Source organism: Phenylobacterium sp., from assembly GCF_046291545.1.
Lineage (GTDB): Bacteria > Pseudomonadota > Alphaproteobacteria > Caulobacterales > Caulobacteraceae > Phenylobacterium.
This window is the reverse complement of sequence record NZ_JBKBSM010000010.1, coordinates 1-54,733: the sequence shown is the minus strand read 5'-3', so window position 1 is coordinate 54,733 and position 54,733 is coordinate 1. Positions and strand designations below refer to the sequence as shown.

Here is a 54,733-nt window from a genome sequence, read left to right as displayed (position 1 = left end):
CAGACGGGCCAGCACGGCGTGCTCCTCCGCGGTGAGGTAAAGGTTGGCGATCGGCTCGCCCTCGCCGTCCGCCGGGCCGTACTTCTTGCAGAGCTTGAAGGTCCGCTCTCCGCTGGCCAGGTCCGTGACCGCCCGCAGCCGCAGCCGCCCGCCGTCGATGTAGAGGTCCTCGATCAGCCGCGCCGGCGCGCCCGCGAGGTCCGGCGCCTGGCTCACCAGGAAGCGGCGCTCGTGCTCCATCCGGGCGTACTTGGGAATCGCCATGGCGCGCCCTCGCCCGCCGTCGCCGCCTAGTAGGCGAAGGCCTCGAACACCGGGCTCACGTCCCCCTGCCAGGGGCCGTTGTAGAGCTCCAGCAGCCGCTCCGCCGGGGTGATCCCGCTGGCGGCGATCTCCTCCAGCTCGGCCAGGTAGCCGGACTCGTCGACCATCCCGCCGTTCAGGCGGTTGCGGTTCTTCAGTCCCTCACGGGCGATCGCCACCAGGTCCTTGGCCACGTCCTGGGCCGTGCGGCCGCCCACCTGCGCCTTCAGCCCCACCCGCGCCACGTCGACGCGCAGGACGTTGTGGTCCTCGACCGTCCAGTCCTTGCAGAGGTCCCAGGCGGCGGCCAAGGCGGCCGAATCGTAGAGCACCCCGGTCCACAGCGCCGGCAGGGCGCACAGTCGGCTCCAGGGCCCCGAATCGGCGCCGCGCATCTCCAGGTACTGCTTCAGCCGCACCTCGGGGAACAGGGTGGTGGTGTGGTCGGCCCAGTCCTTGATCGTCGGCCGCTCGCCCGGCAGGGCCGGCAGCTTGCCCTCCATGAAGGCGCGGAACGACTGGCCCGAGGCGTCGATGTAGCGGCCGTCGCGCTTGACGAAGTACATCGGCACGTCGAGCGCGTAGTTCACATAGGTCTCGTAGCCGAAGCCGTCCTGGAACACGAAGTCCAGCATGCCGGTGCGGTCGGCGTCGGTGTCGGTCCAGACGTTGGCCCGCGCCGAGAGGAACCCGTTGGGCTTTCCCTCCGTGAACGGCGAATTGGCGAACAGCGCCGTGGCGATCGGCTGCAGCGCCAGGCTCGTCCGGAACTTGGCGGCCATGTCGGCTTCCGAGCCGAAGTCCAGGTTCGCCTGCACCGTGCAGGTGCGGAACATCATGTCCAGCCCCAGGCCGCCCACCTTGGGCATGTAGGCCCGCATGATGCCGTAGCGCCCCTTGGGCATCACCGGCACGTCGGCGCGGCTCCAGTTGGGGGTGAAGCCCAGGCCCAGGAATCCCAGGCCCAGCTCGTCGGCCACGACCTTGACCTCCTGCAGGTGGCCGCCGGTCTCGGCGCAGATGTCGTGCATCGTCTCCAGCGGCGCGCCGGACAGCTCGAACTGGCCGCCGGGCTCCAGGCTCACATTGGCCTTGCCCCGCTCCAGGCCGATCAGCACCTCGCCCTTGTCGGAAGGCTCGTAGACGCCGCTCCAGCCGAAGCGCATCAGCCCTTCCAGCAGCGCCTTGATCCCGGCCTCGCCCTCGTACGGCACGGCCGCATGCGTGCCCAGGCGGAAGACGAACTTCTCATGCTCGGCGCCCACGCGCCATTCGCTGGCCGGCTTCTCGCCCTTGGCCAGCCATTCCACGAGGTCTTCGAGCACGAGCGGGCGCTCCGCGCAGACGACGTCGGCCATGACACACTCCCCAGTCTGCCCGAGGACCGCTCCGGTCCAGAGGCGAAGCCGCCCAATGGCGCGCGCCCGCGACGGCCTGATGACGGCCCACGGCGTGCGGATGCGATCTTTACGCCGTCAGCACAGGTGGGAGCAATCTGCCGCAAGCTCAAGGGTGCGGCCCCGCCCCGCGGCAGGGTCAGCCGCGCCAGTCGCCCAGGGCCGCCTGCCACAGGGTCAGGGCGCTGATGGCGGCGGTGTCGGCGCGCAGGATCCGCGGGCCGAGCGCGGCGGGGACGGCGTAGTCCAGGGCCCGCAGCCGCGCCCGCTCGGCCGGCGAAAAGCCGCCCTCCGGGCCGATCAGGATCGCCCAGGGTCCGGGCGCCTGTCCGGCCAGCGCCGTCAGCAGCGGCGCGGCGTCCCCCGCCTCGTCGCAGAAGACCAGCCGGCGGCCCGGCTCCCAGCCCGCGACCAGCCGCTCCAGCTTCACCGGCTCCAGGATCTCCGGCACGTCGAGGCGGCCGGTCTGCTCGGCCGCCTCGGTGGCGATCGCCTGCAGCCGCGCGACCTTGGTGTGGTCGGCGTTGGTCCGCTCGGTGATCACCGGGCGCACCCGCCGCGCGCCGAGCTCGGCGGCCTTCTCGACGATGGTCTCCAGCCGCGCCCGCTTGACCAGCGCCACCACCAGCTCGAGGTCGGGGCCGATCGCCTGCGTCCGCTCGATCGCCTCGATCCGCAGGCGCGCGCCGCGCTTGCCCGCTTCGGTCAGGGTCGCGCGCCATTCGCCGTCGCGGCCGTTGAACACCAGGATCTGGTCGCCGACGGCGCGGCGCATCACCGCCGCCAGATAGCGGCTCTGGTCGGCGTTTAGGAGAAGCTCGGTCCCGGCGGAAAGGTCGTGGGCGACGTGAAGGCGGATCATGCTGACACCTTCTAGCCGCCCGCATCGCTATGCGGCTAGGCTCGCGCCATGAGCAAACACGACGACGAAGACGCCCTCGAGGCCGCCCAGCTCGGCCTGGTCCGCTGGCAGCAGCACTGCATGAAGTCCGGCCAGAAGGTGCTGGTCATCTTCGAGGGGCGCGACGCCGCCGGCAAGGACGGCACGATCAAGCGGGTCACCGAGCACATGAGCGTGCGCAACACCCGCGTCGTCGCCCTGCCCAAGCCCTCCGACCGCGACCGCAGCCAGTGGTACTTCCAGCGCTACGTCGGCCACCTGCCGGCCGGCGGCGAGACCGTGATCTTCAACCGCTCCTGGTACAACCGGGCCGGCGTCGAGCGGGTGATGGGCTTTTCCACCCCCGAGGAGCAGGAGCACTTCCTGCGCGAGGTGCCCAACGTCGAGGCCATGCTGGTCTCCTCGGGCCTCACCCTGGTCAAGCTCTGGCTCGACGTCTCCAAGGCCGAGCAGGCCAGGCGCCTGGCCGAGCGGCGGACCGATCCGCTCAAGGTGCTGAAGTCCAGTCCCCTGGACGCCGCCGCCCAGGAACGCTGGGACGCCTACACCGAGGCCCGGGACGAGATGCTCCGGCGCACCGACACGGCCTCGGCCCCCTGGGTCTGCGTCCGTTCCGACGACAAGCGCGCCGCCCGCCTGGCGGTGGTGCGCCACCTCGTCCATGTCCTGGCCCCGGAGGACGTCGCCGCCGACGTCGACAGGCCCGACCCCAAGGTGCTGTTCCCCTTCGACATCGGCGCCCTGGCCGACGGACGGCTGGAGCGCTGACGGCTTGAGCCCGGCGCCGGACACCCTTTCGGCCCGCGAGGCGCGGCGTATCGCGCTCGCCGCCCAGGGCTTCGCCGCCGCGCGCCCGTCGGGCGAGGTCGGCCGCCGCCAGCTCATGAAGGGGATCGAACGGCTCGCCGTCGTGCAGATCGATTCGGTGAACGTCGTCTCGCGCACCCATTACCTGCCGCTGTTCTCGCGGCTGGGCGCCTATCCGCGCGAGCTCCTGGAGGAGCTCGCCTGGGGCCGCCGGCCGGGCCTCTTCGAATACTGGATGCACGAGGCGTCCCTCGCGCCCTTCGACGCCCAGCCCCTGATGCGCTGGCGCATGGCCGACGCCGCCGAGGGCGTCGGCGTCTGGAAGGGGGTGGCCCGGTTCCTGCGCGAGCATCGCCCGTTCATCGACCGGGCCCTGGCCGAGATCGACCGCCGCGGTCCCCTGTCCGCCTCCGAGCTGGAGCTGGGCGCCAAGGGCCGGGGCGGCTGGTGGGGCTGGAGCGAGGCCAAGCGCGCCCTGGAATGCCTGTTCTGGTGCGGCGAGCTGACCACCGCCACCCGCCGCGGAACCTTCGAGCGGGTCTACGGCCGGCCCGAGCACGTCCTGCCCCGCGCGGTCTGGTCCGCGCCGACGCCGAGCCGCGAGGACGCCCAGCGCGAGCTGGTCCGCCGGGCCGCCCGCGCCCAGGGGATCGCCACCGAACGCGACCTGCGCGACTATTTCCGCATGGCCCCGGCCGAGACCCGCGCCCGCATCGCCGAGCTGGTCGAGGCCGGCGAGCTGCAGCCCGTCACGGTCCAGGGCTGGGGCCAGGGCGCCTGGCTCGATCCCGCAGCCCGGCGGCCCCGCAAGGTCCGGGCTGCGGCCCTGCTCTCGCCCTTCGACAACCTGATCTGGTTCCGCGAACGCACCGAGCGGCTGTTCGGGGTCCGGGTGCGGCTGGAGATCTACACCCCGGCCCACAAGCGCACCCACGGCTACTACGTCCTGCCCTTCCTCGAGGGCGAGACCATCACCGCCCGGGTCGACCTCAAGGCCGAGCGCAAGGCCGGCGTCCTCGCCGTCCAGGCCGCCCACGCCGAGCCGGACACCGGCCCGGACACGGCCGAACGCCTCGCCGCCGAGCTCCGCCTGATGGCCGGCTGGCTCGGCCTGTCGGACGTGCGCGTCCTGCCCCGCGGCGACCTCGCCCCCGCCCTGGCCGACGCCCTGGCGCGCTGAACGGCGCACCGGATCGCGCCGGATTTCCTCGCCCTCGGCGCGGCCTGAGAATAACCTCCGGGCGAGGTTCGCTAGGAGATCTCCCCATGCGTGCAGATCGCAAGGCCTGGTTCGGCCCCAAGGCCTACGGATACGGCTTCACGCCCACCACCTGGGAAGGCTGGCTCCTCACCGCCGCGCTCCTGGCCGCCGTCGCCGCCGCGGTGGGGATCGTCGGCCCCCTGTTCGGTCCCCTCGCCTTGGCCGGCGCCGTCACGCTTTGCCTCGGGCTCTACATCTGGATCGCCTCGCGCCGGACGGCGGGGGACATGGCCTGGCGCTGGGGCGACCGCGACCGCCGCTGACCGCGGCGGCCGCCTCGGGCGCGGCCGTCAGGCCGCGCCCTCCGCCACGGCGTGCAGCCGCGCATAGACCCCGCCCCGGGAGACCAGCTCCTGGTGGCGGCCTTCCTCGACCACGCGCCCGCCCTCGAACACCAGGATCCGGTCGGCGCCGCGGATGGTCGACAGGCGGTGGGCGATGACGATCGTCGTGCGGCCGACCATCAGCTCCTCGATCGCCGCCTGCACCTGGCGCTCGGTCTCCACGTCCAGTGAGGAGGTGGCCTCGTCCAGCACCAGGATCGGCGCGTCCGCCAGGAACGCCCGGGCGATGGCCACCCGCTGGCGCTCGCCCCCCGACAGCTTCACGCCGCGCTCGCCGACCAGGGTGTCGTAGCCCTTGGGCAGGCGCGAGATGAAGTCGTGGGCCCGCGCCCGGCGGGCGGCGAGCGCGATCTCCTCGCGGGTGGCGCCGGGCCGGCCATAAGCGATGTTCTCGGCGATGGTCCGGTGGAACAGCGCCGGGTCCTGCGGCACCACCGCGATGGCGCTGCGCAGGCTCTGCTGGCTGACCTGGGCGATGTCCTGGCCGTCGATCAGGATGCGCCCGCCCTGCACGTCGTAGAGCCGCTGGACCAGCTTCACGAAGGTGGTCTTGCCCGCGCCCGTCGGGCCGACCAGGGCCACCCGCTCGCCCGGCGCGATCACCAGGGTGAAGCCGTCGTAGAGCGGCCGCTCCGCCGACTTGTAGCGGAACGTCACCCGGTCGAAGGCGATCTCGCCCAGGTCGCCGCGGAACGGGCCCGCGGCCGGCGCATCGGCCACCTGCGGGGCCATGGTCGCAAAGCGCGCAACGTCCTCCACGTCGTCCAGGCCCTTCTGCATCATGCGGATGTTCTCGCCGATATTGCGCAGGTAGCCGCTCATCAGCATGAACGAGGTCACGCCGAAGGCGACGTCCCCGGCGCTCGCCCGGCCCCGGCTCCACAGCCAGACCAAAAGGCCCGACAGCCCCGCCTGCAGCACCACCAGGATCATGTTCTGGATCAGCCACACGTCCAGGAAGCGGTTCCAGGTGACGACGATCGCCCGGCGCCAGGCCTCCGTCACGCCGGCGATCCGGTCCGCCTCCCGGCTTTCCGCGCCGAACGCCTTGACCGTGGCGTTGGAGCCGATGGAGTCGGCCAGCGCCCCGCCGATGCGCGAGTCCAGCCCCACCGAACGCAGGTTCGAGGGCCGCACGTAGTGCGCCGACAGGAACAGGTTGGAGGCGATGTAGAACACCACCACCGCCAGGGAGAAGAACCCCACCACCGGCCAGCGGAAGATCATCGAGACCGACAGCCCGACCAGCACCAGGATCGCCGGGCCGAGCCACAGGACCACGGCGTCGGAGATGGCGTCATAGCCCCACATCGCCCGAGACAGCCGGCGCACCGTCGCCCCCGCGAAGGTGTCGGCGTGCCAGTCGGCCGAGAACGACTGGACCCGCTGGAAGCCCTCGTCGGTCATCTCCTTCATGTTGGACGCCGCCAGCGGGTTCCAGAAGCGGAAGGCCGCGTTGCGGATCAGCGAATAGCCCAGGTAGACGCCGACGAAGATCGCCCAGGCGCGCCAGGCCCGGTCGCTGTCGCCCGGTCCGGCGACCACCGCGTCGACCAGGTAGCCCGACGCCCAGGGCATCGCCAGGTCGAAGCAGATGGCCACCAGGATCAGGCCGATGGCGGTGAAGAACAGCGGCTTCTTGCGCATCCAGTAGCCGGCCACGAAGCCCAGCACCTGGCGGTTGGAGAGCGTTCGTTGCCGGACGTCGTCTTCGTCCTCGTAGTGTTCGGTCATGGCGGCCTCGCGGGGCGGATGGGGGACTGCGCCCGGAGGGCGCGCATGGGGTGAGAGGGGCGCGGCGGCCTGCTGCGCCGCGCCGGGGGGCGCTGGCTCAGTCATTGGCCGCCCCCAGGGTGCGCGGGTTGAACGCCCGCCGGCCCGCCGGCCGCCGCGACAGCGACAGGACGAGCTGGGCCGGGACGCGCCGGACCCGCTCCCGCCGCCAGGGCGGGCGCAGGCCCAGGAGCTTCTCGGCCAGGAGCAGCCCCAGCATCGCCGCGGCATGGTTGGGGTCGCCCGCGCCGGCGCGGCAGAAGGCCTGCATTCGGTCGGCGTCGTCGCGCACGCGGCGGGCGTCGTCGATGGGATGGAACATCGGAAGCGTCCGATCTGGGCCGGACCGAAAACGCCCCGCGGGAGGGGGGACTTCGGGCTGGCCTTGGGTCCGCTCGAAAGCGGCGGGGGGTGGGAAGTCGCGCTCCGGGCGGAGCGTCGGCGGGGCCGCTAGGGCCGGATCCTCTGGGAGAGGATCAGCTCAGCTGGTGTGCGGGAGAAGCCGCTTATGGCGGCCGTCTGCGAACCACATTCCGGCATTGGCGGCGTAGCGGCGGGCGTACGAAGCGATGGCAGTCATCTGGTCGCGCCCTCCTGTTGCTGGTCGCCGTAGGGTTGTGACGCTTAGGGGGCTCTCCCGCCCCCGTCAACCGAGCCGGATCACTTCGTTACTCGAAATTTTCGACTGCGGCGCCAATGCCACGATCTGCTAAACGCCGGCCATGACCGCGCCCCTGCCCGACGCCGCTCCCGCCAACTGGGTCGACCGCCACGCGCCGGCCCCGCTGCGCCCCTGGCTGAAGCTCGGCCGCTTCGACCGGCCGGTCGGCGTCTGGCTGCTGATGCTCCCCGGCTGGCAGGGGATCGCCCTGGCCTGCGCCATGCAGGGCCGCCTGCCCGACCCCGCCCTGATGGCCGCCTTCTTCGTCGGCGCGGCCCTGATGCGGGCGGCGGGCTGCGCCTACAACGACATCGTCGACCGGGACATCGACGCCAAGGTCGCCCGCACCGCCGGCCGGCCGATCCCGGCGGGCCAGATCAGCGTGCGCCAGGCTTGGGCCTTCGTCGGCCTGTGCTGCCTCGCCTCCCTGGGCGTCCTGCTCGCCCTGCCGCCCCTGGCGATCGCCCTGGGGGTCGGCTCCCTGGCGCTGGTGGCGGCCTATCCGTTCATGAAGCGAATCACCTGGTGGCCCCAGGCCTGGCTCGGCCTCACCTTCAACTGGGGCGCCCTCCTGGGCTTCGCCGCGGCCTCCGGCGGCCTTCAGGCGCCGGCCCTGATCCTCTACGCCTCCGGCATATTCTGGACCCTGGGCTACGACACCATCTACGCCGTCCAGGACCTGGAGGACGACGCCCTGGCCGGGGTCAAGTCCTCCGCCCGCCGCCTGGGCGAGGCCGCGCCCAAGGGCGTCTTCGGCTTCTACGTCCTGAGCTTCGTGCTGGCGCTCGCCGTCGCCTGGTTCGCCGGCCTGGGGCCGCTGTTCTGGCCGCCGGCGGCCCTCTTCGGCCTGCACCTGTCGCGCCAGGCCCAGCGGCTGGACGTGCGCGACGGTCCCGCCGCCCTGGCGCTGTTCAAGTCCAACGCCCTTGCGGGCCTGTTGCTGTTCGCCGCCCTGGCCGCCGGCGCCTGGCGGCCGGCGCTCGGCTTCGCCGCGGGCGGGTGAGGGCGCGCCCGCGCCACCATGACGCGACGTCATCCTGTCGTCCGGGCGGGTTCCGTGAGATAATGCGCCTATGTCCGCAGCCGCCCGCGTCGATCCCAAGAGCTACTTCACCCCCGAGGAATGGACGCCCCTGACCGTCCGCTCGTCGTGGAAGGGGCTGGCCCTGGTCGCCCACGCCTGGGCGGTCATCTTCGCCGCCGCCGCGGTCGGCGTGGTCTGGCCGCTCACCATCCCCTTGATGGTGATGATCATCGGCGCGCGCCAGCTCGGCCTGGCGATCCTGATGCATGACGCGGCCCACGGCGCCCTGCACCCGAACATGAAGGTCAACGACTGGGTGGGCGAGCACCTCACCGGCGGCGGCCTCGTGCGCTACCGCAACTACCACCTGCAGCATCACAAGTTCGCCCAGCAGGCCGAGGACCCGGACCTGGTGCTTTCCGCGCCCTTCCCGATCACGGCCCTGTCCCTGCGCCGCAAGATCGCCCGCGACCTGACCGGCCGCACCTGGTTCAAGCTGCGCTTCGGCGACTTCATGGCCCGCCTGCGCGCCCGCAAGCCGGGCCAGCCGCTGCTGCCCATCATCGGCGAGGAGATCCGCCGCAAGCGCCGCATGCTCGCCTGGGCGGCGGCGACCATCGCCCTCACCGCCCCCTTCGGCCTGTGGTGGGCCTGGTTCGTCTTCTGGCTGCTGCCCCAGGCCACCTGGTTCCAGATGGTCACGCGCCTGCGCAACATCGCCGAGCACGCCTGCGTCGCCCGCGACGAGCCCGACCCCCTGCGCCACGCCCGCACCACCTACGCCGGCCTGCTGGAGCGGGCGTTCATCGCGCCCTACTACGTGAACTACCACTGCGAACATCACATGTTCATGCACCTGCCCTGCTACAGCCTGCCGCGCGCCAACCGCCTCCTGCGGGCCAAGGGCGTGACCGAGCGGATGCTCACCGCGCCGGGCTATCTGCAGGTGCTCAAGATGGCCGCCTCCAGGCCCGCCGCGCCCCGCCCGGCCGCCCCGCGCCCGGCCGCCTAGAGCCAGACCGCCTGACGCCCGCGCCCCGCCCGCTCCCGTGATCGACCCCACCTTCGAGGGCCGCTGCGCCTTCATCCGCGGCCACACCCGCCTCCAGCGCCCGCCGCACACCCCCGAGCTCGTCCTGCACCTGGCCGACGAGGTCACGCCGATCTGGCGCATGACCGAGGAAGCCCTCGAGGAGATCGGCGTGCCGCCGCCGTTCTGGGCCTTCGCCTGGGCCGGCGGCCAGGCCCTGGCCCGCTACGTCCTGGACCACCCCGCCGAGGTCGCCGGCAAGCGGGTGGTCGACTTCGCCTCCGGCTCCGGCATCGTCGCCATCGCCGCCCTCAAGGCCGGGGCGGCCCACGTGCTGGCCGCCGACATCGATCCCTTCTGCGCCGCGGCCATGGCCCTGAACGGCGAGGCCAACGGCGTCGTCGCCGACTTCACCGACCAGGACCTCCTGGACGCCCCGCCGCCGGACGCCGACGTCTTCCTGGCCGGCGACATCTGCTACGAAAAGCCCCTCGCCGAGCGGGTCATGGCCTGGCTCGCGGCCGCCAGGGACCGCGGCGCCCGGGTGCTGATCGGCGATCCGGGCCGCAGCTACTTCCCCCGCGAGGGCCTCACGCGCCTGGCCGAATACCAGGTCCCCACCACCCGCGAGCTAGAGGACATGGAGGTCAAGAAGACCGCCGTCTGGACTCTATGAGGGCCCTTTGCTATAAGAACAAACAACGAACACAACGGAGGCCCGCCATGCGCGAGGACGGCAAGATCGACTATGTGGAGTTCCCGGCGGCCGACCTGCCGGCGGTGAAGGACTTCTATTCCGCCGCCTTCGGCTGGCGCTTCGTCGACTACGGCCCCGGCTACGCCGCCTTCGAGGAGGCCGCCGTGGACGGCGGCTTCAACGGCGAGCCGGAAGAGCCCAGGCCGCTCGTCATCCTCTACGCCCACGACCTGGAGGCGATGGAGGCCAGGGTGAAGGCCGCCGGCGGCGTCGTGGTCCGCGAGATCCAGGCCTTCCCGGGCGGGCGCCGCTTCCACTTCCGCGACCCCGCCGGCAACGTCCTGGGCGTGTGGAGCGAGACCTGAGCGACGCGCTCGACTTCCTGGCGGTGAAGCCGCAATCCTAGGGCGGGCGCGAAGACGCGCCGCCGGCCCAGGATGTCCGTCATGCGCAGTTTCAGCCTCGCGGTTGTCGCCGCCGTCGCGATCGCCACGCCCGCCGCCGCCCAGATGATCGACTGCACCACCGACCGGATCGGCGTGACCACCTGCCTGGACGGCGCCGGGGCGGCCTATCGCGGCAAGGCCGATCCCAAGGGGCGCCTGGTCTGGCGCGACGGGCGCGGGAACATCGTCACCGGCTACACAAATCCCGATGGCGTCACCGTGCTGCTGGGCCCCGACGGCGCCAGGGTGGCGGGCTACGAGGACGCGCAGGGAAACTCCGCCTGGCGCACGCCGAACGGCCGCACGATCTACGGCCATTCCGATCCCACGAACGGCAATTCGGTCTACCGCGACAACGCCGGCCGCGTCCTGCGCTGCCACGACGACGGCAAGGGCCACAAGGTCTGCATCTCCGGCCGTGAGGACCGCTGAGGCCATGACACGCGAGGAGATGCGCGTCATCGTCCTGTCCTTCCCCGGCGCCGAGGAGGGGACCTCCTACGGCCGCCCCTCGTTCAAGGTGAACGGCAAGTTCTTCACCCGCCTGCGGGCCGAGGACGACAGCCTTGTGCTGATGGAGGTGGGCTTCGACGAGCGCGAGATGCTGATGGAGGCCGATCCGGGGACCTTCCACTTCACCGCCCACTACAAGGACTATCCCTGCGTGCTCGCGCGGCTCGACAGCCTGCATCCCGGCTCCCTCGAAGCCTTCCTCGACCGCCGCTGGCGCAAGATCGTCCCCAGGGCGGCCGTGAAGGCCAGGGACGCGGCCAAGGGCGGCTGACCGCCGCTTCGTCATCCGGAACCCGGCCCGCCCGGTCGAAAACCCTTGACTTTCGACTTGCCTGATGTTCTTGTTTTGTTCATGTCTGGCTTCCCCGACGACATGGCTGAGCGGCATGGCCGCATGCTCAAGAGGCTCGGGGAGATGGCCATGGCCTTGGCCGAGGAGACCTATGAGGCGGCGATGTCCGCCGAGGATCCCCAGGAGCGCGAGCGACTGAAGGCCTGCTTCCATCGCCTGTCCCGCTCGGTCCGCCAGACCGTGGCCCTGGAGGCCCGGCTGGAGCGCATGCGTCACCGCCAGGTCCTCGAGACCGAGCGGCGCCTGGACGAGGTGCGCCAGGCCCGCGTCAAGCGACGCCGCGCCCAGGTGGACGCCTCGCTCACCCGTCTCATCTGGACCGAGGCCGAACGCTGCGACTACGGCGACCTCGTCGTCGAGCTCACCAAGATCCTCAACGAGGAAGCCCTCTCGGAAGACTTCCTCGACGGCCCCGTCGAAGACCTCGTCGCGCGCATCAAGGCCGACCTCGGCTTCGTGGATGACGACGAGTCTCCTTCTCCTCCCCCGCCGGGGGAGGGAGCCTGCGAAACGGCGGAGGGGCCTCTCGTTCCCGCACGACGAAGCAGCGGCTGAACGTCAAAGATTCTCTCCCTCCGGGAGCTGTCGCAAGGCGACTGAGGCGGGCTGAAACAATCGACGACAGGGCGAGTCAAAGCCCCCTCCGGCCCCGCGGGCCGCCTCCCCCAATCGGGGAGGAGAGCGCGCCTGCGCCGCCTGTCATCCCGGACGGCGCAGCCTCAGAAGTCGTCTTCCATCATGGCGCGGAAGTGCTCCATCACCTCGCCCATGCGCTCCGGATCGTCGGGAGTCTCGGCGTCGGGTCCGGCCGCGGGCGGCGCGGCGGCGCCGGTCAGCCGGCCCTCGACCATGCCGTCGCGCACCAGGAGCAGCTCCTCGCCGTCTTCCAGGCTGGTCAGCAGTTGCGCGAGCTTGGGCGGCAGGTCGTCGAGGTCGATGCGCTTCATGCGGCGAATCTAGCCGCCCGGCCCGCGCCTGCAAGGCGTGACAGGACCTGCCGCGCCCACTAGCTTCCGCGCCGTCGCGCGCACCCCCGGAGACCCCATGGCCTATCGCTCGCTACGAGACTTCATCGCCCGGCTCGAGGCCGCCGGCGAACTGGTGCGGGTGAGCGAGCCCGTCTCCTCGGTGCTCGAGATGACCGAGATCCAGCGCCGGCTCCTGGCGACCGGCGGCCCGGCGGTGCTGTTCGAGAACGTCGTCCGCGCCGACGGCCAGCCCTCGTCCATGCCTTGCCTGGTCAACCTGTTCGGCACGGTGAAGCGGGTCGCCATGGGCGTCACCCTGGAGGGGCGCGAGCGCGAAACCGCCGCAGACCTGCGCGAGGTCGGCGAACTCCTGGCGTTCCTGCGGGCCCCCGAGCCCCCGCGCGGCCTCAAGGACGCCTGGGACATGCTGCCCCTGGCGAAAACCGTCATGTCCATGCGTCCGGCCACGGTGAAGAAGGCGCCGGTTCAGGAAGTGGTGCTCACGGGCGATCAGATCGACCTGTCCAGACTGCCGATCCAGACCTGCTGGCCCGGCGAGCCGGCGCCCCTGATCACCTGGCCGCTGGTGGTCACCCGGGGCCCCTCCGCCGACCGCGAGGACGACTACAACCTCGGCATCTACCGCATGCAGGTGCTGGGCCGCGACCGCACCATCATGCGCTGGCTGGCCCACCGCGGCGGCGCCCAGCACCACCGGCGCTGGAAGGCCTCCGGCAAGCCCGAGCCCCTGCCCGCCTGCGCGGTGATCGGCGCCGACCCGGGCACCATCCTGGCCGCCGTCACCCCGGTGCCCGACACCCTGTCCGAGTACCAGTTCGCCGGCCTGATGCGCGGCGCCAAGGTCGAGCTGGTCCAGGCCAAGACCGTGCCGCTGCTGGTGCCGGCCGAGGCCGAGATCGTCATCGAGGGCCACGTGCTGCTCGACGACTACGCCGACGAGGGCCCCTACGGCGATCACACCGGCTACTACAATTCCGTCGAGAAGTTCCCGGTCTTCCAGGTGAGCGCGATCACCATGCGCAAGAACCCGATCTACCTGACCACCTTCACCGGCCGCCCGCCGGACGAGCCCAGCGTCCTCGGCGAAGCCCTGAACGAGGTGTTCATCCCCCTCATCCGCCAGCAGTTCCCGGAGATCGTCGACTTCTGGCTGCCGCCCGAGGGCTGCAGCTACCGCATCGCCGTGGTGTCGATGAAGAAGGCCTACCCCGGCCACGCCAAGCGCGTGATGATGGGGGTGTGGAGCTATCTGCGCCAGTTCATGTACACCAAGTGGGTGATCGTCGTGGACGACGACGTGGACGCTCGGGACTGGAAGGACGTGATGTGGGCGATCTCCACCCGCATGGACCCGGCCAGGGACGTAACCCTGATCGAGAACACGCCCATAGATTACCTCGACTTCGCCTCGCCGGAGTCCGGACTGGGCTCGAAGATCGGGCTCGACGCGACCAACAAGTGGCCGCCGGAGACGAAGCGCGAATGGGGCGAGAAGCTCGGCATGGACCCGGCCGTGGTCGCCGCGGTCAGCGAGAAGTGGGCCAGGCTCGGCCTGCCCGGCGCCGGCGAGCCGGTAGATTGAGCCGCCGGCCGCCTCGCCCCTCGGGCGCGCGCCCTTGCCCTGTCGGGCGAAGCGCGCGCAACTGTCCAGCTTCAACGGGCTTGATGGGGGCTGAGAGCCGATGGAAGTGAACGCATCCGCGCATGCTGCGGCGCTGTGGGTCGGACTGAACCTGTTCGTCCTTCTGGTGCTGTCCCTGCTGGTGGTCCGCCAGCGCCAGAAGCACAAGGTGGTTCTGGGCGACGGCGGCGTGCCCGAGCTGATCCAGGCGATCCGCGCCTTCGGCAACGCCACCGAATACGTGCCCGCGGGCATGGCCGCCCTCACCATGCTGGCCGTGGTCGGCGCGCCGGGCCTGGCCATCCACATCACCGGCTTTCTGGTGTTCGTCGGCCGGGTCCTGCACGGCTACGGCCTGTCGACCAGCGGCGGGGCTTCCCTGCCGCGCACCCTCGGCGTGATCCTGACCTGGGTGTCCTACGTCTTCGCCGGCGCGGCCCTGCTCTTCTACTCGATCGCCTGATCTTCTCAGGCGCCTGATCTTCTCGGGCGCCTGATCTTCTCGTAGTCTGAGGCCTGGCCGAAGCGTCGCAGGCGCTTGCCCGCGGGACCGGGGGCGGCCATATGGGCGGCATGGATGAAAACCTGTTGTCCGACCTCGTCGCCGCCGCGCTGAAGGCCGGCGCCGATGCGGCCGAAGCCGCCGGGGCCGAGCGGCGCGCCCTGTCCATCTCCGTGCGCCTGGGCGAGCTGGAAGAGGTGGAGCGCGAGGAATCGCGCGACATCGGCCTGCGCGTCTTCGTCGGCCGCCGCCAGGCCACCGTCTCCGGCTCGGACGTGTCCGCCGAGGCCCGGGCCAAGCTCGTCGAGCGCGCGGTCGCCATGGCCCGCCTGGCGCCGGAAGACCCCTACGCCGGCCTCGCCGATCCCGGGCGCCTCGCCCGCGGCCCGCACCCCGACCTCGACCTCTACGACCCGTCCGAGCCGACGCCGCAGGAGCTGGAGGCCCGCGCCCGCACCGCCGAGGCGGCCGCCCGCGCGATCGACGGCGTCACCAACTCCGACGGCGCCTCGGCCTCCTGGTCTGCCGGGGTCTGGCGCCTTGTCACCAGCGGCGGCTTCGTCGGCGACCACCGCGCCTCCGGCTTCTCGATCGGCGCCTCGGCCATCGCCGCCGACGCGGCCGGCATGGAGAACGGCCACGACTGGCGCTCGGTCCGCTGGCAGTCCGACCTGCCCGCGCCGGACGCGATCGGCGCCGAAGCCGGCCGCCGGGCGGTCGGGCGCCTGGGCGCACGCAAGATCGCCTCGACCACCGCCCCGGTGATCTTCGAGAACCGCCTGGCCGCCTCGCTCATCAGCCCGCTGATCGGCGCGATCTCCGGCCCGGCGATCGCGCGCGGCGTCTCCTTCCTGAAGGACCGCCTGGGCCAGCAGGTCTTCGCCAGGGGCGTGACCCTGACCGACGACCCGCACCGCCGCCGCGGCCTCGGCTCCAGCCCCTTCGACGACGAGGGCGTGGCCAACGAAAGGCGCAACCTGATCGACGACGGGGTGCTGACCACCTGGCTCTTGAACTCCAGCGCCGCTCGCCAGCTCGGCCTGCAGTCCACCGGCCACGCCTCCCGCGGGCTCGCCGGACCGCCCGGGGTCGCGCCCACGAACCTGACCCTGCAGCCGGGCGAGACGGACCGCGCCGGCCTGATGAAGGACGCCGGCCGCGGCCTGCTCATCACCTCGATGTTCGGTCCCTCGCTCAACAGCAACACCGGCGACTGGTCGGTGGGCTGCTCGGGCTTCTGGTTCGAGGACGGCGAGATCGCCTATCCGGTCAGCGAGATCACCGTCGCCGGCAACCTCATCGACATCTACGGGCGGCTGGTTCCCGGCTCCGACCTGGAGATCCGCGGAGCGTCCAACGCGCCCTCGATCCTGGTCGACGCCCTCGCCATCGCAGGACGATGACCACGGACGCGGCGGCCGACCTCGCCCTGATCCTGGACGCGGCCCGTGAGGCGGGCGAACTGGCCCTGCGCCTGCGCGCCGAGGGCCTGCAGGTCGACTACAAGGCCGGGAACTCGCCGGTCACCAACGCTGACCTCGCCGCCGACGCGCACCTGAAGCGGAGGCTGGCCGCCGCCCGCCCCGACTACGGCTGGCTTTCCGAGGAGACCGCGGACAACAGGGATCGCCTGGAACGGCCGCGCCTCTTCGTCGTCGATCCCATCGACGGCACCCGCGCCTTCCTCAAGGGGCGGCCGTGGTGGGCGGTCTCCATCGCCGTGATCGATGGCGCCCGGCCGATCGCCGGCGCCGTCTTCGCCCCGCAGCTCGACCAGACCTTCGCCGCGCTCGAGGGCGGCGGGGCGACCTTGAACGGCGCGCCCATCAGCCCCAGCGACACCGGCTCGCTCGAGGACTGCGCCATGGTCGGCGACGCGCGGATGTTCACCCATCCGTCCTGGCCCACGCCCTGGCCGCAGATGCGGGTGGAGGCGCGCAACTCCACCGCCTACCGCATGTGCCTGGTCGCCTCCGGCGACTTCGACGCCGCCCTGGCGCTGGTCGCCAAGGCCGACTGGGACTTGGCCGCCGCCGACCTCATCGCCCGCGAGGCGGGCGCCTTCGTCGGCGACCATCGCGGCGAGCCGTTCGCCTACAATCGCGAGATTCCCGCCCAGCGCAGCCTCGTCTGCGCCACGCCGGCCCTCGCCCCGTTGATCCTGGACCGCGTCCGGCATATCGCCATCGGAAACTGACTCTTTCCGAGGCCCTCATGCCCGATCGGCAACTCCTTCACCTCGTCATCGGCGGCGAGCTCCAGGATCTGGAGCACAACACCTTCCGCGACCTGTCTCAGGTCGACTTCGTCGGCGCCTTCCCCAGCTACGAGGCGGCCCTCGCCGCCTGGCGCGCCAGGGCGCAGGCCACCGTCGACAACGCCCTGATGCGCTACTTCATCATCCACGCGCACAAGCTGCTCGATCCGGCCGCCGATCCGGACCATCACTAGGCGCAGCGGCGCCTACTCCCGGCGCAGCATCCGCTCGGTCAGCATCGTGCCCCACCACTGGGCGCGGAAGTCGGCCTTGATGCCCGCCGGATCGTAGGCGGCGCTCATCACCCACTCCAGGAAGGCCATGCCGGCCGGCTCGCCTTCCTGGAGATAGCGCTCGAAGGTGTAATCGAGCACCCCGGTCTTTCCGGCCCGCATGTGCAGGTAGCGCAGGTGAAGCTGGTCCAGCGCCTCGCGGATCGTGCGACCCTGGCGGAAGTGCATGTAGAACACGCTCATGATGCCGGCCCGGTCCGCCCCGGACTTGCAGTGCATCAGCGCCGGATACTCCACCGTCTCGAACAGGCGCTTGGCGCCCAGCACCCGCTCGCGGCTCGGCACCTCCCGCGAGGTGATGGTGAAGTCCACCATCCTGAGCCCCAGGCGCTCGCAGGCGTCCTTCTCCAGCACGTGGAAGCTCGCCTCGAAGCCGCCGCGCAGGTTGATGACCGTGCGGATCCCGTGCCGCTTCCAGTGTGCGAGCTGGTGCGGCCAGGGCTGGTTGGTGCGCACCAGCTCCTCGCTGATCCAGTGGGCGTTCTGGAAGCCCAGCCGCAGATAGGCGTGGTCGTTCCAGAGGTAGTCCAGATAGGTCCGGAAACGCCCGCCGGGGGTGGAAAGGTCGAATTCGGCCAAGGAGGGCTCCCGCTGTGCGGTCCCCTACCTAGGCGCTCGCGGCGTTCGACGGAAGCGGGGCGATGTCACAGCCTGGCGCGCTCGCCCGTCCTGCGACAGGGCTGTGGCGCAGGGCGCGCCCGTCTCCTACCTTGGCCGCAAGGGAGCGCGCGCATGGACCTTCAGGCCTATCTCGACCGTATCGGCTTCGCCGGCCAGCCGCGGCCAGACCTTGCGACCCTGCGCGCCGTGCACCGCGCGCACCTGATGGCCATCCCTTACGAAAACCTCGACGTCCAGTTCGGGCGGCCGCTGACCACCGATCCGGCCGAGGCCTTCGACAAGCTGGTGACCCGCCGCCGCGGCGGATGGTGCTACGAGATGAACGGGGTGCTCGGCTGGGCTCTCGAGGCGATCGGCTTCGACGTCACCCGTCTCGCCGGCGGCGTCATGCGCGTGGTCCGCGGCGACGAGATCGTCGGCAACCACCTGGTCCTGCGCGTGGACCTAGACGCGCCGTGGATCGCCGACGTGGGCTTCGGCGACGGCGGCCGCGATCCCTTCCCCCTGGTCGAGGCGGCCTTCGCCTCCGACGGGTTCCCGCTGCGGCTCGAACGGCTGGACGAGGCCTGGTGGCGCTTCCACAACCACGAGCACGGCGGCGCGCCCTCGTTCGACTTCACGGCCGAGCCGGCCGACCCCGCCCTCCTGGCCGACCGTTGCCGCTGGCTGCAGACCTCGCCAGAGTCGATGTTCGTGCAGAACGCGGTGGTCCAGCGCCACACCCCCGACGCCATCCTGCAACTGCGCGGGCGTGTGCTGCGCCGGGCCCGGCCCGAGGGGGTGGAAAGCCGCCTGATCGAATCGGCGGAGGCCTATGTGCAGGTGCTCGCGCGCGAGTTCGACCTGGACCTGCCGGAGGCGGCGGACCTGTGGCCGCGGATCTGCGCCCGACACGCCGAACTGTTCGGCGAGCCGGCGGCGCCCTGAACGCGCAGCCCGCTTGCGGCGCTTGACTTGGCGCGCGCAAGGGACGACCCCAAGGCCGATGAGCCTGAGCCCCAAGCCCGCCGCCGACCTCGGCGTCCGCGCCCTGATCGGCCGAATCGCCAGGGTCTACCTGGCGCCGCGCTGGCCCGGCCTGGCCGTCGCCCTGATCGCCGCGATCGCTGTGGCGGTGCTGAGCGCCAAGCTGATCCAGATCCTGGAGCCGGCGATCAACGACCTCCTGGTCAACCACAAGCCCGGGGCGCTGCTGGCCATTCCCCTGACCATCGCCGCCTACGCCATCGGCCGCGGAGTGGCCCAGGTGGTCCAGGCTTCCCTGGTCAACCGCGTCGGCAACGCCGTGGTCGGCGACGTCCAGGTGCAGCTCTTCGCCAAGCTGGTCCGCGCCGACCTCGCCCACCTGCGGGCCCAGCACTCCGGCGCCTTCGTCTCCTCGGTGCTCTATGACGCGGGCCTGATCCGCGAGGCGGCGACCAGCGGCGTCATCAACTACACCCAGCACTTCCTGACGGTGCTCGGCGCCATCACCGTGATGATCTCCAACGACTGGGTCCTGTCCCTGGCGATCATCGCGATCGCCCCCCTGACCACCGGGGTGATGCGCCGGTTCTCCAAGCGCGGCGCCAAGGCGGCCAAGGGCGCCATGGCCGAAACCTCCGCGCTCTCCACGGCGATCATGGAGAGCCTGGACGGCGTTCGCGTGGTCAAGATGGAGAACCGCGAGGCCTATGAAGAGGCCCGCGTCGCCGAGGTCGTCCGCCGCCGCCAGCGCCACCTGGTGAAGGGCGCGAACGCCCGGGCCACCGCAGCCCCCGCGACCGAGACCCTGATGACCCTGGTGACCGCCGCCATCCTGGCCTACGCCGGCTGGCGCTCCACCACCGGGGCGATGAACGTGGGCGCCTTCGTCGCCTTCCTCGGCGCCCTTGGCCTGGCCTCGCAGTCCCTGCGCCAGCTCGCCAACCTGCAGACCGTCATGGCCGAGGGCCTGTCGGCGGCCCGGCGGCTGTTCGCCGCCCTCGACGTCGAGCCGGAGGTGCGCGAGCGGCCCGGCGCCCAGCCCCTGCCGCCCGGCGACAGCGCCATCGTCTTCGAGCAGGTGAGCTTCGCCTACGACGACGGCCAGCCCACCCTGAACGAGGTGAGCCTCGAGGTGCGCCGCGGGGAGACAGTGGCGCTGGTCGGCCCCTCTGGCGGCGGCAAGAGCACGATCCTGAACCTGATCCCGCGCTTCTACGACGCCACCGGCGGGCGCGTGCTGATCGACGGCCACGACGTCCGCGACGTAACCCTGGCGTCCCTGCGCGAGCGCATCGCCCTGGTGACCCAGGAGCCGTTCCTGTTCGACGACACCATTCGGGCCAACATCGCCTACGCCCGGCCGACCGCGAGCGAGGCCGAGATCGAGGCCGCCGCCCGCGCGGCCGCCGCGCACGAGTTCATCATGGCCTTGCCGGACGGCTACGCCACCGAAGTGGGCGAGGCCGGCGCGCGCCTGTCGGGCGGACAGCGCCAGCGCATCGCCATCGCCCGCGCCTTCCTCAAGGACGCGCCGATCCTGCTGCTGGACGAGGCCACCAGCGCGCTCGACACCGACAGCGAGGCCCAGGTGCAGGACGCCCTGACCCGGCTGATGGCCGGGCGGGCCACCATCCTGATCGCCCACAGGCTGTCCACGGTGCGCGGCGCCGACCGCATCTATGTGATCGACAAGGGCCGCGTGGTGGAGATCGGCGACCACGCCGCCCTGGTGCGGCAGAAGGGCCTCTATGCGCGGCTGGCCGGCAGCCAGAACCTCGACACGGAGACCGCCGCGTGAAGCGACTGATGCGCCGGCCGTGGGTCCAGGCCCTGCTCGGCTGGCTCCTCTGGGTGGTCCTGGTCATCACCCGGCGAAGCGTGCGCTGGCGTCACGACAACGTCGCCTGCGCCGCCGAGGCCCTGAAGGACGACGCCCCCTGCATCGTGCTCTTCTGGCACGGCCGCATTCCCCTGGCCCTGGGGATCGCCCAGGTCTGGTGGGTCCGCAACAAGCTGCGCTGCATGATCTCGCCCTCGAGCGACGGCGAGTTCATCGCCCAGGCCCTGTCCCGCGCGCGCTTTCCCGCCATCCGCATGTCCTCGGCCAAGGCGGGCGACAAGGAGAAGATGCGGGCGGCCGTGGCCGGCATGCGCGAAGCCATCGGCTGGGTGAAGGGCGGCGGCCTCCTGGCGATCACCCCGGACGGCCCGCGGGGCCCCAACGAGGTAATCGCGCCCGGCGCCCTGCAGATCGCCCGGAGGGCCGGGGCGCCCATCTATCTGATCGGCGTGGCGGCCGATCCGGCCTGGCGGCTCGACACCTGGGACAAGGTGATGTTCGCCCGTCCCTTCGGCCGCGGCGCCACCGCCTGGGACGGCCCCTTCCACGTTCCGGACGACCTGGACGAGGCCTCCGCCCAGCGGCTGATCGCCGAACTGTCATCCCGCCTTTCGGCCCTCACGCGACGGGCCGAGGACTTGGCCTGCCGCCCGTCCGGTGAGACATAGGGCCATGGCTCACGACCACGCCCATCCTCACGATGACGGCCCGGATCACGCCCATGATCACGGTCACGGACATGCGCACGGACACGGTCATGCGCATGGCCACGGCCATCACCATGCCCCCGCCGACTTCGGTCGCGCCTTCGCCATCGGCGTCACGCTGAACCTGGCCTTCGTGCTGGCCGAGGCGGGCGCCGGCCTGTGGGCCGGGTCCCTCGCCCTCCTGGCCGACGCCGGCCACAATCTCTCGGACGTCCTCAGCCTCCTGCTGGCCTGGGGCGCGGCGGTCCTGGCCAAGCGCCAGCCGACGGAGCGGCGCACCTACGGCCTGCGCAAGGCCACGATCCTGGCTTCCCTCGCCAACGCGGTGCTGCTGCTGGTCGCCATCGGCGCCATCGGCTCCGAGGCCGTGCGCCGGTTCGCCGAGCCGAACGCCGTGGCGCCCCTGCCGGTGATCATCACCGCCTCGATCGGCGTGGTGATCAACACCGCCACCGCGCTCCTCTTCATGCGCGGCGGCAAGCACGACCTGAACATCCGCGGCGCCTTCCTGCACATGGCGGGGGACGCGGCCGTCTCGCTGGCGGTGGTCGTCGGGGCGGTCCTCATGATCCTGACCGGGCTCCTGTGGCTCGATCCCGCCCTCAGCCTGCTGATCGTGGCCGTGATCGCCCTCAGCACCTGGGGCCTACTGCGCGACTCGTTCAACCTGGCGCTGGACGCGGTGCCCCGCGGCGTCGACCCGGCCGCCGTGCGGGCGTGGCTCTGCGCCCTGCCGGGCGTCACCGAGGTGCACGACCTGCACATCTGGGCGATGAGCACCACCGAAACCGCGCTCACCGTCCACGTGACCCGTCCGACGAACGCCGAGCCCGACGCGTTCCTGCACGACGCCTGCGAGGGCCTGTCGCGCCGCTTCGGCATCGCCCACGCCACCTTGCAGGTCGAATGCGGCTCGGCGGCCCATTGCCGCCTGTCCCCCATCGAAGTGGTGTGACGCGGCGCCCGCTCACGGTCCGGCTCTATGCCAGCGCCACGGCTTTCCTGGAGCCGCTGGCGGGCGCGCTGCTGCGCGGGCGCGCAGCGCGCGGCAAGGAGGATCCGGCCCGGCTGGACGAGCGCCTGGGCCGGGCCAGCCGGGCCCGGCCGCCAGGCCCGCTCGTCTGGCTTCACGCCGTCAGCGTCGGCGAGGGCATGTCCCTGCTGCCGCTGGTCCAGGCCCTGCGCGCGCGGCGCCCGGACCTCGCCCTCCTCGTCACCTCCGGCACCCGCACCTCGGCCGAACTGCTGGCGCGCCGCCTGCCGCCGGGGGTGATCCACCAGTACGCGCCGATCGACGCCCCCGGCGCGGTGACACGGTTCCTGGACCACTGGCGGCCGCAGGCGGGACTGCTGGTGGAAAGCGAGCTCTGGCCCAACCTGATCCTGGCCGCCCGCCGCCGGGGCGTGCGCCTGGCGCTGCTGTCCGCCCGGATGACCGACGCCAGCGCCAAGGGCTGGGCCCGCGCCCCGGCCGCGGCCCGCTGCATCCTGTCGTCCTTCGACCTCGTGCTGGCCCAGGAGGCGGCGACCGAAGCCCGCCTGCGCGAACTGGGCGCCACGGTCGGCCCGCGCCTGAATCTGAAGCTGGTGGGCGATCCCCTGCCCGCCGACGAAGCCGAACTGGCGCGGATGCGCGCCGCCATCGGCTCGCGGAAGGTGGTGCTGGCGGCCAGCACCCACGCCGGCGAGGAGCCGCTGGTCGCCCGCGCCTTCGAGTGGGCCGACCTCGGCGAGGCCCTGCTGATCGTCGTTCCGCGCCACCCCGAGCGCGGCGAGTCGGTGGCCAAGCTGCTGGAGGGCGAAGGGCTGTCGGTGGCCCTGCGCAGCCGCGGCGAGCGGCCCTCGGCCGCCACCCAGGCCTATGTCGCCGACACCCTGGGCGAGCTCGGGCTCTTCTTCCGGCTGGCCGACGTGGTGGTGATGGGCGGCGCCTTCGAACTCGACATCGGCGGCCACAATCCGCTTGAGCCGGCCCGCCTGGGGGCGGCCATCATCACCGGGCCGCACATGTTCAACGCCCAGGAGGTCTACGCCGAGATGTGCGCCGAGGCGGCGGCCATCGAGGCGGTGGACGGCGAGCATCTGGCCCGCCACCTGCGCGGACTTCTGGAGAACCCCGCCATCGCCCGCCGTTTCGGCGAGGCGGCCCTGGCCTACGCCGAGCGCCAGGGGCGGGCGCTGGACGAGGCGCTCCTGCGGCTCGAGCCGCTGCTGCCGCCGGCGCCATGAAGCTCGCCACCCCCCGCTGGTGGTACGTGCGCACGGGCGCGCCCTCGCCGGTGACCCGCGCCCTGCTCACGCCGCTGTCCTGGATTTGGGCCGCGGCCAGCGCCCGGCGGATCGCCCGCACGAGCCCGGCCGACCCCGGCGCGCCGGTGATCTGCGTCGGCAACCTGACCATGGGCGGGGCGGGCAAGACGCCGGTGGCGCGCGAGATCCTGCGCCGTCTCGCCCTGCGCGGCGTCGAGGCCCACGCCCTGTCCCGCGGCTACGGCGGGACGCTGGCCGGCCCCGTGCGCGTGGACCCGCAGGCGCATTCGGCCGCCGAGGTCGGTGACGAGCCGCTGATGATGGCCCGCGAGGCGCCGGTCTGGGTCGCCCGCGACCGGCTCGCCGGCGCGCGGGCCGCGGCGGCGGCAGGGGCGCAGGCGATCGTCATGGACGACGGCCACCAGAACCCCGCCCTGGCGAAGGCCCTGTCCCTGGTGGTGGTGGACGCCGAGACCCGGGGCGGCGAGTGGCCCTTCGGCGACGGGGCGGTGTTCCCCGCCGGGCCGATGCGCGAACCGCTGCGGGCGGGCCTGGCCCGCGCCGACGCCGTGGTGCTGCTGGGGCCCGCCGACCTGGAGGCGCCCGATCCCGAACTCGTCGCCCTGTTCGGAGAGACGCCGGTGCTGACCGCGCGCCTGGAGCCGGCCGAGCCGCCGCCGGCCGGGCCGCAGGTGGGCTTCGCCGGCGTCGGCAAGCCCTGGAAGGTGGAGCGTGCGCTGAAGGCGGCCGGCTGCGAGCTCGCCGACTTCGCGCCCTTTCCGGACCACTTCGCCTATGGCGAGCGCGAACTGGGCCTGCTGGCCGACCGGGCCCGGCAGTTCGACGCCGGCCTCGTCACCACGGAGAAGGACTGGGTGCGCCTGCCGCCCGCCTGGCGCGAGCGCGTCGCCGCCTGGCCGGTGCGGGCCCGCTTCGAGGACGAGGCGGCGCTCGAGGCTCTCCTCGCCCGCGTCACGGACGCCTGAACCCCGGCGGCGGCGGCGTCCTAGGCGCCGGCCTTCTGGGCGAAGGCCCAGCCGGCCTTGGCCAGCAACGGCACTCGGTCGGCGTTGGCCAGGGCCTGCGGGCTGTTGGCCGTGCCGTCGCGCACCCGCCCGACGATCCCCTGCAGGATGCCGGCCAGGCGGAAGCTGTTGTAGGCGAAGAACCAGTTCAGTTCCGGCAGGCCCGGCCGCCCGGTCAGGCGGCAGTACTCGGCCACGTACTCCTCGATGGTGGGAATGCCATGGGCCTTCAGGTCCGGGATCTGCGAGATGCCGCCGTTGACCCAGTTCATCAGGAGGTAGGTGAAGTCGGCGAGGGGATCGCCCAGGGTCGACAGCTCCCAGTCCAGCACCGCGATCACCCGCGGCTCGGTGGGGTGCAGCACCATGTTGTCCAGGCGATAGTCGCCATGCACGATCGAGGTGCGGTCCTGGTTCGGAAGGCTCTGCGGCAGCCATTCGATCAGCCGCTCCATCTCCTCGATGCGGATGGTCTCGGAGGCGCGGTACTGCTTGGTCCAGCGGTCGACCTGGCGGCCCATGTAGTTGCCGGGCTTGCCGAAGTCGGCCAGGCCGACGGCCTGGTGGTCGGTGTTGTGCAGGTCGGCCAGGGTCTTCAGCTTGGCCATGAAGATCGCCCGCCGCTCGGCCGGCTCGTACTGCGGCAGCGACTGGTCCCAGAGGATGCGGCCCTCGACCATATCCATCACGTAGAACATGGTGCCGATCACGTCTTCGTCGGTGCAAAGGCCGTAGGGCCGCGCGACCGGAAAGCCCGTGGGATAGAGGGCCGAGATCACCTTGAACTCGCGGTCCACGGCGTGCGCCGAGGGCAGGAGCTTGCCCGGCGGCTTGCGCCGCATCACGTACTTCCTGGCCGGGGTGACGAGCTGGTAGGTCGGGTTGGACTGGCCGCCCTTGAACTGGCGCACCTCCAGGGGGCCGGCGTAGCCCTCGACATTGGCCTGCATCCAGCGGTCCAGCGCCGCCTCGTCGAAGCGATGGCTCTCGGCGACCGGCTTGGTTCCGGTGTTGAGCGCTTCGCGCTGCTGTTCCGCCGTGTCGACCATGACGTTCCCCTTCGTACGCTTGTTTGACTGCACTTTACCGAGCCGGACGCCACGGGAGCAAGGCGATCCGTGGCCGGGGCGAGCGAGGGGGGCGCCCGTTAGCGGGCCAGGGCGCGCCAGCCGATGTCGCGGCGATAGAACCCGCCCGGCCAGTCGATCCGCCCGATGGCGCCGTAGGCCCGGTCCAGCGCCTCCTGCAAGGTGGCGCCCACGGCGCAGACGTTGAGCACGCGGCCCCCCGCGGCGCGCAGCACCCCATCGGCGTCCCGGCTGGTGCCCGCGTGGAAGACCTGAACGTCGGGCCCGAAGTCCTGTTCGGCGCCGCGGATGATCGAACCGGCGACCGGCGCCTCGGGATAGCCGTCGGCGGCCATCACCACGCACACCGCGCTCTCCTCGCGCCACGCCGGCGCGGGCAGCTCGGCCAGGCGACCGGTGGCGCAGGCCAGCAGGTAGGGCACGAGGTCGCTCTTCAGGCGCAGCATCAGCACCTGGCACTCCGGGTCGCCGAAGCGGACGTTGAACTCCACGAGCTTCGGCCCCTCGGCCGTGGCCATCAGCTCGACGAACAGCGCCCCACGGTAGGGCGAGCCCTCGGCGGCGACGCCGGCGAAGGTCGGCTCGGCCAACTGCGTGCGCACCGCCTCCAGGAGCGCTTTGGTGAACACCGGGGCCGGCGAATAGGCGCCCATGCCGCCAGTGTTGGGGCCGATCTCGCCGTCGAAGGCCCGCTTGTGGTCCTGGGCCTCGCCGAACAGGATCGAGGTGGACCCGTCGCACAGGGCGAAGCAGGAGCCGATCTCGCCGACCAGGAACTCCTCGAGCACCACCCGCGAGCCGGCCGAGCCGAAGCGCCCGCCGAGGGCGTCCTCGACCGCCGCCAGCGCCTCGGCGCGGGTCTCGGCGATGACCACGCCCTTGCCGGCCGCCAGGCCGTCGGCCTTGACCACATAGGGCGGCTGGAAGGCGTCCAGCGCCGCGCGCGCGGTCTCGACGTCCTCGCACACCCGGTAGGCGGAGGTGGGCAGGCCGTGGCGGTCGGCGAAGGCCTTGGTGAAGGCCTTGGAGGACTCCAGCCGGCCGGCGGCGGCAGTCGGGCCAAAGCAGGGGATCTTCGCCTCCGCCAGGGCGTCGGCCAGGCCCGCCTCGACCGCCGATTCGGGGCCGATCACCACCAGGTCCGCGGCGACCTCGCGGGCCAGGGCCACCAGGCCGGGCACGTCGGTCGCCTTCACGGGCCGCACTTCGCCGAGCTTCGCCATGCCGGGATTGCCGGGGGCCATCACCAGCCGCCGCGTCAGGGGCGAGGCGGCGATCTTCCAGGCCAGGGCGTGTTCGCGGCCGCCGGAGCCGACCACGAGGATGGTGAGGGGCGAGATGTCCATAGCCGCCTTTGACCCGCCCCGCCCCGCCCGGTCAAGCCGCCCGCGCGCTCAGCCGAGCCGGGCCAGCACGGCCGCGACCGCCGCCGGGTCCTCCATGCGCCGAGGGGCCGCTGCGGGCCAGGTCAGCTCGATCACCACCCCGTCCGGATCGGAGAAATAGAGCGAGCGGCGCTCGCCGTGGCGTTCCTCCCACAGCGCCACCCCGGCCGCCTCCAGGCGTTCGCGCCAGGCGTCGAGCTCGACCTCGGCCCCCACCGACAGGGCGTAGTGGCGAACGTCCGGGGGCAGGCGGCCGTAGTCCGCCGCCGGCGCGCCCTCCAGGGCCACCAGCACCAGCTCGTGCTGGGCGCTGAGGCCGAAGATCATCATCAGCCAGGGATAGCCGCCCCAATCCTCGCCCGCATGGGTCTCGACCAGCGGCAGTCCCAGCACGCCACGATAGAAGCCCAGGCTCGCCGCAGCGTCGCGAACCGGGAAGACCACGTGGTCCAGCTTGAGCATCGGGCCTCCTTGGCCAGCGCCCCTCCGCCGCGGAGTGTGCGCCAGCCCTGCGGCCTTGGCAAAGCGTGGCCCTAGAGCTCCACCATCTCGCGCGCGTCGGCGCGGCGGCGGCGGGGGCCGCGGTAGTTCAGATCGGCCCGGCGCCGACGATCGGGGCCGAAGTAGCCGGGGGCGTCGATGAAGTCCCGCGGATGGTAGATCACCGCGTTCAGGCGCAACAGGATGTTGCGGGCGGTCACCGGCTTGGCCAAGAACTCGTTGACCCCGCGGTCGCGGGCGGCGTTCAGGCGCGGCAGGTCCGAGTGGCCGGTCAGCATGATCACCGGGGTGTACCGCTTGTCCCCGGGCAGGCGGCGGGCGGCCGACAGGAAGTCCAGGCCGTTCATGCCCGGCATCTCATAGTCGACGTAGACGACGTCGATCGGCAGGCCGGCCAGTTGCTCGAGGCCCTGCCGGCCCGTGGCTGCATAGTGCAGGTCGCGCACGCCAGCGGCGGACAACGCCGTGCCGATGATCGTACGCATCTGCGCATTGTCGTCGATGATCAGAATGCGCAGCGCGCCCAGGCCGCTCAATGTCTCCCCACCTCCCACACGCTCGCGCGAAAGGCGAGGTCTAGGACGATCGAGCGCGCGCGCAAACCGGCGATGCGCCCGCACTACCCATTCCGGGGAACAGAAGCGCGGGCGGCCCCCTCGTCAGGCCTCGATGTCCAGGGAGTAGCCGGCCGAGCGCACGGTGCGGATCGGATCGGCGCCGGCCTCGCCGTTCAGCGCCTTGCGCAGGCGGCCGATGTGGACGTCGACGGTGCGGGCTTCCACATAGACGTCCGAGCCCCAGACCGCGTCCAGGAGCTGCTCGCGCGAGAACACGCGGCCCGGATGCTGCATCAGGTAGTCGAGCAGGCGGAACTCGGTCGGACCCAGGTGGATCTCCTTGCCGCCGCGCTTCACGCGGTGGGCGACCCGGTCGATGACGATATCGCCGATCCGCACGCGGTCTTCGGCGAGGCCCGGCCGCAGGCGGCGCAGCACGGCGCGCATCCGGGCCGAGAGCTCGGACATGGAGAACGGCTTGACCACATAGTCGTCCGCCCCCGTGTCCAGGCCGCGGATCCGGTCGGTCTCCTCGCCGCGGGCCGTCAGCATGATGATCGGCACGTTGCGGGTCTCGGTGCGGGCGCGCAGGCGGCGGCACACCTCGATGCCCGAGACCTTGGGCAGCATCCAGTCCAGGACGATGAGGTCGGGCAGCTTTTCGCTGACCAGGGTCAGGGCTTCCTCGCCGTCGCCGGCGGCGGTCACCTCGTACCCCTCCTTCTCGAGATTGTAGTGCAGGAGGGTGGCGAGGGAGTCCTCGTCCTCCACGACCAGGATGTGCGGCGTCACGGCGGGCTCCTAGCGGCGCGTCAGGGTTGCAGGGCGTCGGTCTTGGGCCGGTCGGAGACCATCTCCTCACCGGTGATCTCGTAGTGGACGATCTCGGCGATGTTGGTCGCGTGATCGCCGATCCGTTCCAGGTTCTTGGCCACGAACAGCAGGTGGGCGCAGGCGGTGATCGTGCGCGGATCGCCCATCATGTAAGTCAGGAGTTCGCGGAAGAGGCTGTTGTAGTGCTCGTCGACCTCGTCGTCGCGCGACCACACCGCCACGGCGCGCTCCACGTCGCTGGAGGTGTAGGCGTCCAGCACGTCCTTGAGGCGGCCGGACACCAGCCGGCCCATCCGCTCGATGGAGCGGGTCAAGGGAGTCATCGGCTCGGTCTCGATCAGCACCAGGCCGCGCTTGGCGATGTTCTTGGCCAGGTCGCCGACGCGCTCGAGGTTGTTGGCGATCTTCATGGCCGCCACCGTGCGGCGCAGGTCGTTGGCCATCGGCTGGCGCAGGGCGATCAGGCGGATCGCCTTGCGCTCGATGTCGGCTTCCAGCCCGTCCAGACGCTCGTCGCGGGAGACCACGACGCCGGCCAGTTGCTGGTCGCGCTTGACCACCGCCTCCAGGCCGTCGGCCACCTGGGCTTCGGTGAGCCCGCCCATCCGCGCGCATTCGGCGGTCAGGGCGTTCAGCTCGTCCTCGTAGGACTTGACGATGTGTTCGTTCATCTGGCCATGCGCCTCGTCAGCCGAACCGGCCGGTGATGTAGTCCTGGGTGCGCGTGTCCCGAGGATTGGTGAAGATCTCGTCCGTCGGGCCCGCCTCGACCAGCTTGCCCATGTGGAAGAAGCCGGTCTTCTGCGACACCCGGGCCGCCTGGGCCATGGAGTGGGTGACGATGACGATGCAGTACTGGGTCCGCAGCTCGTCGATCAGCTCCTCGATCCGGGCGGTCGCGATGGGATCGAGGGCCGAGCAGGGCTCGTCCATCAGGATCACTTCGGGACTGACGGCGATCGCGCGGGCGATCACCAGGCGCTGCTGCTGGCCGCCGGACAGGCCGGTGCCCGGCTGGTGCAAGCGGTCGGCGACTTCGTCCCACAGGCCCGCCCGCCGCAGGGAGGATTCCACAAGGCCCTCCAGTTCGCTCTTGGAGGAGACGATCCCGTGGATGCGCGGTCCGTAGGCCACGTTCTCGAAGATGGTCTTGGGGAACGGGTTCGGCTTCTGGAACACCATGCCCACCCGGGCGCGAAGCAGCACCGGATCGACGTCGCGGTCGTTCACGTCCGCCCCGTCCAGCACGATCTCGCCCTCGACCCGGCATCCAGGGATGGTGTCGTTCATCCGGTTGATGCAGCGAAGGAAGGTGGACTTTCCGCACCCGGACGGTCCGATCAGGGCGGTGACCGCCTTGTCCGGAATGTCGAGCGACACGTCGAACAGGGCTTGCTTTTCGCCATAGAAGACCCGCACGCCGCGCGCCTTCACCTTGGCCGCAGCGGCCGTGTCACTCATACGGTCGATCTCTCCCACAGCCGGGCTCTCGTCACGCTGACGCGCCGCGGCGGCCTTCGGCGCTCTCGCGCTGCTGAAATCCATGGCGGTCACCACCGACGCTCGAAGCGGCGACGCACGAGGATCGCCGCCAGGTTCATAACGATCATAAAGACGAGAAGGACCAGGATCGCGGCCGCCGTCCGTTCATGGAACGCACGCTCCGAGGCGTTTTCCCAGATGAAGATCTGGACCGGCAGCACGGTCGCCGCGCTGGTGAAGCCCTCCGGCACGCCGGGCACGAAGGAGACCATGCCGATCATCAGCAGAGGCGCGGTCTCGCCCAGGGCGTGGGCCAAGGACAGGATCGCCCCGGTCATCACCCCGGGCATCGCCAGCGGCAGCACGTGGTGGAACACCGTCTGGGTGCGCGAGGCGCCGACGCCCAGGGCCGCCTCGCGGATGGAGGGCGGGACCGCCTTCAGGGCCGAGCGGGTGGCGATGATCACGGTGGGCAGGGCCATCAGCGCCAGCACCAGCCCGCCCACGAGAGGCGAGGAGCGCGGCACCGCCAGCCAGTTGATGAACAGGGCCAGGCCCAGGAGGCCGTAGACGATCGAGGGCACGGCCGCGAGGTTGTTGATGTTCACCTCGATGAGGTCGGTCCAGCGGTTCTTGGGCGCGAATTCCTCGAGGTAGGTCGCCGCTAGGACGCCGATCGGCACGGCCAGGAAGGCGGTGACGACCAGCATCATGGCCGAGCCGATCACAGCGCCGAGCACCCCGGCCTGCTCGGGCTGGGTGGAGTCGGAGCGCAACAGGAAACCGGAGTTGAAGCCGGACTTGACCGCCCCCGCCGCCTTCAGCCTGTCCAGCCAGTCGAGCTGGAGGTCGCTGAGACGGCGCATTTCGGCCGGGGTGGAGCGCTTCAGCTCGCCCTTGTAGTAGAGCGCCGCGTCGGCCCGCATCGGGCCTTCCACCGTCACCCGCTGGCCGATCAGGTCCGGATTGTCGCGCACCTTGTCCAGCAGCTGGAAGCCCAGGTCGTTGGAGATCAGCTGGGTCACGGCCCGCGAGGCCTCGCCCTCGGCGTCGTCGGCGACGCCGAGCCTGGCCAACATCGCCTCGGCCACCAGCTGGTCGAAGTTCGTGCCGGCGGGATAGGACCGGTCGATCCGCGCCGGGTCCAGATAGACCGGCACGGCGATGCGGTAGTCGACGAAGGTGGTGTAGCCCTGGCTGACGATGCGGCCGATCAGCACCACCAGGAAGGAGAGCGCCGCGATGATGGCGATCTGCCCGTAGAGCTTGAAGCGGCGCTCCTGGGCGTAGCGCTTCTTCAGCCGAGCCTGAACGGCGTCGACTCGGCCCTTGGCGGCGGGGCCGCCGGGCCTCTGGATGGCCGCCTCAGTCATACTGTTCCCGATACTTCTGGACGATCCGCAGGGCGACGATGTTGAGGAGCAGGGTGACGACGAACAGCGTCAGGCCCAGTCCGAACGCGGACAGCGTCTTGGGACTGTCGAACTCCTGGTCCCCCGTCAGCAGGGTGACGATCTGGACGGTCACCGTGGTGACGGTGTCGAGCGGATTGAGGGTGGTCTTCGCCTGCAGGCCCGCAGCCATGGTCACGATCATGGTCTCGCCGACCGCGCGGGAGACGGCCAGCAGCATGGCGCCGGCGATGCCCGGCAGGGCGGCCGGCAGGATCACCCGCTTGACCGTCTCCGAGCGGGTGGCGCCCATCGCCAGGCTGCCGTCGCGCAGCGACTGCGGCACCGCGTTGATGATGTCGTCGGAAAGCGAGGAGACGAAGGGGATCAGCATGATGCCCATCACCGCCCCCGCCACCAGCGCCATCTGGTTCTGCACCTGGGACAGGTATTGGCCGAAGCCGTCCAGGGGACCGCCGATCAGCAGGCCGCCGATGGAATTGAAGAAGCTGCGGAACAGCGGCCCCACCGTGAGGGCCGCGAAGAAGCCGTAGACCACCGTCGGCACGCCGGCCAGCACCTCCAGCAGCGGCTTGACCACCGAGCGCGTGAGGGAGGAGGCGTACTCCGACAGGTAGATGGCCGAGAACAGGCCGACCGGCGCGGCCACCAGCATGGCGATGAACATCACCAGGAAGGTGCCGACGAACAGGGGCACCGCGCCGAACGCGCCCTTGGCGCCCACCTGGTCGGCGCGGATCGCGATCTGCGGATCCCAGTCCAGGCCGAACAGGAACTGCAGCGGCGGCACCGACTGGAAGAAGCGCCAGCTTTCCCAGACCAGCGAGGCGACGATCCCGGCCGTCGTCAGCACCGCCACCACCGAGCAGGTGAGGAAGACGCCGTCGATCCAGCCCTCCACCCGGTTGCGCGCGCGGAACCGCGGCGCCAGCCGCCGGTAGGCCAGGGCGAACCCGGAGAACGCAAGCACGGCGCACAGGGCGATCACGCCGACGCGCAGGCCGCTGTGCACGCGGCTCGCCTTGGCCGCCGTGGCGTCCAGCGCGGCCTTCAGATCGCCGTCATAGATGGTGTCGCTGGGGCGCGCGCCGAGCGAGACGGCGCGGGCGTCGTTGAAGAACACCGTCTGCTGCTGCGGATCCAGCGCCTGGACCGCCGCGGGCGGCTCGGCGCGAACGATCGCGGCCTCCAGCCGTCCGCCGAACAGCGCCGCCAGCAGCACCAGCAGGGCCGCCGGCGCTCCCGCCCACAGGGCGGCGTAGGCGCCGTAGTAGCCGGGCAGGGAGTGCAGCGGAGCGTCCACGGCCATCGCCGCGGCCTTGCGGCGGCCGGCGAGGTAGGTGGCGCCTGAGAAGAGGATGAGCGCCGCGAGGGCGACCCATGTAAGCATCTGACTGTGGCCGTCGATCGGGATGGGCGGGCCGGCGGAGCCGGGCCGCCGGAAAGTGCCTACGGAATGCAGTCTGTGTGCAACAGTTCTAAGACACTTTCATTACAACGTCCGGCGAGCCGCCCTGATCGCCCGTCGAAGGGGAGCCTTCGGCCCCGCTGTTCGCCGGCCGCGGGAAGTAGGCGGTGAAGGTCGTGCCCTCCCCCTCCACGCTTTCCACCGCAAGGCCGCCGCGGTGGCGGTTGACGATGTGCTTGACGATGGCGAGGCCGAGGCCGGTGCCCATCCGCTCGCCGCTCTTCTGCCCCTCGACGCGATAGAACCGCTCGGTCAGGCGCGGCAGGTGCTCGCGGGCGATCCCCACGCCCGAGTCGGTGACCCGCAGCACCGCATAGCGGCCCTGGGCGTGGTCCGGCGTCAACAGCGACAGCCGCGCCGAACTGGACCGGCGCGGCGCGGTGGCCGCATCGACCGTCTGGTCCAGTTCGACCGCCACGACGACGGCGCCCTCGTCCGGCGAGTACTTCAGGGCGTTATCCACCAGGTTCTGCACGACCTGGAGGATCTGGTCGCGGTCGCCGACCACCACCGCCTCCCCCCGCGGGGGCAGGTGCATGTCGATCGCCACGCCGCGGCGGCGGGCCATGGGCCCCACCGCATCGACCACGTCCATCACCGCCCCGGTCAGGTCGACGGCGCCGGCGGGCGCCACGTGCTCGTTAAGCTCGATCCGGCTCAGCGACATCAGGTCGTCGATGAGCTGCGCCATGCGTTCTGCCTGGACCTGCATGATCCCGAGGAACCGGTCGCGGGCGCCGACGTCCTCGCGGGCGTGGCCGCGCAGGGTCTCGATGAACCCGGCGAGGGAGGCGAGCGGCGTGCGCAGCTCGTGGCTGGCGTTGGCCAGGAAGTCGGCGCGGGTGCGCTCCACGCGGCGCGTCTCGGTCTCGTCGCGGAACACCAGCATAGCCAGCCGCGCGCCGTCCGCCGCCGGTCCCAGGGGCCGGGCCAGGGCGCGGAACACCCGGTCCTGCGTGCCGCCGGTCTCATAGGCGGTCTCGCCGATCATTCCGCCGAACAGCGCCTCGTCGACCACCTCGAGCACGTCGGGATCGCGGACGACTGTGACAAGAAGTCCCACGTCTTTCTGGATCTTGAGCAGATCCCGGGCCGCAGAGTTAACAAAGACGAAGCGGCGCCCGATCAAATCATCGGGCTCATGAGCCGATATCACCAGCACCGGGTCGGGCAGGGCTTCGATCATGGCCGCGAACGGCAGGGCAGCTTCGGCCGGCGTGTCCTGCGGGACGGCCCGCGCGGCCGGCGCCTGTGCGGCGCGGATCCGCTCGGTGCGCAGGGCCTGCAGCAGGGTCACGCCGAAGGTGATGGCGGCGGCCAGCACGGCCGCCTCGAGCTCCGCCCGCCCGGTCACCCCGAGCGCGAGCAGGGCCGTCGCGCCCGTGCCGCCAGCCAGCAGCACCGCCCATGGCGGCGCATGGCGGCGGAGGGGCGGCGTCGCGGGCGACGGCTCTGGGCTCAAGGCGATTCTCCAACAACGCCCGCCACATCCAAAGCCGAGCCGTGTGTCACTGCGATGACAGCCGGGGCTTTCGGAGGGCGGGCGCTTTGAGCTGTATACGGATGTTTTCAACCATTTCCGACTACCACGACGACAACAAGCGACCGCCGCGCGCGAGCGGCGGCGTGAACTGAGGGGAAGCCGAACCATGGCGCAGATTCGAACACTTCCGGCGGCGATGACCCTCGCCGCCCTCGCCTGGCCAGGCCTCGCCGCCGCCCAGGACGACACCGCCGCCCGCATCCAGGCCCTGGAAGCCCAGGTGCAGGCGCTGTCGCAGCAGCTCTCGGAACTGAAGGCCGCCGCCCAGGCCGAAGCCGCCGCCCGCGCCGAGGCCCAGGCGAGCGCGCCGGCCGCCCCGCCGCTGGCGGTGGCCCAGTCCGCCAAGCCCGCCGCCCCGGCGACCCAGGTGTCGATCAAGAACGGCCGGCCCACCTTCGCCAGCGCCGACGGCCGCTTCTCCGCCAGCCTGCGCGGGGTGATGCAGCTCGACACGGCGATGTACTTCCAGGACGACGACCTGCCGCCGAGCGTGACCGCCCGCGACCTGAACGGCGGCGCGAACTTTCGGCGCGCGCGCATCGGCGTCGACGGCAAGCTCTTCGGCGACTTCGACTACCGCATCCTGATGGACTTCGGCGGCGCCGGCTCCGAGGACGCCGGCCGCGTGCAGGAACTGTGGCTGCAGTATTCCAACCTCGGCCCGTTCGCCGCGCGGGTCGGCGCCTTCGCGCCCTCGCTGGGGCTGGCGGACGCCGCCTCGACCAACGGCGCGATGTTCCCTGAGCGGGCGGCCGTCGCCGACATCGCCCGGGGCCTGGCCGGCGGCGACAAGCGCATCGGCGCGGGCCTGATCGGCTCGGGGGAGCGCTGGCATGCCTCGGCCGTGGTGACGGGCGCCACCGCGTCCGGCGTCAACTCCGCGGCCGCGGACTTCAACGATCCGACCTATGACGAGCAGCAGGGCTTCGCCGTGCGCCTGGCCGGCACGCCCGTGCGCGGCGAGGGCTGGCTCGTTCACGCCGGGGCCAACGCCAGCGTCATCACCCAGCCCGACGACGACGGCGCGGCGAGCACGCCCCGCTATTCGGTGCGCCTGACCGAACGGCCCGAGCTGCGGGTCGACGGCGCCCGGCTCGTCGACACCGGCTCCATCGAGGCCTACGGCGCCCACGCCTACGGCTTCGAACTGGCCTTCCAGCGCAAGAACCTGCTGTTCCAGGGCGAGTACTTCGACCTGGGCGTGGACCGCCGCAATCCGGCGGCCGGCGTCAGCGATCCCGAGTTCTCCGGCTGGTACATCGAGGGCGGCTGGGTGCTGACGGGCGAAGCGCGCAAGTACAGCACCGACAGCGCCGCCTTCGACGCCCCCTCGGTGGCCCGCCCGTTCGATCCGGCCGCCGGCGCCTGGGGCGCCTGGGAGCTGGCCGCCCGCTATTCGGTGGTGGATCTCAATTCCAACGCCGACTCGGCGATCGTGGCCAACCGCGTGCGCGGCGGCGAGCAGGAGATCTGGTCCCTGGGCGTGAACTGGTTCGTCAATCCGGCGGTGCGGTTCAGCCTGGGCGTCCAGGACGTCTCGGTCGAACGTCTGAACGCCGCCGGCCTGCCGCTGGACCAGGATTACCGCAGCCTGAACCTGCGCTCGCAGTTCGCGTTCTGAGAAACCGGAACCCGGCGCGGAAGCGGCGCGTTGGCGCTCCGTCCTCAGGAGGTCCGCCTTGGCTTCGCTTCCCGCCGAGTTCGTCGGCTCGGCCGCCGCCGTCTGCTCCATGGCCAGCTTCACCCCGCAGGTGGTGAAGCTCTGGCGCGAGCGGGACGCCAAGGCGATCTCGCTGCGCATGTACGCCCTGACCGTCACCGGATTCAGCCTCTGGACGGTCTACGGCGTGATGATCTCGAGCTGGCCGGTGATCGGGGCCAACACCGTCTGCCTGATCCTGTCGGCCGCGATCCTGGCGATGAAGTGGCGCTTCGCCCACGCCGCCCGGCGCGATCGGCAAGCCGGGCTTAACCACGCTTCCTAACCCTGCCGAAATGGCCGCCGTGGCAGGAAGGCGACGATGGACGGCCGCCCCTTTCCCCGCGTGCGCCTCCTGGGCGCGGAAGTCGACCTGGTCACCCCGGACGAGGTGATGGCCTTCACGGCCGCCCGGGTGGCGGCCGGCCGCGGCGGCGTGGTGGCCAACCACAACCTGCACAGCCTGCACCTCTTCCGCCGCTCGGCGCAGATGCGGGACTTCTTCGCCGGGGCCGACCTGATCGAGGCGGATTCCACGCCGCTGATCGCCTGGGGCCGGCTGCTGGGGCTGCCGATCGGCCGGCGGCACCGCTGCACCTACCTCGACTGGCGCGAGGCCTTCTGGCGCATGGCCGCCGAGAAGGGCTGGCGGGTCTTCTACCTGGGCGGGGCGCCGGGGGTGGCCGAGACCGCCGCCGAGCGCCTGCGCGCGCGATGGCCCGGGGTCTCGATCGCCTGCCACGACGGCTACTTCGACCCGGCGCCCGGCTCGGCGCAGGACCGCGCCGTCATCGCGCGTGTTCAGGCCTTCGCCCCGCACGTCCTGTTCGTGGGCATGGGCATGCCGCTGCAGGAGGCCTGGATCGCCGCGCACCGCCAGGCCCTGCCGGACGTCGTGATGTTCTCGGTCGGCGCGGCGTTCGACTATGAGGCCGGGGTCCAGACGGCCGCGCCCCGCTGGATGGGGCGGCTCGGCCTTGAGTGGCTGTTCCGCCTGGCTTCGCAGCCGCGCCGCCTGGCGCGCCGCTACCTGGTCGAGCCCTGGAGCCTGTTGCCGGCGGCCTGGGAGGACCTGCGGGGCCTGCGCCGACGGGCCGCGCCAGCCGCGTCCTGAAGGTCGCAGACCGCGCCAGGGTCTAGGCGCCGCGCCTGCGCATGCTTATCCCTGGCCTCGCGCGGCAGGACCGCGTTCGGGTGGCGAGGGCGTACGGAATGGATCAGCGGATCGTCGCGGCGGACGCGGCGCTGAAGGCGGGGCGGCAGGCCGAGGCGATCGCCCTGCTGATCTCGGTCCTCGAGGAGCTGCCGGACCAGCCGCTTCAGGTCTACCGGGTCCTCTGCCGGCAACTGTTCTTCGCTCGCCGCTTCGAGGAGGGCGCGACCTGGACCGCCCGCGCCACGGCGCGATTCAGCCGTGACGACGAGCTGTGGAACCTGCACGGGGTGATGCTGCGCCAGACCCGCCGCCACGACGAGGCGCTGAAGGCCTTCGACCAGGCGATCAGGCTCAATCCCAAGAACATGAGCGCCCAGAACAACAAGGGCAATGTCTACAACGACCTGGGCGACGGGCCGAAGGCCGAGGCGATCTTCGCCAAGCTGGCGCGCCTGGACCCGCGTAACGCCGAGGTCCACCGGGCCCTCGGCCGCGCCCTGCGCAACCAGGGCAAGCACGCCGCGGCCGCCGCCCGATTCCGCCAGACCGTGGCCCTGAAGAAGGACAGCGTGGACGGCTGGCTCGACCTCTCGGCGGTGGAGGCCGACATCGGGCGCATGGACGCGGCCTTCGAGATCCTCGACAAGGCCATGGAGCACTGCCCCGACGCGCCGCGGCTGAAGGAGGCCCGCGCCGCGATGATGACCGGCGCCGGCCAGTTCCGCGCGGTGGAAGCCTATCTGAACGAGGTGATCGCCCAGGGCGGGGACGCGGCCTGGGTGCAGCACCGGCTGGGCGCGGCCATGGCCGAGTACGACCGGCCCCGCGCCAACACCCACTTGCGCCGCGCGGTGGAGATGGATCCCGCCAATGTGGAGGCGCGCCTGCGCCTGGCCGAGAGCCTGTCGCGCACCCGCGGCCCGCAGGAGGCGGCCAACCTGGAGGAGGCCTACGCCATCCTCAAGGATGTGGCCGACAAGGACCAGCTCGAGATCAGCAACAGCAAGCTCGCCATCGACGTCTTCCGCCGCCTGGCGGCCTACGACGACATGGAGAAGGTCGGCGGCTTCGCCGAACTGGGGCGCTACTGGGCCACCACCGGCAAGCACACCGCGCTTCTGCAGCACCTGGCGAGCGTGAAGACCTTCGAGGACCGCCTGGAGCTGGTGGAACAGCACCGCCTGTTCGGCGAGTGGGCCGAGAAGCGCGCGGCCGCGCACCCGATCAACCACCCGCCCCGCCGGGCCGACCGTTCCAAGATCCGGGTCGGCTTCATGTCCTCGGACCTGCGCAACCATCCGGTCGCCTATTTCGCCCTGCCGCTGTTCGAGCACGTCGACCGCGAGCGGTTCGAGATCTACTGCTATTCGTTCTACCAGGGGGCGGAGGACGCCACCCAGGCCCGGATCACCCAGCTTTCGGACGCCTTCCGCTGGCGGCCGGACATCTCCGACCGCGACGCGGCCCAGATGATCGCCGACGACCAGCTCGACATCCTGTTCGAACTGGGCGGCTCGACCCACATGAACAAGCTGGAGGCCATGGCCTACAAGCCGGCGCCGCTGTCGGCGAGCTGGCTCGGCTATCCGCACTCGGCCGGGGTCAAGGCGATCGACTACCTGGTGATGGACCCCTTCATGATGCCCGAGAAGCCGGGCCTCATGATCGAAAAGCCGCTGATGCTGCCGCACGCCTGGTACGCCCTGGGCTCCATGGCGTTTCGTGAGGAGCCCGCCGTGGAGCCCACGGCGCCGGTCGAGCGCAACGGCTACGTCACCTTCGGCACCGCGAACAATCCCTACAAGTACGGCCGCGAGATGCTGAAGGTGTGGGCCCGGATCGTCGCGGCGACCCCGAACGCGCGGTTCATGTTCGTGCGGCCGGAGGGCGCCTCGGCCATCTTCCGCCGCAACATCGAGGCGATCTTCGCGGCCGAAGGGGTCGGGCGCGAGCGGATCCGCTTCGAGGCGGTGCGCGGCGCCCACCTGCCCTTCTACGGCCAGATCGACATCTCCCTGGACGCCTTCCCCCAGACCGGCGGCACCACCACCTGCGAGGCCCTGTGGATGGGCGTGCCGGTGGTCACCCTGGTCGGCGAGGCGATCTTTGAGCGGCTGAGCTATTCGGTGCTGATGAACCTTGGCCTGGAGGACTTCTGCGCCCGCAGCGTCGAGGCCTACATGCAGGCCGCCACGGCGCTGGCCGCCGACCCTGCGCGCATCGGCGAGCTGCGGCGCACCCTGCGCCCGCGGATGAAGGCGAGTCCCCTGGGCCAGACGCACGCCTTCGCCGACGACTTCTACGCCGCGGTGACGCGCACGGTCCGGGGCGAGGGTCAGGGCGCCGGCTGAGGCCTCAAGCGGGGCGGGCCTGCAGCAGGCCCATCTGCTCCACCCGCCGGTAGTAGCCGACATAGGCGTCCCAGAACGCCGCCTCGTCCCAATCGGCGGGAATCGCCGGCTCGTCGTTCACCCGCACCCGCGGCTCGGGGAACTCGGTCTGGTCCGCCGCCTGCACGAGGCAGGGACGGCCGAGGCGGGCCTGCGCCTCGCGCGCCACGCGCAGGGCGAACGCTCCCTGCTCGCCGACGAACCCGGCGGGCCGCACCACGTCGTCGGGGCCGCGCGAGCCGCCGGTGACGAGGTCGGCGTAGGCGCGGGCGAGCAGGTCCACCGGCAGGTTGTCGCGCACATAGGCCGGGGTTCGCACCACGCCGGGACGGCCCTGCATCCAGGCCTGGAACAGGGACCAGACCAGCCGGCCCTCTTCCCAGGGGCCGAACGGCGCGGCCACCACGAAGCGGGCGAAATCCAGCCCCTCCCACCGGGCGAAGTGGCGCAGGGCCTGGTTGGTCAGGGTCTTGGACAGGCCGTAGGGGCTGACGGCCAGGCTCTCGGGGCCGCTCAGCCGCTCGTCGGCCTCGAAGGTGGTGCCCGTGGCGATCACCCGCCTGGCCCCGCCCTCCTTGAGACGCCGGAACAGACGGCGCATGCCCTCGGTGTTGCGGCGCACTCCCTCGCCGACATCGTAGGCGGGATCGCGGTAGTTCTCGATGGCCGCGGCGTGGTGGGCGAACACGTCAAAGGGGCCGTGCCGGTCGAGCACCGCGTCGATGGCGCTGGTCGTCAGGTCGGCCTCGAAGCAGGCGACGGCCACCTCGGCGACCCGCCGCACCCGCTCGCCCCGCAGGCCGCCGTAGGCGCCCTGCGCCTGCCGGAACGTCGCCACCACATGGCAGCCGCGCGCCGCCAGCGCCTCGGCGATCCACATGCCGCTGAAGGAGCTCGCCCCCGACAGCAGCACGCGCGGCCGGGCCGGTTCAGCCGCCATAGTCCGCGTACCCCGCGTCCCGCGGCGAGATCACCCGCGGGCTGATCGGCCAGTCGATGGAGAAGGCCGGATCGTCCCAGCGCACGCCGCGGTCATGACCGGGCTCGAACTTCGGCGCGATCTGGTAGACCACGTCGCTGGCGTCCTCGAGGGTGATGAAGCCGTGGGCGATCCCCTCGCCGATCAGCACCGCCCGGCCGTTGTCCGCGGAAAGCTCCACCCCCACCCAGCGGCGATGGGTCGGGCTGTCAGGGCGCAGGTCCACCGCCACGTCGAAGATGCGCCCGCGCACGGCGCGCACCAGCTTGGTCTCGGCGTGGGGCGCGGCCTGATAGTGCAGCCCGCGCAGAGTGCCGGCGAGGCGGTTGTGGGACAGGCTGGTCTGGACCGGCGCGAAAGGACTGCCGGCGGCGGCGAACTCGTCCGGACAGTGCAGCCGCGCGAAGTGCCCGCGATCGTCCGCGTGCGGCTCGACGTCCACCACCGTCACGCCGGCGATGAGGGTGGGCGAGAAGCGCATCAGTCCAGGATCTCGACGCGCGGCGAGGCGATCACGAAGCGGCCGCCCCACTCGCGGATATGGGCGAGCTGGCCCATGATCTCGTCCTTTAGGTTCCACGGCAGGATCACGAGATAGTCCGGCTTCACCTGCGCCACCTGCGCCGGCGACAGGATCGGCACGTGGCTGCCGGGCAGGAAGCGGCCCTGCTTGTGCGGATTGGCGTCGAAGGCCCAGGCGATGTCCCTGGCGTCCACGCCGCAGTAGTTGAGGAAGGTGTTGCCCTTGGCCGCCGCGCCATAGGCGCCGACCCGCTTGCCCTCGGCCTTGGCGCGGGCCAGGAAGCCCAGGAAGTCCTCGCGCACCGCCGCCACCTTCCGGGCGAAGCCGCCGTAGGTCTCCAGCCGCCGAAGGCCCGCTTCGTCCTCCTGCCGGCGCAGGGCCGCCAGGGCCTCGGTCTCGGCATGGGCGGAGGCCTCGTGGGCGCAGAACAGCCGCAGGGAGCCGCCATGGGTGTCCAGGCGCTCGACGTCGAACGCCCGCAGGCCGCCCGCCTTCAGCACCTGCTCCACCGCCAGCAGGGACAGGTAGGAGAAGTGCTCGTGGTAGATGGTGTCGAACTGCACCTTCTCGATCAGGTTCAGGAGGTGCGGGAACTCGAAGGTCAAGACGCCCTGCGGCTTCAGCACGTGGCGGAAGCCGGCCACGAAGTCGCCGATGTCCGGCACGTGGGCGAGGACGTTGTTGGCCGCCATCAGGTCGGCCTGCACCCCGCGTGCGGCCAGCGCCGCGCCGGTTTCGGCGTTGAAGAACATAACCTCGGTCGGCACGCCGCGCTCGCGGGCGGCCTCGGCGGTGTTGGCCGTGGGTTCGATCCCCAGCACCGGCACGCCCATGGCGACGAAGTGCTGCAACAGATATCCGTCGTTGGAGGCCACCTCCACCACCAGCGACTGCGGCCCCAGGGAGAAGCGCGCCGCCATGGCCTGGGCGTAGCGCCGCGCGTGCGCCACCCAGCTTTCCGAGTAGGAGGAGAAATAGGCGTAGCCCGCGTCGAAGATCGCATCGGCCGCCACCGGATCGTCCACCTGCACCAGGAAGCAGCGCCCGCAGACCCGCGCGTGCAGGGGGAAAGCCCGCTCGGTCCCGGCGTCGAGTTCGGCCTGGGTCAGATAGCTGTTGGCCAGGGGCTGCTCGCCGAGGTCCAGGAAGGTGGTCGTCAGGGGCGCGCGGCAGAAGCGGCAGGCGGGGGCGGTCATCAAAGGCTCTCGTAGCGGGCGATCTGGTCCAGGCAAAGGGTGCGGGCGTCCTCGCCCTCCCCCTGGCGGCGGTACCAGTCCATGGTCCAGTCGACGGCGGCGGGCGCGTCGAGCCGGCTTTCGAAGCCGAGCACGCGGCGCGCCTGGGTCGCGTCGATGCCGAGGGCGCGGGCCTCGAGCGAGTGCGGATCGGGCTCGTGGCGCCAGGGCCGCGCGCCGAGGGCCTGGACCGCGCGGGTCGCGAGCTCGCCCACCGTCACCTCGGGGCCGCCGGGGCGGGGGCCGAAGTTCATGGCCCGCGGCGTCGCCGGCGCCTGCGTCAGGGCCTGCAGATAGACGAGGTAGCCGGCCACGCAGTCCAGCACGTGCTGCCAGGGCCGGGTCGCTTCGGGGTGGCGAAGGACCGTCTCGGCCTGGCCGCGCGCGGCGCGGACGATGTCGGCCACGAGCCGGTCGCGGGAGAAGTCGCCGCCGCCGATCACATTGCCGCCGCGGGCGGTGGCCAGGGGCACGCCGGCCTGGACGTAGAAGCTCCTGGCGTAGCTTTGCACCACGATCTCGGCCGCCGCCTTGGAGGCCGAATAGGGGTCCTTGCCGCCCAGGGCGTCGTCCTCGGCGAAGGCGCGGCCGGTCTCGGCGTTGGCGTAGACCTTGTCGGAGGTCACCACCAGAACCGCGGCCAGCGCCGGCTGGGCGCGCAGCGCCTGCAGCAGGTGGGCCGTGCCCATGATGTTGGTGGAGAAGGTGCCGACCGGATCCTCGATCGAGGCCCGCACGATAGGCTGGGCCGCCATGTGCAGCACCAGGTCGAAGGTGCGGCCCGCCAGCGCCGCCTCCACGGCGGCCGCATCGCGCAGGTCGACGATCAGCGAGGCGATCGCCGCGCCGACGCCCGCCAGGTCGAACAGGGCGGGGCTCTGGTCCGGCGCCAGGGAAAGGCCGGTGACCTGCGCCCCCAGGCGCTGGAGCCAAAGGGCCGCCCACGCGCCCTTGAAACCCGTGTGCCCGGTCAGCAGAACGCGCTTGCCCGCCCAGAAGCGCGGATCGGGGCGGCTCATCGCCAGACGCGCCAGGGCGCCTCGCCGGACGCCCACAGGGCCTCCAGGTGGTTCTTGTCGCGCAGGGTGTCCATGGCCGCCCAGAAGCCGTCGTGCCGCCAGGCCATCAGCTGTCCGTCGCGGGCGAGGCTTTCCAGCGGCGCCGATTCGAACGGGATCGCGTCGCCGGCGATGCGGTCCAGCACCTGCGGCTGCAGGACGAAGAAACCGCCGTTGATGAGGCCGTTGTCCCCCGGCGGCTTTTCGATGAACCGCTCCACCCGCCCCTCGACGATGTCCAGCGCGCCATAGCGCCCCGGCGGGGCGACCGCCGTGACCGTCGCCTCGCGGCCGTGGCCCTTGTGGAAAGCGGCCAGGGCGGTCAGGTCCACGTCGGACACGCCGTCGCCGTAGGTGAGGAAGAACGGCTCGCCGGGGGGCAGATAGCCGCCCACCCGCTTCAGGCGCCCGCCGGTCATCGTCTCCGGCCCGGTGTCCACCAGGGTCACCCGCCAGGGCTCTGAGTTGGTGGCGTGGTACTCGATCCCGCCCTTGCCCAGGTCGACGGTGATGTCGGCGTTATGCAGCACGTAGTTGGCGAAGTACTCCTTCACCATGTAGCCGCGGTAGCCCAGGCAGACGATGAAGTCGTTGAAGCCGTGGTGCGAGAACAGCTTCATGATGTGCCAAAGGATCGGCCGCCCGCCGATCTCGATCATCGGCTTGGGCCGAAGATGGCTCTCCTCGGAGATTCGTGTGCCCAGCCCTCCGGCCAGTATGACCGCCTTCATCGCCGCGCCGCCTCAGGCGATCCGCTTGATGAAGGCGTCGGGCCAGTAGGTCACGCGCTCGGCCACGACCCCTTCGTTGAAGGGGAACTTCGGCTCCTCGATGACGAAGCGCTTGTCCTCGGCCACGAAGGCGTGGGCGGCGGCCTTGGGATTGTTCCAGTCCCAGTCGTCGGCCGTGCGCGGGCCGCCCTTGACCTGTTCCATGATGCCGTCGGTGGCCACGATGTAGGAGCCGACGTTGACCATCGGGCCATAGGCCCGCAGTTCGTCCAGCACGTGGCCCTTGGAATGGTTGGAATCGAGCACCACCAGCACGGTCTCCCCCGGCTGGATCAGCGCGCGCACCTGGTCGACCACCTCCGGCGCGGTGGAGGAGCCCTCGATCAGCTCGATGCGCTTCTTCATCTCGTGCGCTTCGATGGCGGTGCGGTTGTGCGGGCGAATCTCGATGTCGACGCCGATCACCCGGCCCTTGCCCATCGCCTCGAACAGGGAGGCGTAGAAGATGAGCGAGCCGCCGTGCGCCACGCCGGTCTCCACCAGCACGTCGGGCTTGAGAGCGTAGATCACCTCCTGCAGGCGGATCATGTCCTCCGGCAGTTGGATCACCGGCCGGCCCATCCAGGCGAAGGAATAGACGTACTTCGAATCCCAGGTGGCCCGCAGCCAGGCCCGCGAGGCGGCGGCGAAGCCTTCGGCCGTGGCCAGGCTGTAGCGGGTTTCGGTCTCGCCGTTGCGGACGATGACCTCTCCGCGTTCTTCGTCGATAGTGGTGATCAAGACCCCGACCTTCCGGTGGGCCGCGCGGGCGACGCCCCGCGGCCTCCAATTTGCAGCGGTCCCCCTATTATCGCGTGTCGCGCGCCCTATGAAGCCGTATCCATGGCGGCGGAACGGACGGAGTCCTCGTGCGGGTCGAGTTCATCATCATTGGCGTACAGAAGGGAGGCACGACCGCCCTCTTCGACTATCTGTCCGACGAGCCGGGGGTGGCCCTGTCGCGCACCAAGGAGGTCCACTTCTTCGACGACGAGAGCGTCGACTGGGCCGAGCCGGACTACGCCCGCTATCACGCCCGCTTCGACCCGGAGGCTAGCGGCCTGCGCGGGGAGGCGACGCCGATCTACGTCTACTGGCCCAACAGCCTGGAGCGCATCGCCGCCTACAACCCCAAGGCCCGGCTGATCCTGATGCTGCGTGATCCGGTGGAGCGAGCCTGGTCGCACTGGCGCATGGAGTTCGCCCGCGGGGCGGAGACCAAGCCGTTTTCCTGGTGCATCCGCCAGGGGCGGGCGCGGCTGCTGGAGGCCGAGCCCTGGGGCCATCACCGCGAGTTCAGCTATGTGGAACGCGGCTTCTACGGTGAACAGGTCGAGCGGCTGTTTCGGCTGTTCCCCCCCGAGCAGGTGCTGATCCTGAAGTCGGACGACCTGCGCGCCGATCCCGCCGTCGCGCTTGGGCGGGTGAACCGCTTCCTAGACCTGCCGGCGCCCGGCGAGGTGGCCCCTCGGGAGGTGCACGTCGGCGCGGAGATGGGCGGCCTGGGGGCCGAGGACGCGGCCTACCTGCGCCGGCTCTACGCCCGGGACATGGCGCGGTTGAAGGATCTGACGGGGATATCGTTCGGCTAGGGCCTCATTTTCGGCGCGAGGGCCGCGCAGGCTCGCGCCGCCCGCGACGCACGAAGGACCACCCGCCGATGCGCCCTGCCCGCCTCCTGCCCTTCGCCCCGCCATGCTGGGCCCTGCCGTCCCTGGCCCTCCTGCTGAGCGCCTGCGCCCGCGCCGAAGCGCCCAAGGCGCCGGAGGGGCCGCGCCTGGTGCTGCCGGTGGCCTGCCGGATCGGCGACGCCTGCGAGGTGCAGACCTATGTCGACAAGGACGCCAGCGTCGGGGTGCAGGACTATATGTGCGGGGAGCGCACGAACGAGGGCCACGACGGGGTGGACATCCGGGTGCTGGACCTGGCCGCCCAGGCGCGGGGGGTCGATGTGCTGGCCGGCGCCGACGGGCGGGTGGCGCGGCTGCGCGACGGCATGGCCGACGTCTCGATTGCGGCGCCGGACGCGCCGCTGGTCGCCGGCCAGGAATGCGGCAACGGCGTGGTCATCGACCATGGGGACGGGTGGGAGACCCAGTATTGCCACCTGGCGCGCGGCAGCGTGCGGGTGAAGGTGGGCGAACAGGTGCGCGCCGGCCAGCCGATCGCCCGGGTCGGCCTGTCGGGCCAGACCGAGTTCCCGCACCTGCACCTGGCGGTGCGCCACGACGGGGTGGCGGTCGACCCGTTCTCGCCCGATCCCTACGCCGAGGCCTGCCAGCCGCAGCCCGGGCTCTGGACGGCGGAGGCGGCGCGCCAGCTCGCCTACAAGACCGGGGCGGTGCTGAACACAGGCTTCGCCGCGGCCCCCGTCGACATGGCGGCGGTCGAGGGCGGCGCCGTCGGGGCGCCGGGGCCGGATGCGCCGGTGCTCGTGGCCTACGTCCGCGCCATCAACCTGGAGGGCGGGGACGTGCAGGAGCTGACCCTGCGGGGCCCGGACGGCGCGATCCTGGCGACCTCGACGCTGCCGCCGCTCGACCGGGCCAAGGCGCAGTACATGATGTTCGTGGGCAAGAAGCGCCCGCCGGAAGGCTGGCCGGGGGGCGTCTATGTCGCCAGCTACCGGGTCTCGCGCAACGGCCAGGCGGCGCTCAGCCGGTCGTGGCGGCTGGAGTGGCCCGGCGATCCCGGACAAAGCCTTTCCAAAGCGGAAATCCAAAGCTCACAAAAGCGTTGAACGCCGGAGAGTCCCTTTCCCGGGACCGTCGACTAGGCTACAGTTCCGTGTCAGCCTAGCTCTCCATGGCTGTGTCGCTTTGGCCGGGTTGCGGACTTAACGAGCTCCGCAGCCCGGCCTTTCGCGTTTTGGGCCGGGCCCGTCTTCTCAACGTTCGATGATCTCTGCGCCGCCGCGCCTTAGGCGGCCGCACGCCTGCGCCCAGGCGTCGGCGAGACGGAACGTCTGCGCCCCGGCTTCGCACACCCGCCCAGACAGGAAGGGGCCGCCCAAACGAAAAGGGCCGCCCCGAAGGGCGGCCCAAAGTCGTTCGACTTAGATCGACGCCGTTAGACGATGTTGGTGTCGCTGATGTCGCCCAGGGTCTTGCCGACCAGGACGATGGCGTCGGTCGACGTGCCGGTGCCGGCCGAGTCGATGAACACCACCACGTCCGAGCCGACCTGCACGGCCGCGTAGAGCACCGTGCCGTCGATCGCCGCGTCGGCCGCAGCCAGCGCCGTGTCGTAGGTGTAGGTGCCGGCGATTTCCGTGTAGGTCGACGGCGTGGCGGCCACACCGGTGCTGATGCTGTCGGCCGAGGTCCAGTCGAGGATCTGGTCGATGAAGCCCGCGGTCTTACCGGAGTCGCCCGCCGTCGTGTAGACGAAGGTGTCGGAACCAGCGCCGCCCGTCAGGAAGTCCTTCTGGGTGCCGCCTTCGATGGTGTCGTTGCCAGCGCCACCGTTGATGGTGTCGTTGATGGCAGCCGAAGCGCCGTCAGCGCCCAGGATCGAGTCGTTGCCGTCGCCGCCGGTCAGGCTGTTGGCCGCCGTCGAGCCGGTGACTTCGATCGTGTCGTTGCCCGCACCGCCGTCGACCACGTTCGCGCCGGCTTCGGCGTCGATCGTGTCAGCGCCGTCGCCACCGTTGATGGTGTCGGCGTTGGCGCCGCCGGTGATGTCGTCGTCGCCGAGGTCGCCGCTCAGGAAGTTCGCGCCTTCCTCACCGTCGATCACGTCGCCGTCTTGACCACCGAGGATGGTGTCGGCGTTGGCGCCGCCGGTGATGGTGTCAGCACCGATGTTGCCGTTGACGAAGTTCGTGCCTTCACCGGCGTCGATGTTGTCGGCGTCCTGACCACCGTAGATCGTGTCCGCGCCGCTGCCGGCGGTGATCGTGTCGCCGCCCGCGTTGCCTTGGATCACGTTCGCGCCACCGGCGGTCGCGTTGATCGTGTCAGCGCCAGCGCCACCGAAGATGGTGTCGTTGCCGGCGCCGCCGGTCACGGAGTCGGCGTCATCGCCAGCTTCGACGTAGTTGTTGCCGCCGGCCGCGAGGGTGATGGTGTCAGCACCAGCCGCGCCGTAGACGGTGTCGTTGCCAGCGCCAGAGGTGATGCTGTCGGCGCCGAGGTCGCCGCTCAGGTAGTCGTTGCCGCCGGCGCCGTCGATGGTGTCGGTGCCTTGACCGCCGAGCAGGGTTTCAGCGCCCGCGCCGCCGACGATGGTGTCGTTGCCGAGGTTGCCGTTCACGAAGTTCGCACCGCCGTTGGCGCCGGAGATCGTGTCGTTGTCGGCGCCGCCGTAGATGGTGTCGTTGCCGGTGCCGTCGGTGATGGTGTCGCCGCCGGCGTTGCCCTGGATCAGGTTGGCGCCGTTGCCGGCGTTCAGGGTGTCAGCGCCGCCGCCGCCGTAGATGGCGTCGTTGCCGCCCACCAGGGTGACGTTGTCGCCGGCGGTGTTGTCGCCGACGTACAGCTGCGAGCCGTCAGCGAACACGAAGACGTTGTTCGTGCCGGTGATGCCGGTTTGCGGGAAGCCCGCGACCGTGACGCCGCCGATGGTGACCGTGATCGAGGCCGGGACCGTCGGGGTCGCGGCGACGTAGGTCACCGACGCGGTGTTCGCCGAGCCGGCGGCCACGATGATGTTGTCGTTGGTCGAGTCGATGGTCGCGGCCTGGGCCGAGGTCATCGTCTCAAAATTATAAGTCGCCATAGATCTCTCCAGTCTGTGTCACACGGACCCCTGGTGCGCTTGGCCCCCATCCGCGATGGAGCGGCCCCAGCGATCCATTACCCCCACGCCATAGCATGGCCTAGGCGAAGGTTAAACGAGCCCGAGGAAGACGTATCGGATGCGTCGAAAATGCGCAACTGCAAAAACACCCCCGAACCCCTTTGCGCGACAGGCATAGGCATGCATGCCGCACCTATCCTTTACTGTTCCCTAAAAGCGTCGTTAAGCGTGTCGGTGATGGGCGACACAAGATAAGCCAGGATCGTCCGTTTCCCCGTCACGATGAGCGCCGTCGCGGGCATTCCGGGAGTCAGTCGCGCGCCGTTGGCGAACTTGCGCACATCCTCGGGGTTGATTCGCAGGTCGGCGACAAAGAAGCCCTTGCCTGTCTTCTCGTCCACGCGCTGATCGGCCGAGACGGTCATCACCTTGGCCGGGATCGGGCTGACGAAACGCTGGTTGAGGCCGACAAGTTGCACGCGCGCGTCCATCCCGATGCGGACGTTGTCGATGTCCTGCGGCCGCACCTGCACCGAGACCACCAGGGGCTCGTTCACCGGCACCACGTCCATCAGCACCTCGCCCGCGCCGGCGACGCCGCCCACGGTGTGCTGGCTGAGGTTCAGGACATAGCCGTCGACCGGCGATCGCACGAGGGTCTCGGCCAGGGTCTGCTTGGCCGCCGCCAGGCGCGGGGTCACGTCGGCGAGCCGGGCCTGCATGTCGCGCAGGCCTTCGGCGGCCTGGCTCTGGCGCTGGTCGCGCAGGCTGGCGAGCTGCATGCGCGTCTCGCCCATCTGCTCGCGGGTGCGGGTGATGTCGGAGATCAGCGAGCCCTTGCGCCCGGCGAGGTCGGCCAGGGAGCGCTCGTAGCGCAGGATCAGGGTCTTGGGCGCGAAGCCCTTTTCGTTCAGCGTGCGGTAGCCGGCCAGTTCCTCCTGGGTCAGCCGCACCTGCTCGTCGATGGCGTCGACCTGGGACTGCAGGCCCTCGATACGCGTGTCGAGCTGGTCCATGCGCTGGTCCAGCACCGCCTTCTGGCTGTTGAAGAGCTGCAGGCGCGAGGTGAACAGGAACTGCTGGTCGCGAATCACCGCGGCCACCTGCGGATCGGACATCCGCGCCATCAGTTCGGGCGGGAAGTCGATCGCGCCCTTGCCCGTGGCCTCGGCCTCATACCGGGCGCTCTGGGCGGCGTAGCTGTCGTAGCCGCTCTGCAGCACCGAGACCTGCGCCTTGGCCTGGACCTCGTCGAACAGAATCAGGGGCTGGCCCGCACGCACGCGCTGGCCTTCCTTCACGTAGATCGCCCGCACCGTGCCGGTCTCGCGGTGGCGCAGGGTCTTGCGGTTGGATTCCACCCGCACCTGGCCGGTGGCGGAGATGCCGGAGTTGATCGGCGTCGCCGCCGCCCACACCCCGAGCCCCAGGACGAAGACGCCCACGATCACCGAGCCGACCATGATCGGCCGCTGGATCCGCTGCTTCAGGTCCGACCGCTCGGCCTGGGTCTCGGCGTCGCCGTCGAAGTCGGGGGTGACGTAGTCGCGGTGGCGCCCAATATCGATCTTCATCGGCCGCCCTCGATCGTGCGCACTTCCGCAGGCTTGATGATGCGGCTCAGCACCGCGTCACGGGGACCGAAGGCCTCCTGCCGGCCGTCGCGCAGCACCAGCATCTTGTCGGCGGTGCGGAACACCGGGACCTTGTGCGAGACGATGACGATGGTCGCCCCGCGGGCCTTCATGGTCTCCAGGGCCGCCATCAGGGCGTTCTCGCCGTCGGTGTCCAGGCTGGCGTTGGGCTCGTCGAGCACCAGGAACGCCGGATCGCCCAAGAGGGCGCGGGCCAGGCCCACCCGCTGACGCTGGCCGGCGGACAGCACCACCCCGCTCTCGCCGATGTCGGTCTCGTAGCCCTTGGGCAGGCGCAGGATCAGGTCGTGCACGTTGGCCATCTGGGCGGCGCGGATCACGTCGTCGTCGGTCACGTCGTCGCGGAAGCGGGCGATGTTGTCGCGCACCGTGCCGGCGAAGAGTTCGGTGTCCTGCGGCAGGTAGCCGACGTGCCGGCCGAAATCGGCGCGCTCCCAGGAGAAGACGTCCGCGCCGTCCAGGCGCACGGCGCCCTGCAGCGGCCGCCAGATGCCGACCAGGAGGCGCGACAGGGTCGACTTGCCCGCGCCGGAGGGGCCGATCACCCCCAGGGTCTCGCCGGGCTCGACCACGAAGTTGAGGCCGATCAGGGTCGGCTTGGGCGCGCCCGGCGGGGTGAAGACCACCCCCTCGACCGACAGGCGGCCGGCAGGGCGCGGCAGGGTGGTGTTAACCGTCTGCGGCTCGGCCCGGGTGAGCAGGTTGGTGACCCGCTCGTGGGCGCGCACGCCGTTGTTCAGGCTCTCCCAGGCGCCGACGATGCGCTCGATGGGGGCCAGGGCCCGGCTCGCCAGGATCATGTTGGCGAACAGCATCGCCGAGTGGATCTCGCCGGCGATGATCAACTGGGCGCCCAGGGCGATGACCAGGATCTGGATGCCCATCCGCACGGCCTTGATGGCGTCGGAGTAGGCGTTGTTGGCCTCGCTGGCGTCGGCGCCGCGTTCGATCGCCACCCGCCGGTGCTTGGCCCAGGCGCCGCCCAGCCGCGGCAGCATGCCCATGGCCCGCACCACCTCGCCGTTGCGCAGGGCCGCGTCGGTGAAGGCGTAGCTGCGCAGGGCCGCGTCGTTGGCGTCCTTGAGGGCCGGGCGGGTCGCCCGTTCCTGCAGCAGGGCCAGGCCGAAGAGCACGATCGCCCCCGCCGTGGTCACCCCGCCCACCACCGGGTCGATCACCCACAGCAGGATCAGGAACACCGGGATCCACGGCAGATCGAAGAAGGCCGCCGCCCCGACCCCGGTGAGGGTCTGGCGGAAGGTGTCCAGGTCGCGCAGCGCCTGCGAGCGCGCGCCGGGTTCGCCGCGCAGGGAGGCGTCGAACAGCGCCGAGAACAGCCGGCCGGAGACCTGCTGGTCCATGGCCACGCCGTAGTTGATGAGGATGCGCGCCCGGTAGTCGTCGACCACGCTGGAGATGACGAACACGAACAGGGTGGCCAGGGTCAGCACCCAGAGCGTTTCCGAGCTCTGGCTGGTCAGCACGCGGCCGTAGATCTGGAACGTGAAGATCGGCATCGCCAGGTAGAGCAGGTTGCTCACCAGGCTGAAGCCGAAGGCGAACATCAGCGGCGTGCGTCCCGCCTTGAGCGCGCGCATCAGCACGGTGTCGGGCTGGTTGGTGAGAAAGCTGAAGATCTTCATGCTCGCCGAGCCGTTCCGCGATTCGTCACCGACAATGGGCCCCGTAACATTGCGGAATTGGTGACCGCTCGCCACGCCGGGCCCCGCGTCCCCGGCGAGCGCCGTCGAAGTCGCGACACATGAGCGGAGGCCGGAGCGATGTCAATGGCGGCGCCCCGCGCGTCCGGGTCGCAGCCTTTCTTCGCCCGTCGCGTGTGCTAAGCACGCAACGGACGCCAGCCGGGAGCGGTGGAACGTGGCCAGGGTCGCGATCATCGGAAGTTGCATAACCCGCGATCTGTGGCCGATCCGTGGCGACGGAAACGAGGGTCTCTGTTACATCTCGCGCACCAGCCTGCCGAGCCTGTTCACGCCGGCGCTGCGGGGGGTCACGCCGGTCTTTCCGCCGCCGGCGGGCCTGACGGAGTCCCAGCATCGGGCGGTGCTGAGGGATCTGAGCAAGCAGGCGCTGCAGACGCTGCTTGCCCACCGCCCGACGCACATCATCTTCGACTTCATCGACGAGCGGTTCGACCTGCTCGCCGTTCAGGGGACGCTGGTCACCCACAGCTGGGAGCTCGAGACCAGCGGCTACCTCGGCCAGCCCGCCTTCGACCAAGCCCGCACGATCGCGCGCACCTCCGGGGCCTGCACCGGGCTATGGCGGGCGGCGGCGGCGGAACTGACGGCCTTCATCCGCGCCACGCCCCTGGCCGAGGCGCGGATGATCCTGCACGAGGCCCGCTGGGCCGAGCGCTATCGCGACGGCGCCGGCCGCACCCGCCCTTTCGGCGAGGACCTGGCGATCTGGCAGGGCAAGCCGGCCTCGGCGGCCGAGCACAACCGGCTGCTCGCCGCCTACGACGCCTGGTTTCTGGAACTCAACCCCGGGGCCGTGCGGGTGGCCGCGCCGCGCCACCGGCTGGCCGACGCCGGCCACCGCTGGGGCCTTAGCCCCTTCCACTATGTGGAGCCCTACTACGAGGAGATCTGGAGCCAGCTCCAGGCCGTCGGCGTCACGCTCCCGCGGGCGGCCGCGCCAGCCCCGCCCAGTGTTCCAGCGGCGTGACGCCCAGGGGGATCTCCGCGGCGTTGGCCGCCAGATAGGCCAGGGTCGGGAAGCCGGGCCGCGCCTCGCCGACCTCCCAGGCCCCCCGGCGCACGTAGTCGACCAGCGGATTGGCGCCCGCCAGGGCCTCGCCGCGGGCGGCGGCGTAGTGGGTGGTGCTGAACCAGGGGCTGGGGTCGCGGCCCTCGTCGGCGCCCCTGGTCAGGTAGTGGATCAGCGGCTCCGGTCCTGCGCCCGGCGCCTCGCCGCCCTGCTCGCGATACCAGGCCGGGTCGACCAGGGGATGCGGCTTCAGCCCCTTGGCCGAGCCGACGGTGAAATAGTGGACCAGCAGGGGACGGTCCTCGCCGTCGCCGGGTTCGAGCTGGGCCTTGTAGTAGTCCGGCCGGAACAGGGGATGGGGGCTGAGCCCCCTGGCCGCGCCCTCGCGCATGTAGTGGCTGACCGGGTCCTCGCCGCTGGCGGCCAGCTCCGGCGCCTGGGCGAGATAGAAGGCCGTGTCGAACACCGCGTGGGGATCGCGCCCCTCGTGGCAGCCCACCAGCAGGTAGTGCGCCAGCGGGGTGAGCCCGGTGGCGGCCAGGGCCTCGGCGTTGGCCCGGGCGTAGAAGGCGCCGTCGAACAGCGGATGCGGCGAGCGGCCCTCGTAGCCGCCGTCCATCAAGTAGTGGACGAGGGGGCTGCGCCGGCCGCCGGCGACGTCCGGATAGTGGGCCAGGTACCAGTCCTGGTCGAACAGGGCCGCAGGCGGCACGCCGGGCGTGGGGCCGCGCCGGGCGTAGGCGGCCATGAAGCGCAGGTCGTGCAAGCGCCCCCCCAGACCCGCGCCGCTCCGCCGCCAGACCCCCGAGCGGGCCAGGATCAGCGCCCCGCCCGGCGAGCGCAGCCGCGCCAGGACCTTGTCCAGAGCGCGCCCGGCGCCGCCGCGCCGCCGCGGGCGCGCACGGCCGCGGCGGGCGTCAACGAAGCGCGCCAGCGCCAGGGCCT

55 protein-coding genes (1 of these 55 cut by a window edge) are annotated in these 54,733 nt (G+C 71.3%); 28 read left to right on the top strand and 27 right to left on the bottom strand.

Going from position 1 to position 54,733, the window contains the following annotated elements; all coding sequences use genetic code 11:
- The 3 genes from ACK4YQ_RS16560 to ACK4YQ_RS16550 form a co-directional block, all read right to left on the bottom strand.
- On the bottom strand, positions 1-264 hold the 5' portion of the coding sequence (locus ACK4YQ_RS16560) for a hypothetical protein (protein WP_409612791.1). It extends 231 nt beyond the left edge of the window; the window shows 264 of its 495 coding nt (coding positions 1-264); its start codon is at positions 262-264; the stop codon falls past the left edge of the window.
- 26 nt (positions 265-290) lie between these two features.
- Positions 291-1,661, bottom strand: coding sequence for a glutamate--cysteine ligase (locus ACK4YQ_RS16555; protein ID WP_409612789.1), 1,371 nt, complete (start codon positions 1,659-1,661; stop codon positions 291-293).
- 178 nt (positions 1,662-1,839) lie between these two features.
- Positions 1,840-2,562 (bottom strand): 16S rRNA (uracil(1498)-N(3))-methyltransferase, encoded by a 723-nt coding sequence (locus ACK4YQ_RS16550; RefSeq protein ID WP_409612787.1) that lies wholly within the window; start codon positions 2,560-2,562, stop codon positions 1,840-1,842.
- Positions 2,563-2,610: 48 nt separating this feature from the next.
- Here ACK4YQ_RS16550 and ppk2 point away from each other — a divergent pair, with 48 nt between their 5' ends.
- The 3 genes from ppk2 to ACK4YQ_RS16535 all read left to right on the top strand — a co-directional run bounded on the left by ppk2 (position 2,611) and on the right by ACK4YQ_RS16535 (position 4,932).
- On the top strand, positions 2,611-3,369 hold the full coding sequence (gene ppk2, locus ACK4YQ_RS16545) for a polyphosphate kinase 2 (protein WP_409612785.1): 759 nt from the start codon (positions 2,611-2,613) through the stop codon (positions 3,367-3,369).
- Between the two features lie 4 nt (positions 3,370-3,373).
- Positions 3,374-4,588 (top strand): winged helix-turn-helix domain-containing protein, encoded by a 1,215-nt coding sequence (locus tag ACK4YQ_RS16540; RefSeq protein WP_409612784.1) that lies wholly within the window; start codon positions 3,374-3,376, stop codon positions 4,586-4,588.
- 86 nt (positions 4,589-4,674) lie between these two features.
- Positions 4,675-4,932: a hypothetical protein gene (locus tag ACK4YQ_RS16535; protein ID WP_409612782.1), complete on the top strand. Its 258-nt coding sequence runs from the start codon at positions 4,675-4,677 to the stop codon at positions 4,930-4,932.
- 27 nt (positions 4,933-4,959) lie between these two features.
- Here the strand turns inward: ACK4YQ_RS16535 and ACK4YQ_RS16530 are convergent, their stop codons facing one another.
- Positions 4,960-6,747 (bottom strand): ABC transporter ATP-binding protein, encoded by a 1,788-nt coding sequence (locus tag ACK4YQ_RS16530; RefSeq protein ID WP_409612781.1) that lies wholly within the window; start codon positions 6,745-6,747, stop codon positions 4,960-4,962.
- Positions 6,748-6,844: 97 nt separating this feature from the next.
- Complete coding sequence (locus ACK4YQ_RS16525; protein ID WP_409612779.1) at positions 6,845-7,108, bottom strand: hypothetical protein; 264 nt, start codon at positions 7,106-7,108, stop codon at positions 6,845-6,847.
- A 400-nt stretch (positions 7,109-7,508) separates the two neighbouring features.
- Here ACK4YQ_RS16525 and ubiA point away from each other — a divergent pair, with 400 nt between their 5' ends.
- The 7 genes from ubiA to ACK4YQ_RS16490 all read left to right on the top strand — a co-directional run bounded on the left by ubiA (position 7,509) and on the right by ACK4YQ_RS16490 (position 12,064).
- The gene (gene ubiA / locus ACK4YQ_RS16520) at positions 7,509-8,450 is read left to right on the top strand and encodes a 4-hydroxybenzoate octaprenyltransferase (protein ID WP_409612777.1); all 942 of its coding nucleotides are present in this window, start codon (positions 7,509-7,511) and stop codon (positions 8,448-8,450) included.
- 70 nt (positions 8,451-8,520) lie between these two features.
- Positions 8,521-9,483 (top strand): fatty acid desaturase family protein, encoded by a 963-nt coding sequence (locus ACK4YQ_RS16515; RefSeq protein ID WP_409612776.1) that lies wholly within the window; start codon positions 8,521-8,523, stop codon positions 9,481-9,483.
- A 37-nt stretch (positions 9,484-9,520) separates the two neighbouring features.
- Positions 9,521-10,177, top strand: a complete 657-nt coding sequence (locus ACK4YQ_RS16510; protein WP_409612775.1) for a class I SAM-dependent methyltransferase — start codon at positions 9,521-9,523, stop codon at positions 10,175-10,177.
- A gap of 47 nt (positions 10,178-10,224) precedes the next feature.
- The gene (locus ACK4YQ_RS16505) at positions 10,225-10,563 is read left to right on the top strand and encodes a VOC family protein (protein ID WP_409612774.1); all 339 of its coding nucleotides are present in this window, start codon (positions 10,225-10,227) and stop codon (positions 10,561-10,563) included.
- Between the two features lie 81 nt (positions 10,564-10,644).
- Positions 10,645-11,076 carry a hypothetical protein gene (locus ACK4YQ_RS16500; RefSeq protein ID WP_409612773.1) on the top strand — a complete coding sequence of 144 codons (432 nt, stop codon included), beginning with the start codon at positions 10,645-10,647 and terminating at the stop codon, positions 11,074-11,076.
- Between the two features lie 4 nt (positions 11,077-11,080).
- Positions 11,081-11,428, top strand: coding sequence for an MmcQ/YjbR family DNA-binding protein (locus tag ACK4YQ_RS16495; RefSeq protein WP_409612772.1), 348 nt, complete (start codon positions 11,081-11,083; stop codon positions 11,426-11,428).
- 123 nt (positions 11,429-11,551) lie between these two features.
- Positions 11,552-12,064 (top strand): hypothetical protein, encoded by a 513-nt coding sequence (locus tag ACK4YQ_RS16490; protein WP_409612771.1) that lies wholly within the window; start codon positions 11,552-11,554, stop codon positions 12,062-12,064.
- Positions 12,065-12,228: 164 nt separating this feature from the next.
- Here ACK4YQ_RS16490 and ACK4YQ_RS16485 read toward each other — a convergent pair whose 3' ends face one another.
- Positions 12,229-12,456: a hypothetical protein gene (locus ACK4YQ_RS16485; protein ID WP_409612770.1), complete on the bottom strand. Its 228-nt coding sequence runs from the start codon at positions 12,454-12,456 to the stop codon at positions 12,229-12,231.
- 97 nt (positions 12,457-12,553) lie between these two features.
- On the opposite strand from ACK4YQ_RS16485, the gene ACK4YQ_RS16480 reads away from it, so the two are divergent.
- The 5 genes from ACK4YQ_RS16480 to ACK4YQ_RS16460 all read left to right on the top strand — a co-directional run bounded on the left by ACK4YQ_RS16480 (position 12,554) and on the right by ACK4YQ_RS16460 (position 17,072).
- Positions 12,554-14,080 carry a UbiD family decarboxylase gene (locus tag ACK4YQ_RS16480; protein ID WP_409612769.1) on the top strand — a complete coding sequence of 509 codons (1,527 nt, stop codon included), beginning with the start codon at positions 12,554-12,556 and terminating at the stop codon, positions 14,078-14,080.
- Between the two features lie 100 nt (positions 14,081-14,180).
- Entirely contained in the window at positions 14,181-14,582 is a 402-nt protein-coding gene (locus ACK4YQ_RS16475; protein WP_409612767.1) for an MAPEG family protein, read from the top strand.
- 110 nt (positions 14,583-14,692) lie between these two features.
- Positions 14,693-16,024: a TldD/PmbA family protein gene (locus ACK4YQ_RS16470; protein WP_409612839.1), complete on the top strand. Its 1,332-nt coding sequence runs from the start codon at positions 14,693-14,695 to the stop codon at positions 16,022-16,024.
- Positions 16,021-16,818, top strand: a complete 798-nt coding sequence (locus ACK4YQ_RS16465) for a 3'(2'),5'-bisphosphate nucleotidase CysQ (RefSeq protein ID WP_409612766.1) — start codon at positions 16,021-16,023, stop codon at positions 16,816-16,818. Before ACK4YQ_RS16470 ends, ACK4YQ_RS16465 begins: the two co-directional genes overlap by 4 nt.
- A 17-nt stretch (positions 16,819-16,835) precedes the next feature.
- Positions 16,836-17,072, top strand: coding sequence for a DUF4170 domain-containing protein (locus ACK4YQ_RS16460; protein ID WP_409612765.1), 237 nt, complete (start codon positions 16,836-16,838; stop codon positions 17,070-17,072).
- Positions 17,073-17,084: 12 nt separating this feature from the next.
- Here ACK4YQ_RS16460 and ACK4YQ_RS16455 read toward each other — a convergent pair whose 3' ends face one another.
- Positions 17,085-17,750 (bottom strand): fused DSP-PTPase phosphatase/NAD kinase-like protein, encoded by a 666-nt coding sequence (locus tag ACK4YQ_RS16455; RefSeq protein ID WP_409612764.1) that lies wholly within the window; start codon positions 17,748-17,750, stop codon positions 17,085-17,087.
- Positions 17,751-17,903: 153 nt separating this feature from the next.
- On the opposite strand from ACK4YQ_RS16455, the gene ACK4YQ_RS16450 reads away from it, so the two are divergent.
- From ACK4YQ_RS16450 to lpxK, 6 genes are read left to right on the top strand one after another with little or no spacing between them, the layout of a single operon-like run.
- Positions 17,904-18,719: an arylamine N-acetyltransferase family protein gene (locus ACK4YQ_RS16450; protein ID WP_409612762.1), complete on the top strand. Its 816-nt coding sequence runs from the start codon at positions 17,904-17,906 to the stop codon at positions 18,717-18,719.
- A gap of 58 nt (positions 18,720-18,777) precedes the next feature.
- Complete coding sequence (locus ACK4YQ_RS16445; protein ID WP_409612761.1) at positions 18,778-20,556, top strand: ABC transporter ATP-binding protein; 1,779 nt, start codon at positions 18,778-18,780, stop codon at positions 20,554-20,556.
- The gene (locus tag ACK4YQ_RS16440) at positions 20,553-21,266 is read left to right on the top strand and encodes a lysophospholipid acyltransferase family protein (protein ID WP_409612760.1); all 714 of its coding nucleotides are present in this window, start codon (positions 20,553-20,555) and stop codon (positions 21,264-21,266) included. Before ACK4YQ_RS16445 ends, ACK4YQ_RS16440 begins: the two co-directional genes overlap by 4 nt.
- Positions 21,267-21,270: 4 nt before the next feature.
- Complete coding sequence (locus ACK4YQ_RS16435) at positions 21,271-22,260, top strand: cation diffusion facilitator family transporter (RefSeq protein ID WP_409612759.1); 990 nt, start codon at positions 21,271-21,273, stop codon at positions 22,258-22,260.
- Positions 22,257-23,534 (top strand): 3-deoxy-D-manno-octulosonic acid transferase, encoded by a 1,278-nt coding sequence (locus ACK4YQ_RS16430; RefSeq protein ID WP_409612758.1) that lies wholly within the window; start codon positions 22,257-22,259, stop codon positions 23,532-23,534. The genes ACK4YQ_RS16435 and ACK4YQ_RS16430 overlap by 4 nt, the downstream gene beginning before the upstream one ends.
- Positions 23,531-24,541, top strand: a complete 1,011-nt coding sequence (lpxK, locus tag ACK4YQ_RS16425; RefSeq protein WP_409612757.1) for a tetraacyldisaccharide 4'-kinase — start codon at positions 23,531-23,533, stop codon at positions 24,539-24,541. Before ACK4YQ_RS16430 ends, lpxK begins: the two co-directional genes overlap by 4 nt.
- Positions 24,542-24,561: 20 nt before the next feature.
- On the opposite strand, the gene ACK4YQ_RS16420 is transcribed toward lpxK, so the two are convergent.
- The 10 genes from ACK4YQ_RS16420 to ACK4YQ_RS16375 all read right to left on the bottom strand — a co-directional run bounded on the left by ACK4YQ_RS16420 (position 24,562) and on the right by ACK4YQ_RS16375 (position 34,769).
- On the bottom strand, positions 24,562-25,629 hold the full coding sequence (locus ACK4YQ_RS16420) for a phosphotransferase (protein WP_409612756.1): 1,068 nt from the start codon (positions 25,627-25,629) through the stop codon (positions 24,562-24,564).
- A gap of 98 nt (positions 25,630-25,727) precedes the next feature.
- Positions 25,728-27,008, bottom strand: coding sequence for a phosphoribosylamine--glycine ligase (gene purD / locus ACK4YQ_RS16415; protein ID WP_409612837.1), 1,281 nt, complete (start codon positions 27,006-27,008; stop codon positions 25,728-25,730).
- A 54-nt stretch (positions 27,009-27,062) separates the two neighbouring features.
- A complete protein-coding gene (locus tag ACK4YQ_RS16410) occupies positions 27,063-27,515 on the bottom strand; it encodes a VOC family protein (RefSeq protein WP_409612755.1) in 453 nt (150 codons plus the stop codon).
- A 71-nt stretch (positions 27,516-27,586) separates the two neighbouring features.
- Complete coding sequence (locus tag ACK4YQ_RS16405; protein ID WP_409612754.1) at positions 27,587-28,090, bottom strand: response regulator; 504 nt, start codon at positions 28,088-28,090, stop codon at positions 27,587-27,589.
- A gap of 123 nt (positions 28,091-28,213) precedes the next feature.
- Positions 28,214-28,903 carry a phosphate regulon transcriptional regulator PhoB gene (gene phoB / locus ACK4YQ_RS16400; protein ID WP_409612753.1) on the bottom strand — a complete coding sequence of 230 codons (690 nt, stop codon included), beginning with the start codon at positions 28,901-28,903 and terminating at the stop codon, positions 28,214-28,216.
- Between the two features lie 20 nt (positions 28,904-28,923).
- Positions 28,924-29,616 (bottom strand): phosphate signaling complex protein PhoU, encoded by a 693-nt coding sequence (gene phoU, locus ACK4YQ_RS16395; protein WP_409612751.1) that lies wholly within the window; start codon positions 29,614-29,616, stop codon positions 28,924-28,926.
- A 16-nt stretch (positions 29,617-29,632) separates the two neighbouring features.
- The gene (gene pstB, locus ACK4YQ_RS16390; protein WP_409612750.1) at positions 29,633-30,406 is read right to left on the bottom strand and encodes a phosphate ABC transporter ATP-binding protein PstB; all 774 of its coding nucleotides are present in this window, start codon (positions 30,404-30,406) and stop codon (positions 29,633-29,635) included.
- Between the two features lie 89 nt (positions 30,407-30,495).
- Positions 30,496-31,800: a phosphate ABC transporter permease PstA gene (gene pstA, locus ACK4YQ_RS16385; protein WP_409612749.1), complete on the bottom strand. Its 1,305-nt coding sequence runs from the start codon at positions 31,798-31,800 to the stop codon at positions 30,496-30,498.
- Positions 31,793-33,229, bottom strand: coding sequence for a phosphate ABC transporter permease subunit PstC (pstC, locus tag ACK4YQ_RS16380; protein ID WP_409612748.1), 1,437 nt, complete (start codon positions 33,227-33,229; stop codon positions 31,793-31,795). The genes pstA and pstC overlap by 8 nt, the downstream gene beginning before the upstream one ends.
- Positions 33,230-33,317: 88 nt before the next feature.
- Positions 33,318-34,769, bottom strand: a complete 1,452-nt coding sequence (locus ACK4YQ_RS16375) for an ATP-binding protein (RefSeq protein WP_409612747.1) — start codon at positions 34,767-34,769, stop codon at positions 33,318-33,320.
- A gap of 187 nt (positions 34,770-34,956) precedes the next feature.
- Between ACK4YQ_RS16375 and ACK4YQ_RS16370 the strand changes: the two genes are divergently transcribed.
- The 4 genes from ACK4YQ_RS16370 (at position 34,957) to ACK4YQ_RS16355 (ending at position 40,056) form a co-directional block, all read left to right on the top strand.
- The gene (locus ACK4YQ_RS16370; RefSeq protein ID WP_409612746.1) at positions 34,957-36,471 is read left to right on the top strand and encodes an OprO/OprP family phosphate-selective porin; all 1,515 of its coding nucleotides are present in this window, start codon (positions 34,957-34,959) and stop codon (positions 36,469-36,471) included.
- A gap of 58 nt (positions 36,472-36,529) precedes the next feature.
- A complete protein-coding gene (locus ACK4YQ_RS16365; RefSeq protein ID WP_409612745.1) occupies positions 36,530-36,835 on the top strand; it encodes a SemiSWEET family sugar transporter in 306 nt (101 codons plus the stop codon).
- A 36-nt stretch (positions 36,836-36,871) separates the two neighbouring features.
- Complete coding sequence (locus tag ACK4YQ_RS16360) at positions 36,872-37,663, top strand: WecB/TagA/CpsF family glycosyltransferase (RefSeq protein WP_409612744.1); 792 nt, start codon at positions 36,872-36,874, stop codon at positions 37,661-37,663.
- 98 nt (positions 37,664-37,761) lie between these two features.
- Positions 37,762-40,056, top strand: coding sequence for a tetratricopeptide repeat protein (locus tag ACK4YQ_RS16355; RefSeq protein ID WP_409612742.1), 2,295 nt, complete (start codon positions 37,762-37,764; stop codon positions 40,054-40,056).
- A gap of 4 nt (positions 40,057-40,060) precedes the next feature.
- Here ACK4YQ_RS16355 and ACK4YQ_RS16350 read toward each other — a convergent pair whose 3' ends face one another.
- From ACK4YQ_RS16350 to ACK4YQ_RS16325, 6 genes are read right to left on the bottom strand one after another with little or no spacing between them, the layout of a single operon-like run.
- Positions 40,061-41,035: an NAD-dependent epimerase/dehydratase family protein gene (locus tag ACK4YQ_RS16350; RefSeq protein WP_409612741.1), complete on the bottom strand. Its 975-nt coding sequence runs from the start codon at positions 41,033-41,035 to the stop codon at positions 40,061-40,063.
- Entirely contained in the window at positions 41,025-41,555 is a 531-nt protein-coding gene (rfbC, locus tag ACK4YQ_RS16345) for a dTDP-4-dehydrorhamnose 3,5-epimerase (protein WP_409612740.1), read from the bottom strand. Before rfbC ends, ACK4YQ_RS16350 begins: the two co-directional genes overlap by 11 nt.
- Complete coding sequence (locus tag ACK4YQ_RS16340; protein WP_409612739.1) at positions 41,555-42,793, bottom strand: methyltransferase domain-containing protein; 1,239 nt, start codon at positions 42,791-42,793, stop codon at positions 41,555-41,557. The genes rfbC and ACK4YQ_RS16340 overlap by 1 nt, the downstream gene beginning before the upstream one ends.
- Positions 42,793-43,851 (bottom strand): CDP-glucose 4,6-dehydratase, encoded by a 1,059-nt coding sequence (rfbG, locus tag ACK4YQ_RS16335; protein WP_409612737.1) that lies wholly within the window; start codon positions 43,849-43,851, stop codon positions 42,793-42,795. Before rfbG ends, ACK4YQ_RS16340 begins: the two co-directional genes overlap by 1 nt.
- Complete coding sequence (rfbF, locus tag ACK4YQ_RS16330; protein WP_409612736.1) at positions 43,848-44,621, bottom strand: glucose-1-phosphate cytidylyltransferase; 774 nt, start codon at positions 44,619-44,621, stop codon at positions 43,848-43,850. Before rfbF ends, rfbG begins: the two co-directional genes overlap by 4 nt.
- Positions 44,622-44,633: 12 nt before the next feature.
- Positions 44,634-45,401 (bottom strand): cephalosporin hydroxylase family protein, encoded by a 768-nt coding sequence (locus ACK4YQ_RS16325; RefSeq protein ID WP_409612735.1) that lies wholly within the window; start codon positions 45,399-45,401, stop codon positions 44,634-44,636.
- 128 nt (positions 45,402-45,529) lie between these two features.
- Here ACK4YQ_RS16325 and ACK4YQ_RS16320 point away from each other — a divergent pair, with 128 nt between their 5' ends.
- Both ACK4YQ_RS16320 and ACK4YQ_RS16315 read left to right on the top strand, forming a co-directional pair.
- Positions 45,530-46,252 carry a sulfotransferase domain-containing protein gene (locus tag ACK4YQ_RS16320; RefSeq protein ID WP_409612733.1) on the top strand — a complete coding sequence of 241 codons (723 nt, stop codon included), beginning with the start codon at positions 45,530-45,532 and terminating at the stop codon, positions 46,250-46,252.
- 68 nt (positions 46,253-46,320) lie between these two features.
- Positions 46,321-47,400: a M23 family metallopeptidase gene (locus ACK4YQ_RS16315; RefSeq protein ID WP_409612731.1), complete on the top strand. Its 1,080-nt coding sequence runs from the start codon at positions 46,321-46,323 to the stop codon at positions 47,398-47,400.
- 329 nt (positions 47,401-47,729) lie between these two features.
- Here ACK4YQ_RS16315 and ACK4YQ_RS16310 read toward each other — a convergent pair whose 3' ends face one another.
- From ACK4YQ_RS16310 to ACK4YQ_RS16300, 3 genes are all read right to left on the bottom strand, one after another.
- The gene (locus ACK4YQ_RS16310) at positions 47,730-49,379 is read right to left on the bottom strand and encodes a calcium-binding protein (protein ID WP_409612730.1); all 1,650 of its coding nucleotides are present in this window, start codon (positions 49,377-49,379) and stop codon (positions 47,730-47,732) included.
- Positions 49,380-49,600: 221 nt separating this feature from the next.
- Entirely contained in the window at positions 49,601-50,974 is a 1,374-nt protein-coding gene (locus ACK4YQ_RS16305; RefSeq protein WP_409612728.1) for an HlyD family type I secretion periplasmic adaptor subunit, read from the bottom strand.
- Positions 50,971-52,698, bottom strand: a complete 1,728-nt coding sequence (locus tag ACK4YQ_RS16300) for a type I secretion system permease/ATPase (RefSeq protein WP_409612726.1) — start codon at positions 52,696-52,698, stop codon at positions 50,971-50,973. Before ACK4YQ_RS16300 ends, ACK4YQ_RS16305 begins: the two co-directional genes overlap by 4 nt.
- Before the next feature lie 235 nt (positions 52,699-52,933).
- Between ACK4YQ_RS16300 and ACK4YQ_RS16295 the strand changes: the two genes are divergently transcribed.
- Positions 52,934-53,746 carry a DUF6270 domain-containing protein gene (locus tag ACK4YQ_RS16295; protein ID WP_409612724.1) on the top strand — a complete coding sequence of 271 codons (813 nt, stop codon included), beginning with the start codon at positions 52,934-52,936 and terminating at the stop codon, positions 53,744-53,746.
- On the opposite strand, the gene ACK4YQ_RS16290 is transcribed toward ACK4YQ_RS16295, so the two are convergent.
- Positions 53,694-54,733: hypothetical protein (locus tag ACK4YQ_RS16290; protein WP_409612723.1), on the bottom strand; the 1,040-nt coding region annotated here is incomplete at its 5' end. The two genes, ACK4YQ_RS16295 and ACK4YQ_RS16290, sit on opposite strands and share 53 nt — an antisense overlap.

Excerpts from the sequence above, each read along its gene's own strand:
- ACK4YQ_RS16555 (WP_409612789.1), bottom strand. The coding sequence starts at position 1,661 with ATGGCCGACGTCGTCTGCGCGGAGCGCCCGCTCGTGCTCGAAGACCTC.
- ACK4YQ_RS16550 (WP_409612787.1), bottom strand. The coding sequence starts at position 2,562 with ATGATCCGCCTTCACGTCGCCCACGACCTTTCCGCCGGGACCGAGCTT.
- ppk2 (WP_409612785.1), top strand. The coding sequence starts at position 2,611 with ATGAGCAAACACGACGACGAAGACGCCCTCGAGGCCGCCCAGCTCGGC.
- ACK4YQ_RS16535 (WP_409612782.1), top strand. The coding sequence starts at position 4,675 with ATGCGTGCAGATCGCAAGGCCTGGTTCGGCCCCAAGGCCTACGGATAC.
- ACK4YQ_RS16530 (WP_409612781.1), bottom strand. The coding sequence starts at position 6,747 with ATGACCGAACACTACGAGGACGAAGACGACGTCCGGCAACGAACGCTC.
- ACK4YQ_RS16525 (WP_409612779.1), bottom strand. The coding sequence starts at position 7,108 with ATGTTCCATCCCATCGACGACGCCCGCCGCGTGCGCGACGACGCCGAC.
- ubiA (WP_409612777.1), top strand. The coding sequence starts at position 7,509 with ATGACCGCGCCCCTGCCCGACGCCGCTCCCGCCAACTGGGTCGACCGC.
- ACK4YQ_RS16515 (WP_409612776.1), top strand. The coding sequence starts at position 8,521 with ATGTCCGCAGCCGCCCGCGTCGATCCCAAGAGCTACTTCACCCCCGAG.
- ACK4YQ_RS16505 (WP_409612774.1), top strand. The coding sequence starts at position 10,225 with ATGCGCGAGGACGGCAAGATCGACTATGTGGAGTTCCCGGCGGCCGAC.
- ACK4YQ_RS16500 (WP_409612773.1), top strand. The coding sequence starts at position 10,645 with ATGCGCAGTTTCAGCCTCGCGGTTGTCGCCGCCGTCGCGATCGCCACG.
- ACK4YQ_RS16495 (WP_409612772.1), top strand. The coding sequence starts at position 11,081 with ATGACACGCGAGGAGATGCGCGTCATCGTCCTGTCCTTCCCCGGCGCC.
- ACK4YQ_RS16490 (WP_409612771.1), top strand. The coding sequence starts at position 11,552 with ATGCTCAAGAGGCTCGGGGAGATGGCCATGGCCTTGGCCGAGGAGACC.
- ACK4YQ_RS16485 (WP_409612770.1), bottom strand. The coding sequence starts at position 12,456 with ATGAAGCGCATCGACCTCGACGACCTGCCGCCCAAGCTCGCGCAACTG.
- ACK4YQ_RS16480 (WP_409612769.1), top strand. The coding sequence starts at position 12,554 with ATGGCCTATCGCTCGCTACGAGACTTCATCGCCCGGCTCGAGGCCGCC.
- ACK4YQ_RS16475 (WP_409612767.1), top strand. The coding sequence starts at position 14,181 with ATGGAAGTGAACGCATCCGCGCATGCTGCGGCGCTGTGGGTCGGACTG.
- ACK4YQ_RS16470 (WP_409612839.1), top strand. The coding sequence starts at position 14,693 with ATGGATGAAAACCTGTTGTCCGACCTCGTCGCCGCCGCGCTGAAGGCC.
- ACK4YQ_RS16465 (WP_409612766.1), top strand. The coding sequence starts at position 16,021 with ATGACCACGGACGCGGCGGCCGACCTCGCCCTGATCCTGGACGCGGCC.
- ACK4YQ_RS16460 (WP_409612765.1), top strand. The coding sequence starts at position 16,836 with ATGCCCGATCGGCAACTCCTTCACCTCGTCATCGGCGGCGAGCTCCAG.
- ACK4YQ_RS16450 (WP_409612762.1), top strand. The coding sequence starts at position 17,904 with ATGGACCTTCAGGCCTATCTCGACCGTATCGGCTTCGCCGGCCAGCCG.
- ACK4YQ_RS16445 (WP_409612761.1), top strand. The coding sequence starts at position 18,778 with ATGAGCCTGAGCCCCAAGCCCGCCGCCGACCTCGGCGTCCGCGCCCTG.
- ACK4YQ_RS16435 (WP_409612759.1), top strand. The coding sequence starts at position 21,271 with ATGGCTCACGACCACGCCCATCCTCACGATGACGGCCCGGATCACGCC.
- lpxK (WP_409612757.1), top strand. The coding sequence starts at position 23,531 with ATGAAGCTCGCCACCCCCCGCTGGTGGTACGTGCGCACGGGCGCGCCC.
- ACK4YQ_RS16420 (WP_409612756.1), bottom strand. The coding sequence starts at position 25,629 with ATGGTCGACACGGCGGAACAGCAGCGCGAAGCGCTCAACACCGGAACC.
- ACK4YQ_RS16410 (WP_409612755.1), bottom strand. The coding sequence starts at position 27,515 with ATGCTCAAGCTGGACCACGTGGTCTTCCCGGTTCGCGACGCTGCGGCG.
- phoU (WP_409612751.1), bottom strand. The coding sequence starts at position 29,616 with ATGAACGAACACATCGTCAAGTCCTACGAGGACGAGCTGAACGCCCTG.
- pstB (WP_409612750.1), bottom strand. The coding sequence starts at position 30,406 with ATGAGTGACACGGCCGCTGCGGCCAAGGTGAAGGCGCGCGGCGTGCGG.
- pstA (WP_409612749.1), bottom strand. The coding sequence starts at position 31,800 with ATGACTGAGGCGGCCATCCAGAGGCCCGGCGGCCCCGCCGCCAAGGGC.
- pstC (WP_409612748.1), bottom strand. The coding sequence starts at position 33,229 with ATGCTTACATGGGTCGCCCTCGCGGCGCTCATCCTCTTCTCAGGCGCC.
- ACK4YQ_RS16370 (WP_409612746.1), top strand. The coding sequence starts at position 34,957 with ATGGCGCAGATTCGAACACTTCCGGCGGCGATGACCCTCGCCGCCCTC.
- ACK4YQ_RS16360 (WP_409612744.1), top strand. The coding sequence starts at position 36,872 with ATGGACGGCCGCCCCTTTCCCCGCGTGCGCCTCCTGGGCGCGGAAGTC.
- ACK4YQ_RS16355 (WP_409612742.1), top strand. The coding sequence starts at position 37,762 with ATGGATCAGCGGATCGTCGCGGCGGACGCGGCGCTGAAGGCGGGGCGG.
- ACK4YQ_RS16350 (WP_409612741.1), bottom strand. The coding sequence starts at position 41,035 with ATGGCGGCTGAACCGGCCCGGCCGCGCGTGCTGCTGTCGGGGGCGAGC.
- rfbC (WP_409612740.1), bottom strand. The coding sequence starts at position 41,555 with ATGCGCTTCTCGCCCACCCTCATCGCCGGCGTGACGGTGGTGGACGTC.
- ACK4YQ_RS16340 (WP_409612739.1), bottom strand. The coding sequence starts at position 42,793 with ATGACCGCCCCCGCCTGCCGCTTCTGCCGCGCGCCCCTGACGACCACC.
- rfbG (WP_409612737.1), bottom strand. The coding sequence starts at position 43,851 with ATGAGCCGCCCCGATCCGCGCTTCTGGGCGGGCAAGCGCGTTCTGCTG.
- rfbF (WP_409612736.1), bottom strand. The coding sequence starts at position 44,621 with ATGAAGGCGGTCATACTGGCCGGAGGGCTGGGCACACGAATCTCCGAG.
- ACK4YQ_RS16315 (WP_409612731.1), top strand. The coding sequence starts at position 46,321 with ATGCGCCCTGCCCGCCTCCTGCCCTTCGCCCCGCCATGCTGGGCCCTG.
- ACK4YQ_RS16310 (WP_409612730.1), bottom strand. The coding sequence starts at position 49,379 with ATGGCGACTTATAATTTTGAGACGATGACCTCGGCCCAGGCCGCGACC.
- ACK4YQ_RS16305 (WP_409612728.1), bottom strand. The coding sequence starts at position 50,974 with ATGAAGATCGATATTGGGCGCCACCGCGACTACGTCACCCCCGACTTC.
- ACK4YQ_RS16300 (WP_409612726.1), bottom strand. The coding sequence starts at position 52,698 with ATGAAGATCTTCAGCTTTCTCACCAACCAGCCCGACACCGTGCTGATG.